The 55,562-nt window shown below is 71.1% G+C and carries 56 protein-coding genes, 2 pseudogenes and 1 riboswitch (1 of these 59 running past the window's edge); of the genes and pseudogenes, 33 read left to right on the top strand and 25 right to left on the bottom strand.

The annotated features are described in order from the left end of the window. Positions 1 to 360: 360 nt before the first annotated feature. The 5 genes from FE633_RS22005 to FE633_RS22025 all read right to left on the bottom strand — a co-directional run bounded on the left by FE633_RS22005 (position 361) and on the right by FE633_RS22025 (position 4,374). Positions 361 to 1,035, bottom strand: a complete 675-nt coding sequence (locus FE633_RS22005; protein WP_138046880.1) for an urease accessory protein UreF — start codon at positions 1,033 to 1,035, stop codon at positions 361 to 363. A gap of 19 nt (positions 1,036 to 1,054) precedes the next feature. Next, complete coding sequence (locus tag FE633_RS22010; RefSeq protein ID WP_138046881.1) at positions 1,055 to 2,776, bottom strand: urease subunit alpha; 1,722 nt, start codon at positions 2,774 to 2,776, stop codon at positions 1,055 to 1,057. Beyond that, positions 2,769 to 3,080, bottom strand: coding sequence for an urease subunit beta (locus FE633_RS22015; protein ID WP_138046882.1), 312 nt, complete (start codon positions 3,078 to 3,080; stop codon positions 2,769 to 2,771). Before FE633_RS22015 ends, FE633_RS22010 begins: the two co-directional genes overlap by 8 nt. 16 nt (positions 3,081 to 3,096) lie before the next feature. Beyond that, a complete protein-coding gene (locus tag FE633_RS22020; RefSeq protein ID WP_055614092.1) occupies positions 3,097 to 3,399 on the bottom strand; it encodes an urease subunit gamma in 303 nt (100 codons plus the stop codon). Positions 3,400 to 4,095: 696 nt separating this feature from the next. After that, positions 4,096 to 4,374 (bottom strand): type II toxin-antitoxin system Phd/YefM family antitoxin, encoded by a 279-nt coding sequence (locus FE633_RS22025; protein WP_138046883.1) that lies wholly within the window; start codon positions 4,372 to 4,374, stop codon positions 4,096 to 4,098. A gap of 446 nt (positions 4,375 to 4,820) precedes the next feature. Here FE633_RS22025 and FE633_RS22030 point away from each other — a divergent pair, with 446 nt between their 5' ends. From FE633_RS22030 to FE633_RS22055, 5 genes are all read left to right on the top strand, one after another. Further along, positions 4,821 to 5,426: a dihydrofolate reductase family protein gene (locus FE633_RS22030; RefSeq protein ID WP_044577946.1), complete on the top strand. Its 606-nt coding sequence runs from the start codon at positions 4,821 to 4,823 to the stop codon at positions 5,424 to 5,426. 613 nt (positions 5,427 to 6,039) lie between these two features. After that, complete coding sequence (locus tag FE633_RS22040; protein WP_138046884.1) at positions 6,040 to 6,675, top strand: ATP-dependent Clp protease proteolytic subunit; 636 nt, start codon at positions 6,040 to 6,042, stop codon at positions 6,673 to 6,675. Positions 6,676 to 6,682: 7 nt separating this feature from the next. Further along, a complete protein-coding gene (locus tag FE633_RS22045) occupies positions 6,683 to 6,991 on the top strand; it encodes a hypothetical protein (protein ID WP_138046885.1) in 309 nt (102 codons plus the stop codon). A 369-nt stretch (positions 6,992 to 7,360) separates the two neighbouring features. Continuing rightward, a riboswitch (cyclic di-AMP (ydaO/yuaA leader) is annotated at positions 7,361 to 7,525 on the top strand. Between the two features lie 3 nt (positions 7,526 to 7,528). Continuing rightward, a complete protein-coding gene (locus FE633_RS22050) occupies positions 7,529 to 8,002 on the top strand; it encodes a C40 family peptidase (RefSeq protein WP_138046886.1) in 474 nt (157 codons plus the stop codon). 90 nt (positions 8,003 to 8,092) lie between these two features. Continuing rightward, complete coding sequence (locus FE633_RS22055) at positions 8,093 to 8,689, top strand: DUF6328 family protein (RefSeq protein ID WP_281291227.1); 597 nt, start codon at positions 8,093 to 8,095, stop codon at positions 8,687 to 8,689. A 21-nt stretch (positions 8,690 to 8,710) separates the two neighbouring features. Here the strand turns inward: FE633_RS22055 and FE633_RS22060 are convergent, their stop codons facing one another. Further along, positions 8,711 to 9,154: an ATP-binding protein gene (locus FE633_RS22060; protein ID WP_138046887.1), complete on the bottom strand. Its 444-nt coding sequence runs from the start codon at positions 9,152 to 9,154 to the stop codon at positions 8,711 to 8,713. 288 nt (positions 9,155 to 9,442) lie between these two features. Here FE633_RS22060 and FE633_RS22065 point away from each other — a divergent pair, with 288 nt between their 5' ends. Next, on the top strand, positions 9,443 to 10,300 hold the full coding sequence (locus tag FE633_RS22065; protein WP_138046888.1) for a helix-turn-helix domain-containing protein: 858 nt from the start codon (positions 9,443 to 9,445) through the stop codon (positions 10,298 to 10,300). A 10-nt stretch (positions 10,301 to 10,310) separates the two neighbouring features. Then, positions 10,311 to 10,535 (top strand): DUF397 domain-containing protein, encoded by a 225-nt coding sequence (locus tag FE633_RS22070; protein ID WP_138046889.1) that lies wholly within the window; start codon positions 10,311 to 10,313, stop codon positions 10,533 to 10,535. Here FE633_RS22070 and FE633_RS22075 read toward each other — a convergent pair. After that, complete coding sequence (locus FE633_RS22075; RefSeq protein ID WP_138046890.1) at positions 10,516 to 11,652, bottom strand: 8-amino-7-oxononanoate synthase; 1,137 nt, start codon at positions 11,650 to 11,652, stop codon at positions 10,516 to 10,518. The two genes, FE633_RS22070 and FE633_RS22075, sit on opposite strands and share 20 nt — an antisense overlap. Positions 11,653 to 11,812: 160 nt before the next feature. Here FE633_RS22075 and bioB point away from each other — a divergent pair, with 160 nt between their 5' ends. The 4 genes from bioB to FE633_RS22095 are packed head-to-tail and all read left to right on the top strand — an operon-like array spanning position 11,813 to position 15,872. Continuing rightward, on the top strand, positions 11,813 to 12,979 hold the full coding sequence (gene bioB / locus FE633_RS22080; protein WP_138046891.1) for a biotin synthase BioB: 1,167 nt from the start codon (positions 11,813 to 11,815) through the stop codon (positions 12,977 to 12,979). Continuing rightward, positions 12,972 to 14,276 carry an adenosylmethionine--8-amino-7-oxononanoate transaminase gene (locus tag FE633_RS22085; protein WP_138046892.1) on the top strand — a complete coding sequence of 435 codons (1,305 nt, stop codon included), beginning with the start codon at positions 12,972 to 12,974 and terminating at the stop codon, positions 14,274 to 14,276. Before bioB ends, FE633_RS22085 begins: the two co-directional genes overlap by 8 nt. Before the next feature lies 1 nt (position 14,277). After that, positions 14,278 to 15,048: a dethiobiotin synthase gene (bioD, locus tag FE633_RS22090; RefSeq protein WP_138046893.1), complete on the top strand. Its 771-nt coding sequence runs from the start codon at positions 14,278 to 14,280 to the stop codon at positions 15,046 to 15,048. 56 nt (positions 15,049 to 15,104) lie between these two features. Further along, positions 15,105 to 15,872 carry a class I SAM-dependent methyltransferase gene (locus tag FE633_RS22095; protein WP_138046894.1) on the top strand — a complete coding sequence of 256 codons (768 nt, stop codon included), beginning with the start codon at positions 15,105 to 15,107 and terminating at the stop codon, positions 15,870 to 15,872. Here FE633_RS22095 and FE633_RS22100 read toward each other — a convergent pair. Both FE633_RS22100 and FE633_RS22105 read right to left on the bottom strand, forming a co-directional pair. Then, positions 15,869 to 16,207, bottom strand: a complete 339-nt coding sequence (locus FE633_RS22100; protein WP_119103865.1) for a fic family toxin-antitoxin system, toxin component — start codon at positions 16,205 to 16,207, stop codon at positions 15,869 to 15,871. The two genes, FE633_RS22095 and FE633_RS22100, sit on opposite strands and share 4 nt — an antisense overlap. A 37-nt stretch (positions 16,208 to 16,244) precedes the next feature. Beyond that, positions 16,245 to 16,472 carry an antitoxin gene (locus FE633_RS22105; RefSeq protein WP_119103811.1) on the bottom strand — a complete coding sequence of 76 codons (228 nt, stop codon included), beginning with the start codon at positions 16,470 to 16,472 and terminating at the stop codon, positions 16,245 to 16,247. A 260-nt stretch (positions 16,473 to 16,732) separates the two neighbouring features. On the opposite strand from FE633_RS22105, the gene FE633_RS22110 reads away from it, so the two are divergent. The 10 genes and pseudogenes from FE633_RS22110 (at position 16,733) to mug (ending at position 26,804) form a co-directional block, all read left to right on the top strand. After that, entirely contained in the window at positions 16,733 to 17,611 is an 879-nt protein-coding gene (locus FE633_RS22110; protein WP_246113765.1) for an ABC transporter ATP-binding protein, read from the top strand. Between the two features lie 11 nt (positions 17,612 to 17,622). Beyond that, positions 17,623 to 20,190 (top strand): ABC transporter permease, encoded by a 2,568-nt coding sequence (locus tag FE633_RS22115; protein ID WP_138046895.1) that lies wholly within the window; start codon positions 17,623 to 17,625, stop codon positions 20,188 to 20,190. A gap of 48 nt (positions 20,191 to 20,238) precedes the next feature. Continuing rightward, entirely contained in the window at positions 20,239 to 20,664 is a 426-nt protein-coding gene (locus FE633_RS22120; protein ID WP_138046896.1) for a GNAT family N-acetyltransferase, read from the top strand. Positions 20,665 to 20,797: 133 nt separating this feature from the next. Then, positions 20,798 to 22,219: a hemolysin family protein gene (locus tag FE633_RS22125; RefSeq protein WP_138046897.1), complete on the top strand. Its 1,422-nt coding sequence runs from the start codon at positions 20,798 to 20,800 to the stop codon at positions 22,217 to 22,219. Further along, complete coding sequence (locus FE633_RS22130) at positions 22,216 to 23,229, top strand: hemolysin family protein (protein WP_138046898.1); 1,014 nt, start codon at positions 22,216 to 22,218, stop codon at positions 23,227 to 23,229. The genes FE633_RS22125 and FE633_RS22130 overlap by 4 nt, the downstream gene beginning before the upstream one ends. Positions 23,230 to 23,312: 83 nt before the next feature. After that, a complete protein-coding gene (locus FE633_RS22135; protein WP_138046899.1) occupies positions 23,313 to 24,095 on the top strand; it encodes an SGNH/GDSL hydrolase family protein in 783 nt (260 codons plus the stop codon). A gap of 142 nt (positions 24,096 to 24,237) precedes the next feature. Next, positions 24,238 to 24,576, top strand: coding sequence for a DUF4326 domain-containing protein (locus FE633_RS22140; protein WP_138046900.1), 339 nt, complete (start codon positions 24,238 to 24,240; stop codon positions 24,574 to 24,576). A gap of 19 nt (positions 24,577 to 24,595) precedes the next feature. Beyond that, positions 24,596 to 24,712: pseudogene (locus FE633_RS49815) on the top strand (DUF6624 domain-containing protein); the annotation flags it as partial. Between the two features lie 107 nt (positions 24,713 to 24,819). Further along, on the top strand, positions 24,820 to 26,262 hold the full coding sequence (purB, locus tag FE633_RS22145) for an adenylosuccinate lyase (protein ID WP_138046901.1): 1,443 nt from the start codon (positions 24,820 to 24,822) through the stop codon (positions 26,260 to 26,262). Positions 26,263 to 26,306: 44 nt separating this feature from the next. After that, positions 26,307 to 26,804 carry a G/U mismatch-specific DNA glycosylase gene (mug, locus tag FE633_RS22150; protein ID WP_138046902.1) on the top strand — a complete coding sequence of 166 codons (498 nt, stop codon included), beginning with the start codon at positions 26,307 to 26,309 and terminating at the stop codon, positions 26,802 to 26,804. Between the two features lie 30 nt (positions 26,805 to 26,834). Here the strand turns inward: mug and FE633_RS22155 are convergent, their stop codons facing one another. From FE633_RS22155 to FE633_RS22165, 3 genes are all read right to left on the bottom strand, one after another. Further along, positions 26,835 to 27,278, bottom strand: a complete 444-nt coding sequence (locus FE633_RS22155) for a hypothetical protein (RefSeq protein WP_138046903.1) — start codon at positions 27,276 to 27,278, stop codon at positions 26,835 to 26,837. Between the two features lie 61 nt (positions 27,279 to 27,339). Then, positions 27,340 to 28,062 carry an ABC transporter permease gene (locus FE633_RS22160; protein WP_138046904.1) on the bottom strand — a complete coding sequence of 241 codons (723 nt, stop codon included), beginning with the start codon at positions 28,060 to 28,062 and terminating at the stop codon, positions 27,340 to 27,342. A gap of 2 nt (positions 28,063 to 28,064) precedes the next feature. Next, on the bottom strand, positions 28,065 to 29,018 hold the full coding sequence (locus FE633_RS22165; RefSeq protein WP_138046905.1) for an ABC transporter ATP-binding protein: 954 nt from the start codon (positions 29,016 to 29,018) through the stop codon (positions 28,065 to 28,067). A gap of 108 nt (positions 29,019 to 29,126) precedes the next feature. Here FE633_RS22165 and FE633_RS22170 point away from each other — a divergent pair, with 108 nt between their 5' ends. From FE633_RS22170 to FE633_RS22180, 3 genes are all read left to right on the top strand, one after another. Next, positions 29,127 to 30,290: a sensor histidine kinase gene (locus tag FE633_RS22170; protein WP_138046906.1), complete on the top strand. Its 1,164-nt coding sequence runs from the start codon at positions 29,127 to 29,129 to the stop codon at positions 30,288 to 30,290. 14 nt (positions 30,291 to 30,304) lie between these two features. Continuing rightward, positions 30,305 to 30,973, top strand: coding sequence for a response regulator transcription factor (locus tag FE633_RS22175; protein WP_138046907.1), 669 nt, complete (start codon positions 30,305 to 30,307; stop codon positions 30,971 to 30,973). A 101-nt stretch (positions 30,974 to 31,074) separates the two neighbouring features. Next, complete coding sequence (locus tag FE633_RS22180) at positions 31,075 to 32,232, top strand: ROK family transcriptional regulator (RefSeq protein ID WP_138046908.1); 1,158 nt, start codon at positions 31,075 to 31,077, stop codon at positions 32,230 to 32,232. A gap of 21 nt (positions 32,233 to 32,253) precedes the next feature. Here FE633_RS22180 and FE633_RS22185 read toward each other — a convergent pair whose 3' ends face one another. Next, positions 32,254 to 33,015 carry a GntR family transcriptional regulator gene (locus tag FE633_RS22185; protein WP_138046909.1) on the bottom strand — a complete coding sequence of 254 codons (762 nt, stop codon included), beginning with the start codon at positions 33,013 to 33,015 and terminating at the stop codon, positions 32,254 to 32,256. Between the two features lie 187 nt (positions 33,016 to 33,202). Further along, positions 33,203 to 34,093 carry an RNA polymerase sigma-70 factor gene (locus FE633_RS22190; RefSeq protein ID WP_171060069.1) on the bottom strand — a complete coding sequence of 297 codons (891 nt, stop codon included), beginning with the start codon at positions 34,091 to 34,093 and terminating at the stop codon, positions 33,203 to 33,205. 242 nt (positions 34,094 to 34,335) lie between these two features. On the opposite strand from FE633_RS22190, the gene FE633_RS22195 reads away from it, so the two are divergent. Beyond that, complete coding sequence (locus tag FE633_RS22195) at positions 34,336 to 35,166, top strand: alpha/beta fold hydrolase (protein WP_138046910.1); 831 nt, start codon at positions 34,336 to 34,338, stop codon at positions 35,164 to 35,166. Positions 35,167 to 35,259: 93 nt separating this feature from the next. On the opposite strand, the pseudogene FE633_RS22200 reads toward FE633_RS22195, so the two are convergent. Beyond that, positions 35,260 to 36,081 (bottom strand): annotated as a pseudogene (locus tag FE633_RS22200) (DMT family transporter); the annotation flags it as partial. A 47-nt stretch (positions 36,082 to 36,128) separates the two neighbouring features. Between FE633_RS22200 and pdxR the strand changes: the two are divergent. From pdxR to FE633_RS22215, 3 genes are all read left to right on the top strand, one after another. After that, on the top strand, positions 36,129 to 37,583 hold the full coding sequence (gene pdxR / locus FE633_RS22205) for a MocR-like pyridoxine biosynthesis transcription factor PdxR (protein WP_138046911.1): 1,455 nt from the start codon (positions 36,129 to 36,131) through the stop codon (positions 37,581 to 37,583). Between the two features lie 310 nt (positions 37,584 to 37,893). Next, a complete protein-coding gene (locus FE633_RS22210) occupies positions 37,894 to 39,489 on the top strand; it encodes an alkaline phosphatase D family protein (protein WP_138046912.1) in 1,596 nt (531 codons plus the stop codon). Between the two features lie 299 nt (positions 39,490 to 39,788). Then, complete coding sequence (locus tag FE633_RS22215; protein ID WP_138046913.1) at positions 39,789 to 41,219, top strand: GNAT family N-acetyltransferase; 1,431 nt, start codon at positions 39,789 to 39,791, stop codon at positions 41,217 to 41,219. 99 nt (positions 41,220 to 41,318) lie between these two features. On the opposite strand, the gene FE633_RS22220 is transcribed toward FE633_RS22215, so the two are convergent. After that, a complete protein-coding gene (locus FE633_RS22220; RefSeq protein WP_246113766.1) occupies positions 41,319 to 42,635 on the bottom strand; it encodes a trans-sulfuration enzyme family protein in 1,317 nt (438 codons plus the stop codon). Positions 42,636 to 42,695: 60 nt separating this feature from the next. Here FE633_RS22220 and FE633_RS22225 point away from each other — a divergent pair, with 60 nt between their 5' ends. Both FE633_RS22225 and FE633_RS22230 read left to right on the top strand, forming a co-directional pair. Continuing rightward, a complete protein-coding gene (locus FE633_RS22225; protein ID WP_138046914.1) occupies positions 42,696 to 43,187 on the top strand; it encodes an Lrp/AsnC family transcriptional regulator in 492 nt (163 codons plus the stop codon). Between the two features lie 91 nt (positions 43,188 to 43,278). Beyond that, entirely contained in the window at positions 43,279 to 44,970 is a 1,692-nt protein-coding gene (locus FE633_RS22230) for a DUF885 domain-containing protein (RefSeq protein WP_138046915.1), read from the top strand. A 45-nt stretch (positions 44,971 to 45,015) separates the two neighbouring features. On the opposite strand, the gene FE633_RS22235 is transcribed toward FE633_RS22230, so the two are convergent. From FE633_RS22235 to FE633_RS22245, 3 genes are all read right to left on the bottom strand, one after another. Then, positions 45,016 to 45,864, bottom strand: a complete 849-nt coding sequence (locus FE633_RS22235) for an SDR family oxidoreductase (RefSeq protein ID WP_138046916.1) — start codon at positions 45,862 to 45,864, stop codon at positions 45,016 to 45,018. 87 nt (positions 45,865 to 45,951) lie between these two features. Further along, on the bottom strand, positions 45,952 to 46,467 hold the full coding sequence (locus FE633_RS22240) for an immunity 21 family protein (protein WP_119106110.1): 516 nt from the start codon (positions 46,465 to 46,467) through the stop codon (positions 45,952 to 45,954). A 51-nt stretch (positions 46,468 to 46,518) separates the two neighbouring features. Next, a complete protein-coding gene (locus tag FE633_RS22245) occupies positions 46,519 to 47,079 on the bottom strand; it encodes a rhodanese-like domain-containing protein (protein WP_138046917.1) in 561 nt (186 codons plus the stop codon). Positions 47,080 to 47,174: 95 nt separating this feature from the next. On the opposite strand from FE633_RS22245, the gene FE633_RS22250 reads away from it, so the two are divergent. Beyond that, positions 47,175 to 47,621: an Lrp/AsnC family transcriptional regulator gene (locus FE633_RS22250; protein WP_138046918.1), complete on the top strand. Its 447-nt coding sequence runs from the start codon at positions 47,175 to 47,177 to the stop codon at positions 47,619 to 47,621. Here FE633_RS22250 and FE633_RS22255 read toward each other — a convergent pair. Both FE633_RS22255 and FE633_RS22260 read right to left on the bottom strand, forming a co-directional pair. Next, positions 47,615 to 50,611, bottom strand: a complete 2,997-nt coding sequence (locus FE633_RS22255) for an AAA family ATPase (protein WP_138046919.1) — start codon at positions 50,609 to 50,611, stop codon at positions 47,615 to 47,617. The two genes, FE633_RS22250 and FE633_RS22255, sit on opposite strands and share 7 nt — an antisense overlap. Beyond that, the gene (locus tag FE633_RS22260; protein WP_138046920.1) at positions 50,608 to 51,771 is read right to left on the bottom strand and encodes an exonuclease SbcCD subunit D; all 1,164 of its coding nucleotides are present in this window, start codon (positions 51,769 to 51,771) and stop codon (positions 50,608 to 50,610) included. The genes FE633_RS22255 and FE633_RS22260 overlap by 4 nt, the downstream gene beginning before the upstream one ends. A 214-nt stretch (positions 51,772 to 51,985) precedes the next feature. Here FE633_RS22260 and FE633_RS22265 point away from each other — a divergent pair, with 214 nt between their 5' ends. After that, positions 51,986 to 52,312 carry an antibiotic biosynthesis monooxygenase family protein gene (locus FE633_RS22265; RefSeq protein WP_119106117.1) on the top strand — a complete coding sequence of 109 codons (327 nt, stop codon included), beginning with the start codon at positions 51,986 to 51,988 and terminating at the stop codon, positions 52,310 to 52,312. 130 nt (positions 52,313 to 52,442) lie between these two features. Here FE633_RS22265 and FE633_RS22270 read toward each other — a convergent pair whose 3' ends face one another. From FE633_RS22270 to FE633_RS22280, 3 genes are all read right to left on the bottom strand, one after another. Next, complete coding sequence (locus FE633_RS22270; protein ID WP_138046921.1) at positions 52,443 to 53,069, bottom strand: YigZ family protein; 627 nt, start codon at positions 53,067 to 53,069, stop codon at positions 52,443 to 52,445. A 70-nt stretch (positions 53,070 to 53,139) separates the two neighbouring features. Then, positions 53,140 to 53,697, bottom strand: a complete 558-nt coding sequence (locus FE633_RS22275) for a SixA phosphatase family protein (protein ID WP_138046922.1) — start codon at positions 53,695 to 53,697, stop codon at positions 53,140 to 53,142. Beyond that, entirely contained in the window at positions 53,694 to 54,542 is an 849-nt protein-coding gene (locus FE633_RS22280; RefSeq protein WP_246113767.1) for a hypothetical protein, read from the bottom strand. Before FE633_RS22280 ends, FE633_RS22275 begins: the two co-directional genes overlap by 4 nt. 225 nt (positions 54,543 to 54,767) lie before the next feature. On the opposite strand from FE633_RS22280, the gene FE633_RS22285 reads away from it, so the two are divergent. Beyond that, positions 54,768 to 55,175: a CoA-binding protein gene (locus tag FE633_RS22285; RefSeq protein ID WP_138046923.1), complete on the top strand. Its 408-nt coding sequence runs from the start codon at positions 54,768 to 54,770 to the stop codon at positions 55,173 to 55,175. 55 nt (positions 55,176 to 55,230) lie between these two features. Here the strand turns inward: FE633_RS22285 and FE633_RS22290 are convergent, their stop codons facing one another. Then, positions 55,231 to 55,562 carry the 3' portion of a dihydrofolate reductase family protein gene (locus tag FE633_RS22290; RefSeq protein WP_138046924.1) on the bottom strand. It continues 316 nt past the right edge of the window, so only the last 332 of its 648 coding nucleotides appear in the window; its start codon lies beyond the right edge, outside the window; the stop codon is at positions 55,231 to 55,233.

Below are 55,562 nucleotides of genomic sequence, written 5' to 3' on the forward strand. Positions count from 1 at the left end.
AGTCGGGCCTGAAGGCCGAACCCCGCGGTGAGACCTGGGGCGCAACCCCGCAGTCGGGTCCGAGGGCGAAACCCCGCAGTCGGGCCTGAAGGCCGAACCCCGCGGTGAGACCTGGGGCGAAACCCCGCAGTCGGGTCCGAGGGCGAAACCCCGCAGTCGGGCCTGAAGGCCGAACCCCGCGGTGAGACCTGGGGCGAAACCCCGTGGTGGGGTCCGGGGGCGAAGCCCCGGCGGGGTCCAGGGGGCAGCGCCCCCTGGTGGGGTCTGGGGCGAAGCCCCAGGGGATGGATGGGGGTTCCCCCTGCTCGAGCGAAGCCGAGAGCTTGGGGGAGGGTAGGGGCGGCGGGGGCGACAAACCCTTCATGAGGCGAACAGTCGTACCGGCCAAGCGGCATGCGCCTCCGCACTGATCTCCAGCAGCGGCGCAGAGGCAGCGGGCAGCACATCAACTCCCTCCTCCACCGCACACCGCGCGACTTCACCCGCCCGGTCGGCGACACGATCGAGATCGGGCGCCAGCCGAGCCAGCACCCCGGTGGCATCGAAGGGGTCAAGACTCAGCAACCGCACCGTCGCGGTAGCCGGCCCGCCGACACTCTCGTACGCGGAGCAGTACGCGGCATCCACCGCCCCGAGCCCCGCCGCCCGAGCGGCCACCCCCAGGACGACCGGCTGATGAGCCCCCTTGGGAAACTCCCGTGCCAACGCGTCGAGCTCGGCGGACGGCCACGTCGCCCGAGCGGCCCGCATCAACTGCCGCCCGAGCTTCCGCGCGGCGACCCGCAGGGCGACCGACGGTGTCCGCGCGTCCGCGGCCTCGTCGAGCGCCACCGGATCGAGTCCGAGCGCGGCCGCCGCGGCCAGCGAGGCCGACACCAGCCCCGTCGTGTGCAACCGCCCCCGGCAGAACTCCTCCAGACTCTCCGCCCCAGTGATCCGCCCGGCCTTGACGGCCGCTTCGGCCCCGCCGGAGTGGGCGTGCCCTCCGGCGGGGAAGCGGCCATCGGCCAGAACAAGGAGCGCGGCTCGCGACATCGGATACCTGTCCCGGCCGTCAGAAGAGGAAGTACCGCTGGGCCATGGGCAGTTCAGCGGCCGGCGTGGCCTCCACCAGCTCCCCGTCGATGTGCACGGCGAAGCTGTCCGGATCGACCCGCACCTGCGGCCGCGCGTCGTTCTCCCGCATGTCCGCCTTGGTCACGCCCCGTGTCGACTCGATCGGCACGAACCGCTTCCCGAGCTGGAGCCGCTCCGGCAGCGCGTCCTCGATCGCGATCGGCGCGACGAAGTTGAAGGAGTTGGAGGCGGGGGCCCGCCCGATCGCCCCGTACATCGGCCGGGGCAGAATCGGCTGCGGTGTCGGAATCGACGCGTTGGCGTCGCCCATCTGCGCGTACGCGATCTGTCCGCCCTTGACGACGAGCTGCGGCTTGACTCCGAAGAAGGCGGGCTCCCACAGCACGAGGTCGGCGAGTTTGCCGGTCTCGATGGAGCCGACCTCGCGCGCGAGGCCCTGGGCGAGGGCCGGGTTGATGGTGTACTTGGCGACATAGCGACGTACCCGATGGTTGTCGGCGCGCCCGTCACCGGGCAGCGCTCCGCGCCGCCGCTTCATCACGTGCGCCGTCTGCCACGTGCGCATGATGACCTCGCCCACCCGACCCATCGCCTGGGCGTCGGACGAGATGATCGAGATCGCGCCCAGGTCGTGCAGGATGTCCTCGGCCCCGATGGTGGAGGGCCGGATCCGGGACTCGGCGAAGGCGAGGTCCTCGGGCACCGCGGGATTCAGGTGATGACACACCATCAGCATGTCGAGGTGTTCCTCGGCGGTGTTGACGGTGTAGGGCCGGGTCGGGTTGGTGGAGCTCGGCAGGACGTGCGGCTCGGAGACCACGGTCATGATGTCCGGCGCGTGCCCGCCGCCCGCACCCTCCGTGTGGTACGCGTGGATCGTGCGCCCCGCGATCGCGGCGAGCGTGTCCGCCACGAAACCGGCCTCGTTCAGTGTGTCCGTGTGGATGGCGATCTGCGTGCCCGTCCGGTCGGCGACGGTCAGCGCGGCGTCGATCGCGGCGGGCGTGGAACCCCAGTCCTCGTGAATCTTCAGGCCCAGTGCGCCACCGCGGATCTGCGACAGCATCGCCTCGTGCGAGACGGTGTTGCCCTTGCCGAGCAGCCCGAAGTTGAGCGGGTACTCCTCCATCGCCTCCAGCATCCGCGCCAGATGCCAGGGGCCGGGGGTGACGGTCGTCGCCTTCGACCCTTCGGCCGGCCCGGTACCGCCGCCGACGAGCGTCGTGATGCCGGACGCGAGCGCCTCGTCGGCGATCTGCGGACAGATCAGATGCACATGCGCGTCGATGGCACCGGCGGTGAGAATCCGCCCGTTGCCCGCGATGATCTCGGTCTCGGGCCCGATCACCAGATCCGGGTGCACCCCGTCCATCGTGTCCGGGTTGCCCGCCTTGCCGATACCGGTGATCCGGCCGTCGCGGATGCCGACGTCGGCCTTGACGACGCCCCAGTGGTCGACGATCACGACGCCGGTGATGACGGTGTCCGGGGTGCCCTCCGCGCGCGTGGCACGCGACTGGCCCATGGATTCCCGGATGACCTTGCCGCCGCCGAAGACGGCCTCGTCACCGGCGAGCCCGGGGCCACCGGAACGGTCCTCCTCGATCTCGATCAGCAGATCGGTGTCGGCGAGCCGGATCCGGTCGCCGGTGGTGGGGCCGAACAGATCGGCGTACGCGGCACGCGAGATCTCAGGCATCGAGGGCACCTCCGGTCTCCCCGCGCAGTCCGGGCACGACACGCGCGCCGGTGATCGGGACGAGTTCGACGTCGACGGGGATCCCGGGCTCGAAGCGCACGGCGGTGCCGGCGGCGACGTTGAGCCGCTTGCCGCGCGCGGCGGCGCGGTCGAAGTCCAGACCGGGGTTGGCCTCGGCGAAGTGGTAGTGGGAGCCGACCTGGACGGGCCGGTCGGCGGCGTTGAGCACGGTGAGCCGGGTGACCTCGCGGCCTTCGTTGAAGGCGACGGGTCCGTCGGCGAAGAGGATCTCTCCGGGAATCATGGCGGCGGCTCCCCCGTCAGACGATCGGGTCGTGGACGGTGACGAGCTTGGTGCCGTCGGGGAAGGTGGCCTCCACCTGGACGTCGTGGATCATCTCGGGGATGCCCTCCATGACGTCCTCACGGGTCAGGATCTTGCGTCCGGAGGCCATCAGTTCGGCCACGGTGCGGCCGTCCCGCGCGCCTTCGAGGATGTGCGAGGTGATCAGGGCGACGGCTTCGGGGTGGTTCAGTTTCAGCCCGCGGGCCCGGCGCTTCTCGGCCACGTCGGCGGCCACATGAATGAGCAGCCTCTCTTGCTCGTGTGGTGTCAGTTGCACGGCGTCCCACCTCACAGTCGTCGCTCCGGACCGTGCGGGGTCCGGTTGCCGCAGCCTCCGGGCAAAATCCCTGGTGGCGTGGAAGGCGCAGGCTAATTGGACGGCGTTTCAGCGACGTTAACCGGCATTGGCCCACCTCCCCCGTGTCGCGCTTGTCGGCTTCGTGCCGGGCACCCGACACAGGGCCCAAATATCCCTTACGTCCGGGCGGGGTCCGTGCCGCTCACCGCGACCCACCCCCGGGCCCGGCAGGTCCCGCCACCGCGACGGCCCAGGCGCGGAAGCAGCCCGCAGACGACCGGACCGTATACGGAGCGGTCATGGCGCCCGGCAGGACCCGAAGCCGCTCACCGCCTCCGCGGCGGGCTCGTGGCGGCCCTGCTGGGACTCCGCGACCGATACGCGGTCGGCGCCCTGGTCGGTGCCGCTCTGCCCGGAGACAGCGCGCCGCGCACCCGCGTATGGGACGGCATCGACGCCAGGCTGTCACGCCGGACCGACGCGGCCGAGCTTGCCACTCACCTCATCCAGGCAAGCGAGCGATTCGCCGACCGAACCCGTCCGCGGACCTCGGCTGCCGAGCCGCCCGCGCCGACCGGTGCGATCGGTCAGCGGCTGCCCGCCGGGGGGCGGGCTTCTTCGACGGAGCCGTCACGACAAGCCCCGCGCTCACCCCGACGGGCAAGCAGCGCATCCCTACGAGGCGTTGGGCCCCCGGTGCTCCGCCGCGATGCCGAACCGCGGCCCTCCCCGGGGAGCGGACGCGACCTCGCGGACGCTGGAGACGGCGCTGATCACCTGCTCCTCCGCCGTGTCCTGCAGCTCCTCGAGTCGTTCCAGGTCAGCGGCGGAGACGAGGGCGACGAGGGGCTTCCCATGCCGCGTCACGACGACGCGCTCACCGCCGTACACCACCCGGTTGATCAGGTCGGCGAGCTCAGCCCTGGCTTGCGTCACCGGAATCTCATAGGCCATGTTCTCCAGCTTACGGCGCCTCCTTGACGTCCATAAGGCGCGCTACTTGCAGGGGCAACGACGTACGCCGGGCATCACCATGGCCTGGTAACCGAACCAGATGAGTGAGGGCTGTCCAACGGGCAAGGAACTCCAGGATGTTGTCGGCGACCGTCAGGTAGTCCTGGCGGTCGCGCGGAGTGTCCGCGATCGCGGGCCGTTCGCGGGTGGGGCTGAGCTGGGGCTTTGACAGAACTCAAACCGCCGTTCCCCATCGCGTGGAGATCATTCCCCGACTGCGTGCATAGTGCAATCATGTAGGGCTCCGGGCCCTCCGAAGCAGTGCCGCTCCGCCGACCTGATCGGCTGCAGCATCATGGGTTTTCGTTACTCCACAGCGCGGCCGATGAGTTTGTGGCTCCCGGCCGGTCCAAGCTCGTGACACCCTAGGTGGAAAGGACACCGCCATGTCGGAGCTTCTCGTCGACTTCATCACGTCCCTCGACGGCCACGCATCGGGAGAGGGATGGCCCGGGTTCTGGGGCCTCGAGGGCCCGGAGTACCTCGCATGGCTCGGCGAGCAGCCCGAGGCCACCTACCTGATGGGAGCGAACACCTACCGCCTGATGTCGGGCTTCGCCGCAGGCGAGGTCCCGAATGGCCAAGACGAGTTCAGGCCCGAAGAAGAGGCGTCCGTCGACGAGCTCACGCAAGCGTCCAAGGTGGTGTTCTCCTCCTCACTCGAGGAGCCACTGACGTGGGCCAACTCCACGCTCGTCCGCGACGACGCCGTCGAGGCGGTCCGCGCCATGAAGTCGAGTGGCTCGGGGCTCCTCAGCACGATCGGCAGCCTCAGCCTGTGCCGGTCCCTGCTACGAGCCGGACTCGTCGACCGCTTCCGGGTCGTGATGTTCCCGGTGATCACCGGGGCCACGGGCGAAGAACGCATCTACGACGGCTATCCGGACGTTGCCCTCGAGATGATCGAGCACCGCACCTTCGACGGCCGCATCCAGCTGGTCGAGTACAAGCCCCGCGTGCTCGAGCACCCGCCGCTCGGCGTCCCTGCGTGACGTCGCCCCGTCCGCCGGTCTGGACGGCACCAGACCGGCGCCGGCGGGCGCGGAGCAAGACCGAATAGAGGGCGAACGGTCAACGTAAGGACGCCCGGTCCAGGTCGCGTCGAAGGAGTAGATCAGCCGAGCAAGCTCCCCCATCCGGGCGAACTGCGTTCCCCGAGGCACTAGTCAGCCTGCAGCAGACCCGCTCGTGTGGCCGAGGGTCATTGCGGCCAGGCCCAGACCGTCCCTTACGTGCCTGAAGGATCAAGGCACCCTCTGACCTGCGGACACACTTGACAGGTGCAGATAAGGCCCGTCTCCGACCCACAGTGGTACAGCACGTTGCGGGTTTCGAACGCGGTCGGGTCGTCCGGGTCGCCGTAGGCGCCCGATGATCGCAGCCCTGCCGCACCCGAGCATCGCAATTCAGACGGGTACGGACGTGTCCACCTCGCTCCGACCGAGCAGGAGTTGGGGTCAGTGGCGGGATGCCGCCGGACTCTCACGCCGAGAGCGAAACCGCCTTTGACCTGTTGCTCATCGCCAACTCGTGGGCCATGCTCCCCACATAACGTCTTGTACGTCCTGTACATTTTTTGCAGGACGCACTCGGAGGAGGCATGTCATGACCCGACCGTCCGCCCGCTACGTCCTGCCCGAGTTCACCGAACACACGAGCTCGGGACAGCGGACCATGGATCCGTACGCGAAGCTGCTCGAGGAACGGATCGTCTTCCTCGGGACGCCGATCGACGACACGTCCGCGAACGACGTGATGGCGCAGTTCATCCACCTCGAGCACCAGTCGCCGGACCGGGACATCTCGCTGTACATCAACTCCCCCGGCGGCTCGTTCAGCGCGATGACGGCCATCTACGACACGATGCGGTACATCACCTGCGAGGTGGAGACGGTCTGCCTGGGGCAGGCGGCGTCGGCCGCGGCGGTGCTGCTGGCGGCAGGCGCGCCGGGCAAGCGATCCGCGCTGCCGGACGCGCGCATGCTGATCCACCAGCCGTCGCTGTCCGAGCCGGTGCAGGGCCAGACGTCCGATCTGGCCATCCAGGCCGAGGAAATGATGCGGACCCGCACGCTGCTGGAGGAGATGCTCGCGCGGCACACGGGCCGGAGCCAGGAGCAGATCAGCGCGGACATCGAGCGCGACAAGATCCTGGACGCGCCGGCGGCGGTGGAGTACGGGCTCGTCGATCAGATCATCCCCAGCCGCAAGGCCTCGCGCCCCGACCCCGGCGCCAGGTGAACCGCCGATGCTCCCACCGGAGTTGCCCCCGATGCCGGCCCTGACCCGCGCGGAGGGCGAACTGATCGACCATTACCTGGAGGTGGTCGATCTCCTGGGCCGGATCAACCCCGCGCGCCCCGGCGACACCTACCGCGGCCTGCGCGCCGCGCAGGCACTGGTCAGCAAGGCCACCGCGCTGCGCGAAGCGCTGGCGCTGATGCACCAGCGGGGTGAGCACGAGGTGCACGCCCCCACCCTGGCGCGGGCATTGCGGGTCCTCGACGGCGAACGCCGCGCGGCTCGCGTCGCTTTGCCGTCCGACTCCGACAGCTGACGCACACGGACCGGCCCGGAGCCCCGCAGGTGTCTGACGAGGCGTCCGGGCAAGGTTTGAAACGGACCAAATGGTGTACCCCCGAACGCCGTAGCCGGGGGTCGTTCCAGAGGCCCATGCGAGTTGCTCAGCGCGCGTACCGCTGAGGCGGAATCAGGCATTCCTGTGCTGGTACGGGGGCCCTCGACCCTCTCGACGCCCTGGCTGAAACGGGGCTGTCCACCCGAACAGGTGAGTGGTGAGTAACCCCACAAAACGCCGATTCTGTTCGGCTTTTCCGACGTTCGTGCGTCAAGATCCCTTCCGACGACAAGCCCCCGCCACAGCGGCGGGGCGGTCCGGGCGGACGCCGAGTCCTGCCGCCGCCCGGATGACGGGTCGACAGAAGTGGATCGGCAGGAGTGGAGGACCCAAGCACGACGGGCCGCCGGAGAGATCCGAGTGGCCCTTGGGGTGAAGCCGCACACGCGGCCGGGCAACTTCGCCAGCCCGAATCCGACAGGTCATCCTTCACAGGCGGCTGACGAAGGGTTGCGCATGACTGCGCTCAATCGAGTCCCGTCGCTGCTTACCAGGGCCGGTACCGCATCGGCTCTCACCATCGCCGCCGTTGGCGGCAGCATCGTGGCCCCCGGCTTCGCGTCCGACGCCGAAGCGGCCACCCCCGCGACGAAGGCACTTCAGGTGGCGGCCTCCAAGAAGGGTTCCCCGTACAAGTGGGGAGCCACGGGGCCCAAGCGCTTCGACTGCTCCGGCCTCACGCTGTACTCGTTCAAGAAGGCCGGCAAGTCACTGCCCCGCACCGCCGCGGCGCAGTACAACAAGACGCGCCACATCTCCGCTTCGAGCCGCAAGCAGGGAGACCTGGTGTTCTTCCACTCGGGCCGGAACGTGTACCACGTCGGCATCTACGCCGGGAAGGGACGGATCTGGCACTCCCCGAAGACCGGGGACGTGGTGAGGCTGCAGAAGATCTGGACGAAGAGCGTCTGGTACGGCCGGGTCAGGTGATGCGCCCGTGGGATGGCGGCGTTCAGCTTCGGCGCCGCCGTCCCACGCGGCGGGCGTGATGCCGGCCGTTGATTGGTTACTCATTCATGTATGACCGACCGTCACGCCAGCGACCGCCCCAACGACCGTCATCCCCCCGGCCGTCAGCCCACCGACGGACCGGCCACCGGCCGTCAGCCCACGGACGGACCGGCCCCCGACAGACAGGCCGCCGAGGAGCGGCACGAGACGCGGCTCGAACGCGCCGACCGCAACTTCAACGAGCTGCTCCAGGAACTGAGGGTCACCCAGACCGGCGTACAGATCCTCTTCGCGTTCCTGCTGACCCTCGCGTTCACCCCGCGCTTCCCGTCCCTCGACACCATGCAGCGCGCCACCTACGTCACCACGCTGCTGCTCTCCGTGCTGGCCGCCATGCTCTTCACCGCCCCTGCCGCCCTGCACCGCCGGCTCTTCCAGCAGGGGGCCAAGCCGCAGCTCGTGACCGTCTCGTCGCATCTCGCCCAGCTGGGGATGGCGGTGCTCGCGCTCGCGCTCGCCGGGTCGGTCCTCCTGGTCGTGGATGTGGCGGTGGGCCGGGTCGGAGGGATCGTGGCCGGTGCCGGCACGCTGGTGGTGTGCCTCGGACTGTGGGCGCTGGTGCCTGACATGATGCGACGTCGCACCGGCCGGAACCCGGAGGACTGAGGCCTGCAACGCCGGACGGCCCTAGTCGGCCGTCACGGGCTGGACCGGTGCCTCCCACGGCAGCATGATCGACACCGTTTTACCCCCCTCGCGGGTGGGCCGGATCGTCAGCTTGCCGCCGCACTCGGCGGTCAGCCAGCGGATGATCACCATGCCGCGGCCGTTGTCCTGCTGGACGGCCGCGGGCAGACGCTTCGGAAAGCGGGGATGGCTGTCGGTCACGCCGATGCACAGCTGTTCGTCACGGTCGAGCGTGACGTCCACCGTGAAGGTGGGCGACTGCCCGAGGGTGTGCTGCACGGCGTTGGTGGCGAGTTCGGACACGATGAGCCGGACGGTGTCGGCGATCTCCGTCTCGGGTGGAAGGCCCCATTCGGCAAGGACGTTGGCGACATAGGTACGGGCGGCGGAGACCGAGGCGGGATCGCTCGGCAGAGTGACGGATGCTTCCAGGTGGTCTGCCATGGCGTCGTCGTCCCTTTCCCACGGGACCGGAGTCCGACACGGAGCGGATGATTCGAGTACGGTCCCGGACTGGTGCTGCGCGCCACACTGCCACTACCGCGCGGGTCTCGGTGGCGATCCACCGAGATATGCATATATCTGTCGCTCGAAGCGGTGAACTCTGCGACGGCCGACCGTATTTGGGCGGGTGACCGGGGCTTCTTTCGGACGGGTGACCGGGGGGTTCTTCTACCGTCGGCGTGACACCGGGCGTTATAGCGTCGGCTCGACGGTCGGAAGGAGACGGCCATGAAGAACGGTCCCGCGGTACGCCGCCGAAAGCTCGGCGCGGAGCTGCGCGCTCTGCGTGCCCATGCGGGCCTCACGAGCAGCGAGGCGGCCAGGATGGTCGGCTGGCACCAGTCGAAGGTGAGCCGGATCGAGACCGGCCGCAGCAAGGTCAAACCGGCCGACGTACGACTGCTCCTCGACGCCTACGACGTCCAGGACCCGGATCTGCGCGAGTTGCTCGTCGTCCTGGCGGGCTCCGGCGAGGGCGGCCGGGACCACTGGTGGCACGCCTACCGGGGCGTACTGCCACCCACGTACCGCGACTTCATCAGCCTGGAGTCGCAGGCCTGCGCAATGCGCACGCTGGAGAACTCCGTGGTCCCAGGGCTGTTGCAGACCCCGGAGTACGCGCGCGAGGTGACGCGGGCCGCCCTGGACGGGCTGCCGGACGGCAAGGTCGACGCGCTCGTGGAGGTACGCCTCGCCCGCCAGGACGTGCTGCGTTCGAACCCGCCGCTCCACCTGAGCGCGGTCCTGGACGAGGCGGTGCTGCGCCGTACGGTCGGCGGACCCGAGGTGATGTCACGGCAGTTGAAGCACCTACGGGACGCCGCGCACCTGCCTCACGTGCGCATTCAGGTGCTGCCGTTCGGTGTTGGGGCCCATGTCGGGGTGACCGGACCTTTCGTTATCTTCTCTTTTCCGAACACATCTGATCTGGATGTGGTTGTTCTCGACCACTTGACGAGTAGCCTCCATCTCGAACGGAAAGAAGACCTCCATGCCTACAGCGAGGCCTTCAACTCCCTTCAGGTGAACGCCCTTTCCCCCGACGAATCGTTGGGGTTCATCGACGGGATAGCTGACACCGCATAAAGGAGGCACCATGTCCGCCCTGCCTCGGTACGTACCTTCGAGCTTCCATCTGCCCGGTGTGCTGTGGCAGCGCAGCAGCCACAGCACCGGAATGAACAACTGCGTCGAGACGACCCGGCCGGGCTCCGGCCCATGGACCGGTCTCGTCGCCGTGCGCGACTCGAAGAACACCTCGGGTCCCGCCCTGCTCTTCGCCCCCTCGGCCTGGGAGGGCTTTATCGCCGCACTTCACTGATCACACGAACGGCACGGTCGATCTGCCCGCCGGTGAGGTCCGCGCGGGCGGTCAGCCGCAGCCGTGAGATGCCGTCCGGCACCGACGGGGGACGGAAGCAGCCGACGGCCAGTCCGGCCTCGCGGCAATCCGCGGCCCAGCGCACGGCCTGCTCCGGGGAGGGTGCGCGCACGGAGACGACGGCGGCGTCCGGCCGCACCGCCTCGAGGCCCTCGGCCGTCAGGCGGGCGTGCAGTTCCGTCGCCACGGCACGCGCGCGTGCCGCCCGTTCGGGCTCCCGGCGCAGCAGGCGCAGGGCCGCGAGGGCGGCGCCCGCCGCCGCGGGGGCCAGACCGGTGTCGAAGATGAACGTACGGGCCGCGTTGACCAGGTGCTCGATGACGCGGGCCGGACCGAGGACGGCACCGCCCTGGCTGCCGAACGACTTCGACAGCGTGACGGTGGCGACGACATCGGCCGCGCCCGCGAGCCCGGCCGCGTGCGGCGCGCCCCGGCCCCCCTCACCGAGGACACCCAGGCCGTGCGCGTCGTCGACGACCAGACCGGCGCCGAACTCCCGGCAGACACCCGCGAGTCCGGTGAGCGGCGCCGCGTCGCCGTCCACCGAGAAGACCGTGTCGGACACGACGACAGCGGGACCGGAGTGCGTGCCCAGCGCCTTGCGCACCGCCTCGGGGTCGGCATGGGCGACGACCTGCGTGGTGCCGCGCGCGAGACGGCAGCCGTCGATCAGCGAGGCATGGTTGCCCGCGTCCGAGACGACGAGGGAGCCGTGCGGCGCCAGCGTGGTGACGGCGGCGAGGTTGGCGGCATAGCCCGAGGAGAAGACGAGCGCGGACTCGAAGCCGCAGAACTCGGCGAGCTCACGTTCGAGTTCGGCGTGCAGTTCGGTGGAGCCCGTGACGAGCCGGGAGCCCGTGGCGCCACCGCCCCACTCCCGCGCGGCGCGCGCGGCGGCCTCGGTGATCTCGGGGTGCCGGGCCAGGCCCAGGTAGTCGTTGCTCGCGAGGTCGAGGAGCGGGGTGTCCGCGGGGCGCGGGCGCAGGGTCCGAACGAGCCCGGCCCGGCGACGCGCACGCGCCTGTTCGTCGATCCATGCGAACGGCGATTCCGCCATGTGTCCTCCGGGCCATGAAGATGCGCTTTTTGTAGGCACTGCACAGACCCTAGCGGGCTGACCAGCCACCCAGGGTGTGGAAAAAACCACACGTCGAACGGCCTCTGTTGTACGAACTCTCCTTTGCCCGGCGCGGTCGGATAGGCCAGGATCGGACCCTATGGACCTGCTGAACACGCTGGTGGACAAGGGGCTTCGGCGCGAGGTGCCGACCCGCGACGAGGCACTGGCCGTACTGGCCACCTCCGACGACGAACTCCTCGATGTGGTGGCCGCGGCCGGCAAGGTAAGGAGGCAGTGGTTCGGCCAACGGGTGAAACTCAATTATCTGGTCAACCTGAAGTCGGGCCTGTGTCCCGAGGACTGCTCCTACTGCTCGCAGCGCCTCGGCTCCAAGGCGGAGATCCTCAAGTACACCTGGCTGAAGCCCGACCAGGCCTCCGAGGCCGCGGCCGCCGGGCTCGCGGGCGGCGCCAAGCGGGTCTGCCTGGTGGCGAGCGGGCGCGGCCCGACGGACCGGGACGTCGACCGGGTCTCGGACACCATCAAGGCGATCAAGGACCAGAACGAGGGCGTCGAGGTGTGCGCCTGTCTCGGTCTGCTCTCCGACGGCCAGGCCGAGCGGCTGCGCGCGGCGGGTGCGGACGCGTACAACCACAACCTCAACACGTCCGAGGGGACGTACGGGGACATCACGACCACCCACACCTACGCGGACCGTGTGGCCACGGTCCAGAAGGCACACGAGGCAGGCCTGTCCGCCTGCTCGGGCCTGATCGCCGGGATGGGCGAGACGGACGAGGACCTCGTCGACGTCGTCTTCGCGCTGCGCGAGCTGGATCCGGACTCCGTTCCGGTGAACTTCCTGATCCCCTTCGAGGGCACTCCCCTCGCCAAGGAGTGGAACCTCACCCCGCAGCGCTGTCTGCGCATCCTCGCGATGGTCCGTTTCGTCTGCCCGGACGTCGAGGTGCGCATCGCGGGCGGCCGCGAGGTTCATCTCCGTACGATGCAGCCGCTCGCCCTGCACCTCGCCAACTCGATCTTCCTCGGCGACTATCTGACCAGTGAGGGCCAGGCGGGCAAGGCCGACCTGGAGATGATCGCGGACGCCGGGTTCGAGGTGGAGGGGACGGACCAGGTGACGCTGCCGGAGCACCGGCTGGCGGCGGGCGCTTGCGGCTCTTCGGAGAGCGCGGGCTGCGGTGCGCACGACGGGGGCGGTGTGTGCGGTTCCGTTCCCGCCGAGAAGGTCTCCGAGGCGCGTACGGACCTGGTCTCCGTACGCCGCCGGGGTGCCGGAACGGATCTCGCGCCCAATGCCTGACCTGCCCGTGCTTCCCGTACGCGAGCTGCTCGACCTGGACCGGCGGCACGTCTGGCACCCGTACGGGCCGATGCCCGGCCGGCAGGAGCCGCTCGTCGTGGAGTCGGCGAGCGGCGTACGTCTGAAGCTGCGCACGGCGGATGGCGTCGACGACGAAGCCGAAGTCGTGGACGGCATGTCGTCGTGGTGGTCCGCCATCCACGGCTACAACCACCCCGTGCTCAACGACGCGGCGCGCGACCAGCTCGGGCGGATGAGCCACGTCATGTTCGGCGGGCTCACGCACGAGCCCGCCGTGCGGCTGGCGAAGCACCTTGTCGATATGTCGCCTCAAGGTCTGGAGCATGTGTTCCTCGCCGACTCCGGCTCGGTCTCGGTCGAGGTCGCGGTCAAGATGTGCCTCCAGTACTGGCGCTCCCTCGGCCACCCGCGCAAGCAGCGCCTGCTGACCTGGCGCGGCGGATACCACGGCGACACCTGGCAGCCCATGTCGGTGTGCGACCCCGAGGGCGGGATGCACGAGCTGTGGCAGGGGGTACTGCCCCGGCAGGTGTTCGCGGATCCGCCTCCGGTCGAGTACGAGGAGTCGTACGCGGACGGACTGCGCACGCTGATCGAGTCCTACGCCGACGAGCTGGCCGCGGTGATCGTGGAGCCGGTGGTCCAGGGCGCGGGCGGGATGCGGTTCCACTCCCCCGCGTATCTGCGGGTGCTGCGCGAGGCGTGCGACGCCCACGGCGTACTGCTCGTGTTCGACGAGATCGCGACCGGCTTCGGGCGCACGGGTGCGCTGTTCGCGGCCGACCACGCGGGCGTGACGCCCGATGTGATGTGTGTGGGCAAGGCACTGACCGGCGGTTATATGACGATGGCGGCCACGTTGTGCACGTCAGGCGTCGCGGAGGGGATCTCGCGGGGTGAGGTCCCGGTGCTCGCCCACGGCCCGACTTTCATGGGCAATCCGCTCGCCGCCGCCGTCGCCTGTGCCTCCATCGAGCTGCTCCTCGGCCAGGACTGGCAGACCGAGGTCAAGCGGATCGAGACGGGGCTGCGGGAGGGGCTGGCTCCGGCCGCGGACCTTCCGGGTGTTCGGGACGTACGTGTCCTCGGTGCCATCGGTGTCGTACAGCTGGACCACGCCGTCGACATGGCCGCGGCGACGCGGGCGGCGGTGCGCGAGGGGGTGTGGCTTCGGCCGTTCCGGGACCTCGTGTACACGATGCCTCCTTACGTCACCGGGGACGCGGACGTGGCACGGATCGCGGCCGCGGTGTGCGCGGCGGCGCGGGAAGGGTGACATGTCGGTACTGGTGATCACAGGCACGGGCACGGAGGTCGGCAAGACCGTGACGACGGCCGCCGTCGCCGCCGCGGCGGTCGCCGCCGGACGCTCCGTGGCCGTGCTCAAGCCCGCGCAGACCGGTGTTCTGCCGGGTGAGCGCGGGGACGCGGACGAGGTGGCCTGGCTCGCGGGCGCGGTGACCGCGGTCGAACTCGCCCGCTATCCCGACCCGTTGGCCCCCGCCACGGCCGCGCACCGGGCTGGGCTGGCGCCGGTCCGGCCGTACGAAGTGGCCGAGGCGGCGGGCAAGTTGGCCGCCGAGCACGATCTTGTGCTGGTCGAGGGGGCGGGCGGGTTGCTCGTACGGTTCGACGGCGGGGGCGGCACGTTGGCGGATGCGGCACGCCTGCTGGACGCGCCGCTCCTGGTGGTCGTCTCCGCCGGACTCGGCACGCTCAACACGACGGAACTGACCGCCCGCGAACTGCGCGCCCGCCGACTCGACCTGCTCGGCGTCGTCGTGGGCAGCTGGCCGCGCGATCCGGACCTCGCCTCACGCTGCAACCTCGCGGACCTACCGGTGGTGGCCGGGGAACCGCTGCTCGGGGCCCTTCCCGAAGGGGTCGGAGGGCTGCGGCCCGCCGTCTTCCGGGCGACGGCGTCGGACTGGCTCGCGCCGCCGCTGGGTGGGACGTGGGACGCGGACGCGTTCACGGCGGAGCAGGCCGCGCCATGGGCCGCCGACTCGCCGGGCCACGACGCGGCCGGCTCCACGATGGACGGGTGAGTGGGGGCGTCCTGGGGGAGAATCGCGGTAACCCCAGTCGCCCAGGGGAGGTCTCCATGCGACCACGCGGCTTCCGGACCACACCGTCCGGCCGAATTCCTCCGGATTCCGTTCATCATCCGTTGTTCGCCCGCTTCTACGCCAAGGCCAGCGTGGCCGCCGAGCCCACGATCGGCGCCCATCGCGACAACCTGCTCGCCGGGCTCTCCGGCCGCGTCATCGAGATCGGCGCCGGCAACGGCCTGAACTTCTCGCACTATCCGAGCACGGTCTCGGAGGTCGTGGCGATCGAACCGGAGCGCAGGCTACGGCAGTTGGCGGTGACCGCGGCCCTGCGCTCCGACGTACCGGTCGACGTGGTCCCGGGCGTCGCGGAAGGGCTGCCGGTCAAGAGCGAGGCGTTCGACGCGGCGGTCCTGTCACTGGTGCTGTGCAGCGTACGAAATCTGCCGAGGGCCCTCGCCGAGGTACGCCGCGTCCTGCGCCCGGGCGGCGAACTGCGGTTCTTCGAGCATGGAAAGGGCGGCGGCGCAGCGATGGCCGCCACCCAGCGCGCCCTGGACCACACCGTGTGGCCCCTGCTGTTCGGCGGCTGTCACGTGAGCCGGGACATCGTCGGCGCGCTGCGGGACGCGGGGTACGAACTGGGCCCGTACCGGCGGCTGTTGGTACCCGAGAAGGGCCCGCGCCTGCCGACCTCGTACTGCGTCCTCGGCACCGCGCGCCGCCCAGACCTCAAGGAGAAGGAGGAGAAGGGGAAGGAGACGGAGGCCGAAACCGAGGCACCCGAGGCCGAGGACTTTTCGGGGACCGACGGCCCCTAGAGGCTCCACTGGCGCAGTTCGCGGGTGATGTCCTGCACGGTGGCGTCGCCCGTCTTCACCAGGCGGGCGAGCTCGCGGACCTGTTCGGGCGAGGTGACGACCTTCAGGCCGCTGGCGACGAGATAGCCGTACGCGACGGCCATCGCGAACATCACGTTGGAGCGTTCGAGCGCCGGGACGTGCAGCAGGAGCTGGAGCAGGGCGGCGGCGCGGGCGTGCGGGGTGTCGTAGACGGGGACGCCGAATATCTCCGCCTCGTGCCGGCTGACCGCGGCGACGAGGGCTCCCCAGTCGGTGACCTGGGGATCTCCGGGAGTCTTCTGTTCGGCGACCATGAGCAGCCAGGCGATATCGACTCTGACGTTCAAGGGTTCAGCGACGGCCTTCTCGCTCCGGGCCGAACTCCTCGGCGAACACGGACTCGTACTGCTTCATGAAGTCGGCGGCGGCCTCCACGAAGGTGTGGCCCGCTTCCCCGGTGTCCTGTCTGACCAGCTCTTCGATATAGCGGTTGACGCTCATGCCGCGAGCCAGGGCGCGTTCGCGCGCGGCGCGGGCGGTGCCCTCGTCCACGCGCACGTTCAGTTGGGTCTTCGCCATACTTCGAAGCTAGCGCCAAGGTGCTAGCAGTGGCAAGAGGGAAGGGCCTCCTGCCGGCCGCCATCGTGACGCGTCAGACCTCCTCGGACCGTCTCGGACCTCCTCAGGGCACCTAAGGGTGCCCCTTACATGAATCTCAGGGGCGCAGACCCTGCGACGGAGACCTCATGGCCTTCTTAGGGACTTCTGAGGGATACCGGGTGTGCCCCGGGTCACATTAGGCTCGCTGCGGACACCGAAGTCCGACATAGGAGGCGGCTTTGTCCACACCTGCTGCGGAGCACACCCTCGGCCGCACCGATGCCGGGGACATCGCGGCCCGGGCCCGCGGCCTGACCAAGGCGTACGGGTCGGGCGAGACCACCGTGCTCGCCCTCGACTCGGTCGACGTGGACATCGCACGCGGCCGCTTCACCGCGGTCATGGGCCCCTCGGGCTCCGGCAAGTCCACGTTGATGCACTGCCTGGCGGGGCTCGACACCGTCTCGGCCGGCCAGGTGTGGCTGGGCGACACCGAGATCACCGGGCTCAAGGAACGCGAGTTGACGCGGCTGCGCCGGGACCGGATCGGCTTCATGTTCCAGTCGTTCAACCTGATCCCGACACTGAACGCGGCCGAGAACATCACGCTGCCCATGGACATCGCCGGCCAGAAGCCCGACGAGGGCTGGCTGAACCAGGTCATCGACACACTGGGCCTGCGCGACCGCCTCAAGCACCGGCCCGCGCAGCTGTCCGGCGGGCAGCAGCAGCGCGTCGCCTGTGCCCGCGCTCTCGCCTCGCGCCCCGAGCTGATCTTCGCGGACGAGCCGACCGGCAACCTCGACTCCCGGGCCGGGCTCGAGGTGCTCGGCTTCCTGCGTGACGCAGTCGACAACCTCGGCCAGACCGTCGTCATGGTCACCCATGACCCGGGCGCGGCCGCCCACTCCGACCTGGTCCTCTTCCTCGGGGACGGACGGATCGTGGACGAGATGGCGCGGCCGTCGGCGGAAGCCGTGCTGGAGCGCATGAAGAGGTTCGACACGATCCGGGGGCCGTTCGAGGAGGGCACCGGGAGCACCGAGAGCACCGCCCCTGACCGGGCCGCCGAGCCCCGCCAGGATCCCGTCCGCGACATCTCCCCCGACAAGGACTGAGGCAGGCCGTCGTGCTGAAGGCGACACTCCGGAGTTTCCTCGCACACAAGGGGCGGCTGCTGCTCTCGGCGCTGGCCGTCACCCTGTCCGTGGCGTTCGTCGCGGGCAGCCTGATCTTCTCGGACACGGTGACCCGTACCTTCGACCGGCTCTTCGCGTCGACATCGGCCGACGTGACGGTGCTGCCGCGGGACGACCTCGACTCACAGATGCCCTCCGGGGCCACCGAAACCGTGCCCGCGAGCATCGCGGACCGCATCGCCCGGGTGGACGGGGTCGCCGACACGCATCTGGACGTGTCCGTCGAGAACGTCACCGTCGTCGACCGCGACAACGAGTCGGTGGGCCCGACCACGGGCGCGCCCACCATCGCCACCGGCTGGTACGTCACCGAGCGCAGCCCCGTGGAGCTGACGTCGGGCCACGCGCCGAAGGGCCCCGGCGAGGCGCTGATCGACGCGGACACGGCCGACAAGAAGGACGTACGCATCGGTGACACGCTGACCGTGATCGCGCAGCCGGGTTCGTTCAAGGTGAAGATCGTCGGCATCGCGACCTTCACCACCACCAATCCCGGTGCGGCGCTCGTCTTCCTCGACATCCCGACCGCGCAGAAGGAGCTGCTGGGCCGGACGGGCGTGGCCACCAGCATCGCGGTCGACGCGGCGGACGGCGTGAGCGACGCCGTCCTCAAGCAGCGCATCACCGCCGAACTCGGCAGCGGGACCTACGAGGTGGAGACCGCCGACGAACAGGCCGAGTCCGCCACCGCCCAACTCGGCGGATTCCTCGACGTCATCAAGTATGTGATGCTCGGATTCGCCGGCATCGCGGTGCTGGTCGGGGTGTTCCTGATCGTCAACACCTTCTCCATGCTGATCGCCCAACGCACCCGTGAACTGGGCCTGTTGCGCGCCCTGGGCGCCGACCGACGGCAGGTGCGCCGGTCCGTGCTCACGGAGGCGACCCTGCTGGGTCTCGTGGGCTCCACGCTCGGCCTGGCCGCGGGGATCGGGCTCGCGCTCGGGCTGATCGAGCTCATGGGCGTGTTCGGCATGAACCTCAAGTCCACCGAGATGGTCATCGGCTGGGTGACTCCCGTCTCGGCGTACGTCGTCGGGGTCGGCGTCACCTTCGTCGCGGCGTATCTGCCGGCTCGGCGGGCGGCCGGTGTGTCGCCGATGGCCGCGCTTGCGGACGCCGAAATCGCCGGCATGGGACGGCCGTTGCGGGTGCGCGCCGTTGTGGGACTGATCGTCGGTGCGCTCGGCGCCGCCGCCCTGGTCGGATGTGTGACCGCCACGGAGACCGCGTCCGCCTCCTCCCTGCTGCTCCTCGGCGTCGTGCTGACGCTGGTCGCGACGGTGATCGCGGGGCCACTCCTCGTACGTCCGGTGATCCGTGTCCTCGGCGGACTGTTCCCCGCGGTGTTCGGTTCGATCGGCCGGATGAGCCAGCGCAACGCGCTGCGCAATCCGCGCCGCACGGGTGCCACCGCGGCGGCGCTGATGGTCGGCCTCGCCCTGGTCGGCGGGATGTCCGTGGCGAGCGCGTCCATGACGGAGTCCTTCGACCAGCAGATCGACAAGACTCTGGGCGCCGACTTCGTCGTCCAGAACAGCAACTTCCTGCCGTTCCCGCAGGAGGTCACCCAGAAGGTGCGCGACACGGACGGCGCGGGACTCGTCGTGCGCCAGCGGTTCGCACCGGTCGCGGTCCGGCTGCCGGACGGCAAGCGCGTCAAGACCACCGCCGCGGGCTACGACGCACAGCTCGACGACGTCGCCCACGTCACCTACGCGCAGGGCGACACGGCGGACGCCCTCGCGCCCGGGAACATCGCCATGGACGCCGGCTTCGCCAAGGACCACGACGTACGCGTCGGCAGCACGATCCCCGTCGACTTCCCGGCCGGCCGGAAGGCCGAACTGACGGTGGCCGCACTCACCGACCAGGACTCCGCCGAGGGCTTCGGGATGCAGGGCGGGCTGTACTTCGGCTTCGAGACGATCGAGCGGTACGTGCCCGGCGGGCAGGACTCCGCGCTGTACGTGAACGCGGCCTCGGGCACCTCCGTCGACACGCTGCGCTCGCGCCTGGAGAAGACGCTCGATCCGTATCCGCAGGTGCAGGTGCGCGACCAGGCCGACTACAAGCAGCTGGTCCGTGACCAGATCGCCGTGCTGCTCTATCTGGTGTACGCCCTGCTGGGTCTCGCGATCGTGATCGCGGTACTCGGTGTGGTCAACACCCTGGCCCTGTCGGTCGTGGAGCGCACGCGCGAGATCGGGCTGCTGCGGGCGATCGGTCTCTCCCGGAGGCAGCTGCGGCGGATGATCCGTCTGGAGTCGGTGGTGATCGCCGTGTTCGGCGCGGTGCTCGGGCTCGCGCTCGGGCTCGTGTGGGGCGTGTGCGTACAACAGGTCCTGGCGCTGCAGGGCATGAAGGCGCTGGCGATACCGTGGGGCACCATCATCGCGGTCGTGGTGGGCTCGGCGGTCGTGGGCATCGTGGCGGCGCTGCTGCCCGCGTTGCGCGCCTCTCGCATGAACGTACTGGCGGCCATCGCACACGAGTGAGGGTGAAATTCCCCCACCACGGCCCGCCGGCCGTGGTGGGATCACCGCATGACTGAACTGCGGATACGGGCCGCGACGCCCGAGGACCTCGACGCCGTACTCGCCTTCTGGAAGGTGGCCGCCGAGGGCACGAGCATCAGCGACGACCGGGACGGCGTGGAGCGCCTCGTCGCCCGCGACCCCGAGGCGCTGATCCTGGCCGAGCATGAGGGTGAACTCGTGGGCACGGTGATCGCGGGCTTCGACGGCTGGCGCTGCCATCTGTACCGGCTCGCGGTGCATCCGGAGCAGCGGCGTCGGGGCGTAGGTTCGGCGCTCCTCGCCGCGGCGGAGGAGCGGTTCGTACGCCTCGGCGGGCGCCGTGGCGACGCCATGGTGCTGCAGCGGAACGAGACCGCCCAACATGCGTGGCGAGCGGCGGGGTACACACCCGAGGAGCGGTGGCGGCGGTGGGTGAAGCCGCTCAATGAGTGAGTCCTCCCCCTTACGAAAGGTGTGATCGTCCGCCCATGGGCGAGCCCCCCGGTACCCGGCAGCACGGCGTCCCGCCCCGCCGGCACCATGCGATCCTTGCGCCCCTGGCCGACCATGGGACGGAGGTGACCCGATGACCGAAGTGCTCCTCCTCGCCGTGGCCGTCCTGCTCTCGCTGGCCTGTGGCGCCTTCGTCGCGGCCGAGTTCTCGCTGACCACGGTCGAGCGCAGCGAGCTGGAGCGGGCCGTCGAGCGCGGCGAGGTGGGCGCCGCGGGCGCCCTCAAGGCCGTACGGAATCTCACCTTCCAGCTGTCCGGCGCTCAGCTCGGCATCACCGTCACCAATCTGGTCGTCGGTATGCTCGCCGAGCCGTCCATCTCCAAGCTGATCGCGGGTCCGCTGGAGGCGCTCGGCGTGCCGCGCTCCGCGGCCCCGTCCGTCGCGCTGGTCCTCGGGACGCTTTTCTCGACGGTCCTGCTGATGGTCGTCGGCGAGCTCGTTCCCAAGAACTGGGCGATCTCCTCACCGCTCGCCGTGGCCAAGCGGGTGGCGACGCCGCAGCGCTGGTTCAGCACCGCGTTCCACCCATTCATCACCCACCTCAACAGCACCGCGAACCGTGTCGTACGCCGCTTCGGCATCGAGCCCTCGGAGGAGCTGGCCTCGGCCCGCGGACCGCAGGAGCTCGTGGCCCTCGCCCGGCACTCCGCCAAACTGGGCGCCCTGGAGGCCGACACCGCCGAGCTGTTCGTGCGCACGCTTAACCTGGCGGATCTCACCGCGGAGAACGTGATGACGCCGCGGGTTCAGGTCATGGCCCTCGAAGTCCAGGCGACCTGCGAGGACGTGGCGAACGCGACGCGGGCGACGGGGCTGTCCCGCTTCCCCGTCTACCGCGGCACCCTCGACTCGGTCGTGGGCGTCGCGCACATCAAGGACGTCGTGGCCGTACCCGCCGAGCGCCGGGCGCGCTGCCCCGTCTCGCAGCTGATGCGCGAGCCCCTCCTCGTACCGGAGTCACTGACCGTCGACCGGCTCCTGGACCGGCTGTCCGGGAAGCGCACGATGGCCGTCGTCATCGACGAGTACGGCGGCACCGCCGGGGTCGCCACCCTGGAGGACATCGTCGAGGAGGTCGTCGGCGAGGTGCGGGACGAGCACGACCCGCATGAGACGCCCGATCTGGCCCCGGCCGGCACGGACGACGACGACCGGGCGCTGTACTCGGCCGACGGCGCGGTCCGCACCGACCAGCTCGCGCGGGTCGGACTGCGGGTGCCCGAGGGGCCGTACGAGACGCTGGCCGGACTCGTCGCGACCGAACTCGGCCGCATCCCCGCTGTCGGCGACTCCCTGGAGATCGTTCGCTGGCAGCTAGACGTGACAGACGCCTCCGGGCACCGGGCCGCTCGGGTGCTGCTGCACGCGCCGCTCACCGGGGAGCGGGAGGAGCAGGAGGAGCGGCAAGGACCGGAGGAGCAGGAAGACAAGAGGGAGAGGGACAGGGAGATCGAGAGCGACAGGGAGAAGAAGAAGAAGGAGGACACGCGATGACCGCCGTACAGCTCTTGATCGGTCTGGCGACGCTCGTCGTGAACGCCTTCTTCGTGGGCGCCGAGTTCGCGCTGATCTCGGTGCGGCGCAGTCAGATCGAGCCGCATGTGGACAAGGGCGATCGCCGGGCGCACAGCGTGCTGTGGGGGTTGGAGCACGTGTCCGCCCTGATGGCGGCCGCACAACTGGGCATCACGCTGTGCACGCTGGTCCTGGGTGTGGTCGCGGAGCCTTCGATCGCCCATCTGCTGGAGCCTGTGTTCCACGCGGTGGGGGTGCCGGAGGGCGCCGGACACGCGGTGTCGTTCGTGATCGCGCTCACCCTGGCGACGTATCTGCACATGCTCCTCGGCGAGATGGTGCCGAAGAACATCGCGCTCGCCGAGCCGGTGCGCCTGGCGCTGCTGCTGGGCCCGCCGCTGGTCGCGCTGTCGCGGGCGCTGCGTCCGGTGATCTTCACGATCAACGCCTTCGCGAACGGGCTGCTGAAGCTGTTGCGCGTCGAGGTGAGGGGCGAAGTGTCCGCGACCTTCTCGGACGACGAACTCGCCCGCCTGGTCAGGGACTCCACTGAGGCGGGCCTGATCGACGACCGCGCCCAGGAGAGGCTGCACGACGCCCTGGAACTGGGGCGCCGCCCCGTCCGGGACGTCGTGCTCCCGCTGGAAGGCGTGGTCTACGCGCGCGTGGGCGTCACACCGGAGGAGCTGGAAGCCCTGTCCGCCGAATCCGGCTTCTCCCGCTTCCCCGTTGTGGACGACGGCCGCCGCATCGTCGGCTACCTCCATGTCAAGGACGCCCTGGACGCCATGCCCCGCGACCTCCCGTTCCGCATCCCGGACATGCGTTCCATCCCGCAGGTCCGCGAGGGCACGCCACTCGACGACGTCCTCACGGCGATGCGCCGCAGCCGTACGCATCTGGCGGCCGTGCTGGGTGGCGACGGGCTCCTCGCGGGGCTGGTGACGATGGAGGACGTCCTGCGGGAGCTGTTCGGGCAGTCGGCGTGATCGGGACAGGCCCGGCAAGTCTCTGACAGGACGGGCAGCCGCCCGACCAATGGGTATGTGAACCGGATACCATCTCTGTCGCCATGGAGACGAATGCCACCTACACCAGCCTTGTCGCAGTCGGCGACTCCTTCACCGAGGGCATGTCGGACCGATTGCCCGACGGCTCGTATCGCGGATGGGCCGATCTGCTCGCGGAGCGGATGGCCGCGCGGACGCCCGGCTTCCGATATGCCAATCTCGCGGTGCGCGGCAAGCTGATCGGACAGATCGTCGCCGACCAGGTGGACGTGGCGGCGGCGATGCAGCCGGACGTCGTCACGCTGGTGGGCGGCCTCAATGACACGCTGCGCCCCAAGTGCGACATGGGCCGGGTCCGTGGACTCATGGAGGAGGCCGTCGAGCGTCTCGCCCCCTCGTGCAAGCAACTCGTGCTGATGCGCAGCCCGGGACGCCAGGGTCCGGTACTGGAACGGTTCCGGCCGCGCATGGAGGAGCTGTTCGCCTGCGTCGACGACCTTGCGTCCCGGCACGGCGCCCTGGTGGTCGACCTCTACGGCGCGCCCTCGCTCACCGATCCCCGCATGTGGGACGTGGACCGGCTGCATCTGACGTCCGAAGGGCACCGCCGGGTCGCGGAGGCGGTGTGGCAGACGCTCGGGTACGAAGCACAGGACGCCGACTGGCGTGCCCCGATGCCGCCCACCGCGCCGCCCGGGTGGAGCGCCCGCCGGACCGCCGACGTCCGCTTCGCCCGGCAGTACCTGCTGCCATGGATCGGACGACGTCTCACCGGCCGCTCCTCGGGGGACGGCCGCCCGGCCAAGCGCCCCGACCTGCTGCCGTACGACGGGCCGACGGCGTAGGCAGGAACGACGAGAGAGAGGCCGACGAGGGAGCGGCGACGAGGGAGGGGTCGGCGACCCGGCGCACGAAGCACCCGGTGGCGCCGGCGGACCACGTGTCGCATGATCGGCTCGTCGCCCGGCGCAGCGAAGGGAGCCTCGCGTGACCACCACCGTGATCAACCTCAAGGGCCGCATGCACGACTTCGGCCCCCGGCTGGAGGACGCCCCCGCGGACCTCGTCTACGTCGGCCGCCGCTGGACCAGGGGCGGCTGGGACCTTCCCGAGCACCCGCTCAACAACCCGTTCACCCCCGACAGCGCCAAGAAGAAGCGGGACGGCACCCGCGCCGAGGTCATGGCCAAGTACCGGGCGTACCTCCTCGAACGCCCCGAACTCCTCGACCTGGTGCCCGAGCTGCGCGGCAAGACGCTGGCCTGCTGGTGCACTCCCGAACTGTGCCACGCCGACATCCTGGCCGAGCTCGCCGACGCCTCCTAGGGGTGCGTGGTCGGCGAGGAAGGCCGCACGTGCGGCGTGGCTGATCGCACAGCACGCCGACCGGCAGCTCGATGTCCAGCGACGCGCGCTCCAGCTGATGGAACAGGCATCGACGAGTACGTCGCCAAGTTCTCGGCGGCCTGAACAATCGGCGGGTGGGGCGGCCGTGGGCCTCTGACCTGCGCCTTATGGACCGAGTGGGCGTGCATGGGCCGCGTCGGCCGGCAGGTAAACTCCCTACACGTGACTCCCGCGCCCGCAAAGCCCCGTATCCCGAACGTCCTCGCCGGCCGCTATGCCTCGGCCGAGCTCGCCACCTTGTGGTCCCCCGAGCAGAAGGTGCGGCTGGAGCGTCAGCTCTGGCTCGCTGTGCTGCGATCGCAGAAGGACCTCGGGATCGAGGTGCCGGATGCCGCCCTCGCCGACTACGAGCGCGTCCTCGACCAGGTCGACCTGGCTTCGATCGCCGAGCGTGAGAAGGTCACGCGGCACGATGTGAAGGCGCGGATCGAGGAGTTCAACGACCTCGCCGGGCACGAGCACGTGCACAAGGGCATGACCTCCCGCGATCTCACGGAGAATGTCGAGCAGCTGCAGATCCGGCTCTCGCTGGAACTGATGCGCGACCGCACGGTGGCCGTCCTGGCACGGCTCGGCAAGCTGGCCGGTGAGTACGGCGAGCTGGTCATGGCCGGCCGCTCGCACAATGTCGCCGCGCAGGCCACCACGCTCGGCAAGCGCTTCGCGACCGCCGCCGACGAGCTGCTCGTCGCGTACGGCCGGGTCGAGGAGCTGCTCGGCCGCTACCCGCTGCGGGGCATCAAGGGCCCGGTCGGAACGGCTCAGGACATGCTCGACCTGCTGGGCGGCGATGCCTCGAAGCTCGACGAGCTGGAGCAGCGGATCGCTCGGCACCTGGGCTTCACGCAGGCGTTCACGTCGGTCGGCCAGGTCTACCCGCGCTCGCTCGACTACGAGGTCGTCACCGCCCTGGTGCAGCTGGCCGCGGCTCCGTCCTCGCTCGCCAAGACGGTCCGTCTGATGGCCGGGCACGAGCTGGTGACCGAGGGTTTCAAGCCGGGGCAGGTCGGCTCTTCGGCGATGCCGCACAAGATGAACACCCGCTCCTGCGAGCGTGTCAACGGCCTGATGGTGATCCTGCGCGGCTATGCCTCGATGACGGGCGAGCTGGCGGGCGACCAGTGGAACGAGGGCGACGTGTCCTGCTCGGTGGTGCGCCGTGTCGCGCTGCCCGACGCGTTCTTCGCACTGGACGGCCTGCTGGAGACGTTCCTCACGGTGCTCGACGAGTTCGGCGCCTTCCCCGCGGTCGTGGCCCGTGAACTGGACCGCTATCTGCCGTTCCTCGCCACGACGAAGGTGCTGATGGGTGCGGTACGAGCGGGTGTCGGCCGTGAGGTCGCGCACGAGGCCATCAAGGAGAACGCCGTCGCCTCCGCCCTCGCGATGCGCGAGCGGGGCGCCGAGCGCAACGAACTGCTGGACAAGCTCGCCGCCGACGACCGGATCCCGCTGGACCGGGCCGGGCTAGAGGCGCTGATGGCGGACAAGCTGTCCTTCACCGGCGCGGCCGCCGGCCAGGTGACCGCGGTGGTCGGCCGGATCGAGGCAATCGTGAAGCAGCACCCGGAGGCCGCGGGCTACACGCCGGGGGCGATCCTCTGACGCGTCCGACCTCCGCGGACCTGGAGGCCGCCCGCGACCGGCTCGTGCCGGATGTCGTCGCGGACGGCCTCCGCGTTCTGTTCTGCGGCATCAATCCGGGGTTGATGACAGCGGCCACGGGCCACCACTTCGCCCGTCCCGGCAACCGGTTCTGGCCGGTACTGCATCTGTCCGGGTTCACGCCACGGCTGCTGAAGCCTTCGGAGCAGGGCGAGTTGCTGTCGCACGGGCTCGGGATCACGAACGTGGTGGCACGGGCGACCGCTCGCGCCGATGAGCTGACGAACGAGGAGTACGCCGAGGGCGGGCGCCTGCTCACCGCCAAGGTCGAGTCGCTGCGGCCGCGGTGGCTGGCCGTGGTGGGCATCACCGCGTACAGGGCGGCGTTCAGCGACCGCAAGGCCGTTGTCGGCCCTCAGGTGCGGGCGATCGGTGAAACGCGCGTGTGGGTGCTGCCCAACCCGAGTGGGCTGAACGCGCATTGGACGGCGGCGACGATGGCGGAGGAGTTCGCGCGGCTGCGCGTGGCCGCCGAGGCCTGACGCTCAGGGCAGATGCTCAGGGACGGAAGCTCAGGGCGGGTCCATCTCCGTGACCACGGCCACGAGTTGGAACGGCAGCTCCTTGTCAGACTGCGAGATACCCAGGGCGACCCAGCGTCCGCGGCCGTCTTCCTTCCACAGGTGTACGTCCGGCACATGCGAGCTGAGCACCACCCAGGGCTCAGGTATGTCCTCGCCGTCCATGGACCGGTTGAAGACACTCCACAGGCTGAAGACCTGCGGCGCGCCCCAGCGTTCGGTCAGTCGCTCCGACAGGCCGTCCCTTTCCAGCTCGTACTGCGTCTCGGTCTCCTCCCGTTCCGTACCGTCGTCGTCCCAGAAGTCGGCGCTCGTTTGTAACTCCGCTATGTGGTACCCGGGGCCTTCGGTGCCCACGTCCGACCTGCCGTGCTCCGCGGGGAAGTCCCGGGTGCACAGCAAGTCGATCGTGGCGAGATGCCGCGCGATGCTCATGTGATCCAGTAAAGCCCGTCCCACTGACAATGGGCAGCGCCCCAGCAGGGGTGACGCTCACTCACGCATCGCGGCGGCGCACACTCCACGCCCCCGCCAGCAGCGCTGCCGCCGTCCAGCAGGCGGTCACCGCCAGCCCGGTCCATGGCCCCAGGGCCCCCTCCGACGTCTCGTGGAGGATCACCTGCCCCGCCTTGTCCGGCAGGAAGTCGGCGATTCCGCCGGACACTCCCCCGATGACGAACGACGCGATGAGCAGGAACGGGATCAGGATGCTCAGGGTCGCGACTCCGCTGCGCAGCAGGGCGGTCAGGCCGGCGGCCAGCAGGGCCATCATGGCGAGGTAGATGCCGCAGCCCACGGCGCCGCGCAGCCCTTCGGCCGCCGCGAGTCCGCTTGTCTTGTCGCCGAGGACCGCCGTGCCGACGGCCAGGCTCACGAACCCGGTGACCAGCCCGACGGCCAGAGCCGGTACGCCGACCGCGACCATCTTGGCCGCGAACCACAGGCTCCGGTGGGGCACGGCGGCCAGGGAGAGCCTGAGGGCGCCACCCTGCAATTCGGACGAGACGGCCGTCGCCCCGAAGGCGACCGCCGCGGCCTGGCCGAAGTTGATCCCGAAGAGCGCCGAGTACAACGGGTCGAAGTCGTCGCCGTCGGAGTCGAGCCCGGCGAGGGCGGAGAAGGCCGCGGTGGTGAAGACGATCGCGAGGAGGGCCCAGATCATCGACCGCAGGCTGCGAATCTTGATCCACTCGGAGTGGAGTACGGGGGCGAACGCCATGGTCAGGCCTCCTGCGATGGGGCGGGAGTTGCGGATGCGGATGCGGATGCGGATGCGGTGAACTCGGCCTCCGAGGCCGTCAGGTCGAGGTACGCCTGCTCCAAGGTGCCTTCCTCGGCGGCGAGTTCGAGGATCGGCAGGCCCGCGTCCGATGTGAGGCGGCCGATGTCCTCCACGCGCGCGTCGTACACGGTCCAGCGGCCGTCATCGCCTGCGACGGCCTCGAAGCCGTGGAGCTTCAGCAGACCGTCGAGCAGCTCGCCTTCCGTGGTGCGCACCCGTACGCGGGGCTGCACGCGCGCGTGGATGAACTCCCGCATGGGTGTGTCGGCGAGGAGACGGCCGCGGCCGAGGACGATCAGGTGGTCGGCGAAGGAGGCGGTCTCGTTCATGAGGTGGCTGGAGACCAGGACGGTGCGGCCCTCTCGGGCCAGTCGCCGCATCAACTCCCGGATCCAGATGATGCCTTCGGGGTCGAGACCGTTCGACGGCTCGTCGAGCAGTACCACCGGTGGGTCGCCCAGGAGAGCGGCGGCGATGCCCAGGCGCTGGCGCATTCCGAGGGAGTACGTCTTCACGCGGCGCCGCGCGACCGACGCGAGCCCCGCCTCCTCCAGGACCTCGTCCACACGGTGCTCCGGGATGCGGTTGCTCGCTGCGAGGGCGCGCAGATGGTCGCGAGCGGTGCGCGATCCGTGCGCGGCCTGCGCGTCGAGCAGCGATCCGACGTGGCGCAGCGGCTCGTCGAAGGTCGTGTACGGGCGGCCGCCGAGGGTGGCGGTTCCGGACGTCGGCCGGTCCAGGCCGAGCACCAGACGCATGGTCGTGGACTTGCCGGCGCCGTTGGGACCGAGGAAGCCGGTGACCCGGCCCGGCGCGACACTGAAGGTCAGCCGGTCCACGGCGCGTGTGGCGCCGTACTCCTTGGTGAGGTCTTGGACGTCGATGCTGGTCATGGCTCAAGGCTGGCGGGCGGGCCGGGGTCCGGGCATCCCCCGCCCGTGGAGAGTGTCTCCCTCGCTCGGGGGAGGCCCGTTGTCAGTGGCGGCTGTCACGATGACGGAATGACCCGCCTGCTGCGCCCGCTGATCAGCGGGACGACGTACACCCGTCTGCTGCACCTGTGGGTTCCCATGCTGTTCGTCAGCGTGTGGATGTTCATCGACCAGACCAAGCCATGGGTGCCCGCGCTCGTGCTGCTTCCGCTGGGGCTGATCCCCTCGGTGCGCCTGGGCGAGGGTGTGCAGGCGCAGTTACTGCTGACGCCGGGCGAACAGGGCCGCCAGGACGCGTCGATCACCGTCGCGCCGTCTGCCACCTGGCGGGACCGGCTGCGGACCGTGCTGTGGCTGGAAGCGCGCATGGCCCTCGGGTGGGTGGCCGGAATGGCCACCGTCTGGCTGCCGGTTCTCGCCCTGGTGCTGGCCCAGCTCCCCTTCGGGCATGTGCCGGACGATGTCCCGCTCCTCTCGGAAGCGCGCCCTCACTGGGCATACGCGCTGTTCGTGCCGTTGCCGCTCATCGTCCTGTACGGGGCGGTGGTCGGTCTCGGCGAGCTGATCACGGCCATCGCGCGGCGTCTCCTCGGGCCCTCGGCCGCCGAGCGGCTGACGGCTCTGGAGGAACGCACCGAGCGGCTCCTGGAGCGCACACGGATCGCCCGGGAGTTGCACGACTCGATCGGCCACGCGCTGACCGTGGCTGTCGTGCAGGCGGGTGCCGCGCGGGCGGCGGGCGACCCTGCCTTCACCGACCGGGCTCTGGGCGCCATCGAGGACACGGGCCGCGCCGCGCTGGAGGACCTGGAGCGAGTGCTGAGCGTGCTGCGCGAGTCGGAGCGGCCCGTGAGCGGCCGCCCGACGCTGGCGGAGGCCGACCGGCTCCTGGAGTCGGCGCGCGCCTCAGGGGCGAAGGTCGACGCCGAGGTGACGGGGCCCTTGGCGAGCGTGCCCGGCCCGGTCTCGCGCGAGGGCTATCGCATCCTGCAGGAGTCGCTCACCAATGTGCTGCGGCATGCGGGGGCCGTACCCGTCCGGGTCCGTATCGCGGTCGAGGACCAGGCCCTGTCCCTGGAGGTGCGCAATCCGCTGACGGCGGATATATCCGGGCCCGGAGCGGGCAGCGGTCTGCGGGGCATACGGGAGCGCGCCGCGCTGCTCGGCGGCGAGGCGCGGACCGGCCCGGACGAGGGTGACTGGCAGGTGCATGTCCAGCTGCCGATGCGCTGATCTACCCTGGCCGGGTGCCGATCACCGTTCTGCTCGTCGACGACGAACCTCTCGTACGAGCGGGCCTGCGTGCCGTCCTGTCGGCGCAGCCCGACATCGAGGTCGTCGGCGAGGCGGCCGACGGCGCCGCGGTGATCCCGCTGGTGCGGCAGCTGCGCCCGGACGTCGTCGCCATGGATGTGCGCATGCCGCTCCTGGACGGCATCGAGGCCACGCGCGCTGTGCTGAGGACCGTCGACCGGCCACCGAAGATCCTCGTGGTGACGACCTTCGAGAACGACGAGTACGTGTACGAGGCGCTGCGCGCGGGCGCTGACGGGTTTCTGCTGAAGCGGGCGCGGCCGGCGGAGATCGTGCACGCGGTGCGGCTGGTCGCCGAGGGCGAGTCGCTGCTGTTCCCGGCCTCGGTGCGGCAGCTGGCCGCCGAGTACGGGGACGGTGAGAGGGACGGGAATCCAGCGGCCCGAGCGGCGCTGGAGCGGGCGTCGCTGACCGAGCGCGAGGCCGAGGTGCTGCGACTGATGACCCGGGGTCTGTCGAACGCGGAGATCGCCGCGCAACTGATCGTCGGGACCGAGACGGTGAAGTCCCACGTCAGCGCCGTACTGGCGAAGTTGGGGGCGCGGGACCGGACGCAGGCGGTGATCGCGGCGTACGAGTCGGGGTTCGTGGCGCCCGGCTGATCATGGCCGGCCGCCAGGAGGCCGCCTGCCTGCACTCGCCGAGGCCGTCCGCGCCGAGTACGATCCCCGCCAACACGCGCACGAGCTGGGAGGACGGGGCTGTGGGACGGCTGACCGGTGGGGATCCCTCTCTGCTGCGCAGGATCAACTCCGCGGTGGTACTGCACGCGCTGCGCGCCACGGACTTCGCGACCCTCACCGAGATCACCCGTGTGACCGGACTGTCCCGGCCCACCGTCGAGGGCGTCGTCGAGGGGCTCATCGAGGCCGGTCTCGTCGTCGAGACCGCGGCCGAGGAGGGCGCCGCCCGGCGCCAGGGCCGACCCGCGCGCCGGTACCGCTTCCGGGCGGAGGCGGGCCATCTGCTGGGCCTCGATGTCGGACCGCATCAGGTGGCCGTGCTCCTCGCGGACCTGGACGGCCGGATCCTGGGCACCACGGCCAAGGAGGTCGACGAGACGGCTTCGGCGGACGAACGGCTCGACCGGCTGCGCACCGCCGTCGCCGAGCTGCTGCGCCGCGCGGGCGTCGCCCGCGGTTCCCTGCGGGCGGTCGGTGTGGGCACACCCGGCATCGTCGAGGCGGACGGCACCGTGCGTCTGGGCACGGCGCTGCCGGAGTGGACGGGCCTGCCCCTGGGCGAGCGGCTGCGCCGCTCCTTCAAATGCCCGGTCCTCGTGGAGAACGACGCCAACGCCGCGGCGGTCGCCGAGCACTGGAAGGGCGCGGCCACCGAGTCCGACGACGTGGTGTTCGTGCTGGCCGGGCTGAGCCCGGGAGCCGGGTCGCTGATCGGCGGACGTCTGCACCGGGGTTACGGGGGCGCGGCCGGCGAGATCGGCGCGCTGCATCTGCTGGGGCGCGAGGCGACTCCGGAGACGCTGCTGTCCACGACCGGCGAGCCGTTGCATCCGCTGGACGAGCAGGCGGTCGCGGCGGTCTTCGCGCAGGCGCGTGAGGGCGACCAGCGGGCCCGGGCGGCCGTCGAGCGCTTCATGCAGCGTCTGGTGCACGACGTGGCCGCGCTCGTTCTGGCCCTCGACCCCGAGCTCGTCGTGATCGGCGGCTGGGCGGCGGGCATGGACGATGTACTGGAGCCGCTGCGCAAGGAGTTGGCGCGCTACTGTCTGCGGCCGCCGCGGGTCGCGCTGTCCCTCCTGGGCGAGGCCGCCGTGGCGACGGGGGCGCTGCGCCTCGCCCTCGACCACGTGGAGGAGCAACTGTTCGCTGTGGAGGGCACGGTGACAGCACGACGCTGAGGAGCACCGCGACCGCAGCTCTCAGGAAGCCCGGCGCTCCGAGTCGTGATGGATCTCCACGCCGCCCGTGTCGCCGAAGGTCAGTCGGCAGGTGTCGGCACGGTACGTGGCGACGGAGAGCGCCGCGGTCCGTCCCTTGGTGAGGAAGCGGGTGGTGACGACGAGGACGGGGGCGCCCGGGAGCCGGTCGAGTTCCTTGGCGTCCTCCGCGCGGGCCGAGCCGAGTTCCACGGCGCGGTCCTGGCCCTCCAGCTCCAGGCGCTGGAGTTCGCGGAGCACGGCACGCGCGCGTGCCACTCCCGAGGGCGCGTCGATGCCGGAGAGCTCGGGCACCGACGAGGCCGGGATGTAGAGCAGTTCGGCGGCGACGGGCTGGCCGTGCGTCACCCGGGAGCGGCGCACGGTGAGTACCTGCTCGTCGTGGACGGTCTCCAGGATGTCGGCCACTGCCGCGGGCGGAACCGCCGCCGTGCAGTCGATGGGCTGCCAGGCGTCGCCGAACGCGCCCGGCCACGCGTGCTGCTCGGATTCCACGGCCACGCCCATGCGCGGCGGGGCCACGGTCGTGCCGACCCCGCGGCGGCGTTGCAGCCGGCCTTCGAGTTCGAGCTGCTCCAGGGCCTGGCGGAGCGTGGCTCGGGCGACTCCGAACCGTGCGGCGAGATCACGCTCGTTGGGAAGGATCTCGCCCACCGAGAACTCGGAGTCCAGCGCCTCACTGAGCACGGTCCTGAGATGCCAGTACTTCGGCTCCGGCACCGTATCCAACTGCGTGGTCCCCACCCTGTCCTCCGCAATCCCCGCAACTCGGCTGTTTTTAAAGGCCTTATTTATTAAAGGTTCCTGCACTATGTCTGCGACCATAGGACGGCCCCCACCCTTGGTCAAGACCAATCCACGATCCCAGCCGTCACGGATCGCACAGGAGTGGTGCCGCTGAGCGTTCATGCGGCTTTCATGAGACGGCGGGTCAGGCGTCGGCGAGGGCCAACAGCTTCTCCGGGTTCCGCACGATGTAGACGCACTGGATTCGGCCGTCGACGACGGCCACCTGGAACACGCTGTCGGGCTTGCCCGCGGACAGGGTCAGCAGCGCGACGCCGCCGTTGATCTCCAGGAACCGGAACGACATGTCCGGGACGCGCTTGCGGGAGGCGCCCAGAAGGAAACGGCCCACCTTGTCGGCCGACTCGATGACGTGCAGCGGAGCCTTGGCTCGGCCGCCGCTGTCGCCCACCAGCCGCGCGTCCGGGGCCAGCAGGGACATCAGTCCCTCCAGGTCGCCCTCGAGCGCCGCGGCGAGGAACCGCTCGGTGAGGTCGCGCTGCAGGGCGGGGTCGACCTCGTAGCGCGGCCGCTTCTCGTCGACGTGCCTGCGGGCCCGCCCGGCCAACTGCCGCACCGCGGTCTCACCGCGTTCCAGGATGGCGGCGATGTCCGCGTACGGATACCCGAAGGCTTCCCGGAGCACGAATACCGCGCGCTCCAGCGGCGACAGGGACTCCAGGACGACGAGCACGGCCAGCGAGACGGAGTCGGCGAGCATGGTCCGCTCGGCCGCGTCCGGCACGGCGTCGCCGAAGTCGGTGACGTACGGCTCCGGCAGCCACGGCCCCACATAGGACTCGTTGCGCGACCGGATCTGACGCAGCCGGTCGATGGCGAGCCGGGTGGTGATGCGCACCAGGTAGCCGCGGGGCTCGCGCACCTCGGTACGGTCGGCGCCCGACCAGCGCAGCCATGCGTCCTGGACCACGTCCTCCGCGTCGGCCACCCGGCCGAGCATGCGGTAGGCGACGCCCGTCAGGACGGGACGGTGCTCTTCGAAGACCTTGGTCGCGGTGTCGATGTCGGGAGCCACGGCACCATCCCATCCGACGAGACCGGTCGTGTCCAGGCGATGCCGGCCGCGCCCTGCGAATCCGGCCGTGCGCACGTCGAACCCCGGCCGTACACGGGTCGAACCGAGGTCAACCTGGGTGTGCGCAGGACGAGTTGAGTGCGTACGGCCATCAGGTCGACGACCCGTGGGGCTACCCGCCGGTAGCAATTGCTGACAAGCTGTCTATAAGTCGGCCCTGTCCCCAGACGAGGAGCAGTTCCATGTCCGCCACGGTCACCCTCACCGTCCCTTCCCCGCGCGGCCCGCGGTCCGTGCCCCTCTCGTACGCGCGCGTGGGGACCGGCGAACCGCTACTGCTGCTGCACGGGATAGGCCACCACCGTCAGGCCTGGGACCCGGTCGTGGACATCCTGGCGGCCGAGCGCGACGTGATCGCGGTGGACCTGCCCGGCTGCGGCGACTCCCCCGCGCTGCCCGACGGCTTCGCCCACGATCTACCGACGATGAACACCGTGCTCGGCGCGTTGTGCGAGGCCCTGGAGCTCGAACGCCCGCATGTCGCGGGCAACTCCCTGGGTGGGCTGCTGGCCCTGTCGCTGGGCCGCGAGAAGCTCGTACGGTCCGTCACCGCACTGGCGCCCGCGGGCTTCTGGTCGCCGGTCGAGCGGCGGTACGCCTTCGGTGTCCTGGTGGCGATGCGACAGGCCGCGCGGAGCATGCCGCTGCCGGTGGTCGAGCGGTTGTCGCGTTCGGCGGCCGGGCGCACGGTGCTGACCAGCACCATCTACGCCCGCCCCGAGCGGCGTTCACCGGAAGCGGTCGTCGCCGAGACGCTCGCACTGGCCAGGGCCGAGGGATTCTCCGAGACGCTCAGGGCGGGCACCGCCGTCCAGTTCACGGAGAACCTCCCCGGACTGCCGGTCACGGTGGCGTGGGGCACTCGGGACCGGATCCTGGTACGCCGCCAGGGGATCCGCGCCAAGTACGTCATGCCGCGCGCCCGGCTGGTCCGGCTGCCCGGCTGCGGGCACGTCCCGATGAACGACGACCCGGCGCTCGTGGCGCGGGTCATCCTGGACGGCAGCCGCTGACCTCCGCGCCCGCAGGGTCGACGCACCCGATCCCAGGGCGACTCCGGCGCCCACCAGCGCGCTGCCCGCGGCCTGTGCCACCCCGTAGGAGCCGGTTCCGGCGAGCGGGGCGGTGCAGGCAGCGGCGACGGGGATGAGGCCGGAGAAGAGCGTGGCGCGCTCCGCGCCGATCCGCTGCATGCCCATGTACCAGCAGACGAAGCCGATGACCGTGACGACCGCCGCCTGCCACAGCAGGGCGGCGAGTTCGCCGGTGTCCGGCGTACGCACCCACGCGCGGCCGTCGACGATCACCCCGGCCACCGCCGATTCGACCGCCGCGAGCCCGCACACCGTGGCCGACATCAGCCGTGGTCCGAGCGGCCGCAGCACGGGCACGGCCAGGACCGCGAAGCCCACCTCTCCGATGAGCGCGCACAAGGAGAAGGCGATGCCCATCCCGTCGGTACGCCCCCACCCCTGGATCGCGACGGCGCCGACGGCGACGAGCAACGCGCCGTACAGGACCGGGCGTTGGGGCCGACGGCCTTCCAGGAGTGGCACGAGAACGGCCACAACCACCGGTGCGCAGCCCACGAAGACCCCCGGAACCGCGGGCTCCGCGGTGCGTTCGGCCGCGAGCACGGCGAGGTTGAAGCCGACCATGCCGACGGCCGCGAGCAGCGCGAGCCGTGTCCACTGGCGCGGGGTCAGCTCCCGCAGCGGTGCCGCGCCGCCTCGTCCGACCACAGGCAGGAGCAGCAGGCAGGCCACTGCATAGCGCAGGAACTGACCGCCCGCGTACGGGTAGTGGACCAGGACGCTGTTGGCCGTGAAGGAGCCTCCGACAAGGAGACAGGCGGTGGCCGCGAGCAGCGACCCGCGCATTCTCCCGCTCGCGGGGCCACTCGTGGCGCTGATGGTGGTGGCGTTCATGCAGGCGACGCTATGAACGGCATCGGTCCGGTTTAAGGTCCACTTTCATGACTCCATCGGGGACCAATCCGGCTGCGTCCGGATCAGCGGCCTGGGCCGCCGCCTGGGAGCTGCTCCTGCCGGCCGCCTCGGCACCGGCACGCGCGCGTGGCCGTTCCCTGCAGGCGGCGCTGCGCGAGGCGGTGCGCTCCGGGCGGCTCGTGCCCGGCACCCGGCTTCCGTCCAGCCGTGAACTCGCCGCCGATCTCGAGGTGTCCAGGGGGCTGGTCACCGAGGCGTACGAGCAGTTGACCGCGGAGGGCTATCTGCGCAGCGGCCGGGGCGCCGGAACCTGGGTGGGCGGCGCCGCGCGGGCCGCCCACCCGCGCGCGCGTGATCTCGCGCCCCGCTCCCTCGACACCCGGGCCGACTTCCTTCCCGGCACCCCGGACCTGTCGCTCTTCCCGCGCGCGGCCTGGGCGGCCGCGCAGCGCGGAGTGCTCGCCGAACTGCCGCACCACACGCTGGGTTATCCCGATCCGCGCGGGCTGCCCCGGTTGCGTACGGCTCTCGCGGAACTGCTGGTCCGACGCCGGGGCGTGGTCGCGGACCCGGAACGGGTGCTGGTCGTCTCGGGCGTGGCGCAGGCCACGACGCTGCTCGGATTCGTGCTCCACGCGCGCGGGATGCGCACCATCGGCGTGGAGGACCCCGGAAGCCCCGAGCACGACGCCCTGTACACATCGGCCGGCATCGGCACCGTGCCGCTGCCCCTGGACGACGAAGGACTGGCGGCCGGGCCCCTTCGGGACTCGGGCGTACGGGCGGTCGTGACGACGCCCGCGCACCAGTTCCCGTCGGGGATCGCGTACTCGGCGCGGCGGCGCGCGGAACTCCTCGACTGGGCGCGGTCCGTGGACGGGCTCGTCGTCGAGGACGACTACGACGGCGACTTCCGGTACGACCGGGCGCCGGTGGGCGCCCTCCAGGGACTCGACCCCGAGCACGTCGCGTACACGGGGTCCGTCAGCAAGTCGCTGGCGCCGGGGCTGCGGCTCGGCTGGCTGCTGGTGCCCGCGTCGCTCACCGAGGAGGTCGTCGAACGCAAGCGCACGATGGACCTCGGCAATCCGGTCGTCGACCAGGCGCTCCTCGCCCGCTTCATCGAACGCGGCGACTACGACCGCCAGTTGCGCCGCTGCCAACGCGCCTACAGGGAACGGCGCGACACCCTCGTGGCCGCGCTGGAGGAGCACTTTCCCGGCACCCGGGTGTCCGGGATCGCCGCCGGGTTGCATGCCATCGCCGCGCTGCCGCTCCGGTACGGTCCGCCGGACCATTTCTTGGAACGCGTGGCCGCGGCCGGTGTCGCCGTACGCCCTGTGAGTGACTTCGCGCAGACGCCGGCCGAGGAGGAGTCGGTGCGGCTGGTACTGGGGTACGCCCATGTGTCGCCGACGCGGATCAGGGAGGGCGTGCGGCTGATGGCTGCGGCGGTTGGTGCGCGATGGGCGGGTGGCTGACGGGGTTTTCTCGCCCCCGCCGCCCCTACCCGTCCCATCCTTCTGGGGCTCCGCCCCAGACCCCGCTCCTCAAACGCCGGAGGGGCTGACATACCCAGCCCGTCCGGCGTTTGAGGACGAGGCCGTTCAGGCCGATACGGGGGTCTGGGGGCGGAGCCCCCAGGTTCGGGATGGGACGGGTAGGGGCGGCGGGGGCGAAAAAACACGTGGGGGACTGCGGATAGTTGTTCACTTGTGGTTTGCGTGTGCGCTGCGGCGCACCAGTAGTTGTGGCACTGCACACTGGCCGGACCGTCCCAGGAGGCGCTTCATGTCACACCGTCCGCCGAGCCCGCTCCCCGCCCGCCGCAGCGTCCTGCGCGGCTCGTTCGCCGCGTCGGCGGCACTCGCCCTGCCGGCCACGGTCGGCGCGGCTCCGGCGTTCTCCCTGTCCGGACGGCCGAAGGCCGGATGGGGCGTACAGACCGGAGACGTGACCGCGCACTCCGGTCTCGTGTGGGTGCGCTCGGACCGGCCGGCACGGATGGTCGTGGAGACCTCCGCGACCGACTCGTTCCGCAACCCGAGCAGATGGCAGGGACCGATCCTGGGCGCGGACACGGATTTCACGGGCACCACCCGGCTGCGCGGACTGCCCGCGGGCGAGCAGATCCACTACCGCGTCCTGCTCGCCGACCCGGACGACCCGCGCCGCACCGGCGAGCCGGTGACCGGCACCTTCCGTACGGCGCCCCTGCAGCGGCGCGACGGGGTTCGCTTCCTGTGGTCGGGCGACCTCGCGGGCCAGGGCTGGGGCATCAACCCGGACCTCGGCGGCTACCGAATCTTCGACGCGATGGCCGCGCTCGACCCGGACTTCTTCCTGTGCAGCGGCGACAACATCTACGCCGACGGCCCGATCGCGGCGACCGCGCCCCTGCCCGACGGCAGCACCTGGCGGAACGTCACCACCGAGGAGAAGTCCAAGGTCGCCGAGACCCTGGCCGAGTTCCGGGGCAACTTCCGCTACAACCTGCTGGACGAGAACCTCCGGCGCTTCAACGCCCAGGTGCCGTCGATCATCCAGTGGGACGACCACGAGGTGCGCAACAACTGGTACCCCGGACAAGTGATCGCCGACACGGACACCCGCTACACCGAGAAGAGCGTCGACGTCCTGAGCGCCCGCGCCCTCCGCGCGTTCAGCGAGTACTACCCGGTCTCCACGCTGCAACCCGGCGCGCGGGACGGCCGGATGTACCGTGTCCTGCGGCACGGTCCGCTGCTCGACGTCTTCGTCCTCGACATGCGGACGTACCGCAACGCCAACTCCCCCGACACCCAGACCACCGATCCGCAGGGCATCCTCGGCGCGGAGCAACTGGCGTGGGTCAAGCGGGAGTTGGCGCGGTCGCGTGCGGTGTGGAAGGTGATCGCGTCGGACATGCCGCTCGGTCTGGTCGTGCCCGACACCACCGAGGGGAAGAAGAACATCGAGGCGGTGGCCCAGGGCGACCCGGGCGCGCCGCTCGGGCGCGAACTGCAGATCGCCGAGCTGCTGCGGTTCATCAAGCACAGCAAGATCACGGGCACGGTGTGGCTGACCGCCGATGTGCACTACACCTCGGCGCAGCACTACCAGCCGTCACGGGCCGCCTTCACCGACTTCGAGCCGTTCTGGGAGTTCGTCTCCGGGCCCCTGAACGCGGGCGCCTTCCCGGCGAACGCCCTGGACAACACCTTCGGCCCGGAGCGGACGTTCGTGAAGGCACCGACCACCGCGAATGTCTCGCCCGCCGGGGGTTACCAGTTCTTCGGCGAGGTCGACATCGACGGCGGCAGCGGGGAGCTGACGGTCCGTCTGCGCGAGCAGGACGGCAGCGTGCTCTACACGAAGGTGTTGCAGCCGGGGCGCGTGGGACAGTAGCTCGCGTACTCTCGGGCAACATGCCGCGCGCCGGAGTCATCCCACGGCGCGCGGCACGTGTGTCGGCACGTGTGTCGGCACGTGTGTCGGCACGTGTGTCGGCACACGTGCGTAGGCGCGCGCGGCAGGTGCGTCGGCCGGAGCGACCCGGTTTCCCCAGGTCGGAAGGGATCTGTCGGCACCCGATCGACCGACGCCAAAGGGCCGCAAAAACAACTCCAAAGGGAGCAAAACCACTCTTAACCGATCAGTCACAAAGCGTTCGTGATCACGCAACACGATTCCCTCACAGTGGTTGCATGACTCCTGAGATGTCCGATGTGACACGTACGAAGAACGGACGCCCGGTCCACCACTGGCGCCGGGACCTCGTCGAACTGGCCGCGCTGTTCACGGCGGTGGCGGTCGCGGATGTGGTGGCGAACCTGATCGGGCACGGCCCCGACGGCCCTGCCCTGCTCCTGATCTCGGCGGTCGCCATGGCCGCCACGGCGGGCTTCCACACATGGTGGTCACGACGCCGCGGTCACGCTCCGCCGACGGACCATACCGGCGCCCGGCCGTCCGCCGAATCGCGGCAGGCCGGGCCGATCGAGACGGCCCCCGCGCTGCCGGAGGCCGTGACCGCTGGGGCCGTCCTCTGGCGGATGCGGACCACCGTGCGGGACGAGCCCGGCACGCTGGCCGCGCTGTGCACGGCGCTCGCGGGGCGGCAGGTCGACATCCTGAGCCTGCAGACGCACCCGCTGGCGGAAGGCACCGTGGACGAGTTCCTGCTGCGCGCCCCTGCGGAGGTGACCGCGTCCGAGGTCACCCGGGCGGTCGCGCAGGCAGGCGGCGCCCAGACGTGGATCGAGCGGGCCGACACGCACGACCTGGTGGACGCGCCCACCCGCATCCTGGGTCTGGCGACCCGCACGGCGCTGGACGCGGCGGAACTGCCGCTGGCGCTGCGGCAGTTGCTGGGGCGCTGCACCATCCGTTCGCTGCCCGCCGTGTCCGTGAGCGCCGACCACGCCGACGAGGGGGTACCCGTCGAGGGAGCTCTTGAGGACACCGTGATGCGGCTGCGGGCGCCGGAGGGCGAAGTGATCACGGTGGAGCGGCCGTACCTGCCGTTCACGCCCGCCGAGTTCGCGCGGGCCCGAGCGCTGGTCGAACTGGACACCCGGCTCGGTCCGCGTGTCCCCGGCAGCCATGACCTGCTGACCCTGCCTCAGGGCAAGGCCATCACCGTGCGCCGGGCCGACACCGGCGACCTCGAAGCGGCGAAGGACATGCACGAGCGGTGCTCGTCGCGGACGCTGAACCTCCGCTACCACGGCCCCGTCGGTGACGCCGACCGCTATCTGAACCACCTCCTCAGCCCCCGCTTCGGCCGGACGCTCGCCGTGGAGACCGCACAGGGGCGCATCGTCGGACTCGGCCACCTCCTGTGGGACGGCGACGAGACGGAGGTGGCGCTGCTGATCGAGGACGAGTGGCAGCGGCGCGGTATCGGCGGGGAACTGCTCGGCCGGCTCGTGACCATGGCCGTCGAGGCCGGCTGCGACAGCGTGTACGCCGTCACACAGTCCTCCAACACGGGCATGGTCGCCGCCATGCGCGGCCTTGACCTCCCTCTCGACTACCAGATCGAGGAGGGCACCCTGGTCATCACGGCCCGCCTGGACGTGACTCCGGTGAGCTCACGACTCCCGTACGACCACGAGCAGACCGTGCGCGACTAGCGTCTGACAGAAGCGCGTTACGCCCGAGGGTGCCGCCGACATGCCGGCGGCACCCTCGGCTCCGCTCCGACCGGAGTCTTCGCGTTCACCACTGCCCTGTCACTGGTCGGCGTGCGCGGTCGCCGAGGCCGCGGCCCTCGGGCCCCGCGGCCGCGGTTGAGGCCCGCTGACCGCCACCGCGCCCCTACGAACCCCGCTCCCCCGCCGCGTCCCCAGCGCCCCGTCCAGGTCGCGCCACAGATCCTCGACGTCCTCCAGTCCCACCGACAGCCGCAGCAGCCGGTCACTCACGCCGGACGTCCGCCGGTCCTCCGCGTCCACGATGCGATGGCTGATCGAGGCCGGATGCTGGATCAGCGTGTCGACGCTGCCGAGGCTCACGGCCGGCGTGATGAGGCGGACCCCGGCGATCAGTTCGTGGGGATCGCCGTGCACCTCGAAGGCGATCATCGCGCCGCCGAGCCGGGGATAGTGAACGCGGGCGACGCGTGGGTCGGCGGCGAGGCGGCGGGCCAGTTCCGCGGCGTTCGAGGACGCCGCACGGACGCGTACGGGCAGGGTGGACAGCCCGCGCAGCAGCAGATAGCCGGCCAGCGGATGCAGCACACCGCCCGTGGCGAAGCGGACTTGGCGCAGCCGACGGGCGAACGCCTCGTCGCAGGCGACCACTCCGGCCATCACGTCACCGTGTCCGCCCAGATACTTGGTGGCGCTGTGCAGGACGAGCCGCGCGCCCTGTTCGACGGGCCGCTGCAGCACCGGTGTGGCGAAGGTGTTGTCCGCGAGCAGCGGCACGGTCCGGCAAGCGTGCGCGAGGGCGCGCAGGTCGAGTTCGGCGAGCGTCGGGTTGGCCGGTGACTCGACCATCACCAGGCCGGTGTCCGGGCGCAGGGCGTCCGCGATGCCCGCCGGATCGACCCAGGTCACCTCGGTGCCGAGCAGCCCGGCGGTCAACAGGTGGTCGCTGCACCCGTAGAGGGGCCGTACGGCCACGACATGACGCAGGCCCATCGCGTTCCGTGCGAGCAGTACGGCGCTCAGCGCGGCCATACCGCTCGCGAAGGCGACCGCGCTCTCGGTGCCCTCCAGCCGCGCGAGCGCGGTCTCGAAACGGGCGACGGTCGGATTGCCGAGCCGGCCGTAGACCGGCGGCCCCTCCAGCGGGGCGCCGTGCGCGGCGAAGGCGTCGATCCGGGCGGCCTCGCCGCGGCTGTCGTACGAGGGGTAAGTCGTGGACAGGTCGATCGGCGGCGCGTGCAGCCCCTGCCGGGCGAGATCGTCCCGCCCGGCGTGCACGGCTTCCGTGGCCAGGGCCCTCACATCGTCAGACGCGTCGTACGCGTAGTGGGCGTCGTACGCGTAGTGGGCGTCGCCCGCACAGGGCGCCTCGTGGGCGTCAAAGTTGCCTGAGTCCATGCCCAGCAGCCTGAACACCGACCGGGTATCCAGCGCAGAATGCCGTGCTACGTTCGGGCCATGCCAGAATCCGTCGTACTCGATCCGGTGGATCTTCATCTTCTGCGGCTGCTGCAGAACGACGCACGGACCACTTACCGCGACCTCGCCGCGCAGGTCGGTGTCGCGCCCTCGACCTGCCTGGACCGGGTGACCCGGCTGCGCCGCTGCGGCATCATCCTCGGCCATCAGCTGCGACTCGATCCGGCCAAGCTGGGACGTGGCCTGGAAGCACTGCTGTCGGTGCAGGTCAGGCCGCACCGGCGGGAGCTCGTCGGGCCGTTCGTGGAACGGATCCGGACGCTGCCCGAGTCCCGTACCGTCTTCCATCTCACCGGTCCCGACGACTACCTCGTCCATGTCGCGGTCGCGGACATGGCGGATCTCCAGCGGCTGGTCCTCGACGAGTTCACCGCGCACCGCGAAGTGGCGCGCGTCGAGACGCGGTTGATCTTCCAGCAGTGGGACTGCGGCCCCCTGCTTCCACCCGCGCCACGCACGGAGTCGGGCTGACCGCACGGCCGCGGCGGAATCCGGCTGCCCCTCCCGCGAACGCCCCTGAATCCGGCTGACGCACACGGTCTCCCCGTATGAGGATGTCCGCATGTCAGACACGAAGAGCCCGCTGCCCCGCGAGGTCGCCGACGCCTATGTCGACGACCTCATCGCCCTCGACCCGGTCACCGGTACGTATCTCGGCGTGAAGGAGAGTTCCGGCAGGTTGCCCGACACCTCGCCCGCCGGGCAGGAGGCACTCGCGGAGCTGGCGCGGACGACACTCGCGCGGCTCGACGAGGCGGAGCGGCGGCCGGGCGCGGACCGTGACATCGAGCGCCGCTGCGCGCGTCTGCTGCGCGAGCGGCTCACCGCCGAACTCGCCGTGCACGAGGCCGACGAGGGCCTGCGGGCCGTCGGCAACATGCACACGGCCGCGCACGCGGTCCGCGAGGTGTTCACGGTGACACCGGCGGAGACGGACGAGGACTGGGCCGCGATCGCCCAGCGGCTGCGCGCGGTGCCCACGGCCCTCGCCGGCTACCGCGAGTCCCTCACACTCGGCCTGGAGCGCAAGCTGTACGCGGGCCCGCGCCCCACCGCGACGTTCGTCGAGCAGCTCACCGAGTGGTCGGACACCGACGGTTCGGGCCTCGGCTGGTTCGAGGACTTCGCCTCGGCCGGTCCCGACTCCCTGCGTACGGAACTCGACGACGCCGCCCGCGCGGCGACCGCGGCGCTCGTCGACCTGCGCGACTGGATGCGCGACGTGTACGGGCCCGCGATCGAGGGCGCGCCGAACACGGTCGGCCGCGAGCGGTACGCCCGCTGGTCGCGCTACTTCAACGGTACGGACCTCGACCTGGACGAGGCGTACGCGTACGGCTGGGCCGAGTACCACCGGCTGCTCGCCGAGATGAAGCAGGAGGCCGAGAAGATCCTGCCCGGCGCCGAGACCCCGTGGGTCGCGCTCGCGCACCTCGACGAGCACGGGCGGCACATCGAGGGCGTCGACGAGGTCCGCGAGTGGCTGCAGGGCCTGATGGACCAGGCGATCGAGGCGCTCGACGGCACCCACTTCGAACTCGCCGAGCGGGTACGGAAGGTGGAGTCCCGCATCGCCCCGCCGGGCAGCGCGGCGGCCCCGTACTACACCGCGCCGTCGGAGGACTTCTCGCGCCCCGGCCGTACGTGGCTGCCGACGATGGGGCAGACCCGTTTCCCGGTGTACGACCTGGTGTCGACCTGGTACCACGAGGGCGTCCCCGGCCATCACCTCCAGCTGGCGCAATGGGCGCATGTGGCCGGGAACCTCTCCCGCTACCAGGCCACCGTGGGCGGAGTCAGTGCCAACTGCGAGGGCTGGGCGCTGTACGCGGAGCGGCTCATGGACGAACTGGGCTTCCTCACGGACGCCGAGCAGCGGCTCGGTTATCTGGACGCGCAGATGATGCGCGCGGCCCGCGTCATCGTCGACATCGGCATGCACCTGGAGCTGGAGATCCCGGCGGACTCGCCCTTCCACCCGGGCGAGCGGTGGACTCCGGAGCTGGCTCAGGAGTTCTTCGGCGCGCACAGCAGCCGTCCGGCGGACTTCGTGGAGAGCGAGCTCACCCGCTACCTCTCCATCCCCGGCCAGGCCATCGGCTACAAGCTGGGCGAACGCGCCTGGCTGCTGGGCCGCGAGAACGCGAAGAAGCGCCACGGTGACGCCTTCGACGCGAAGGCCTGGCACATGGCGGCGCTGTCACAGGGTTCGCTGGGCCTGGACGACCTGGTGGACGAGTTGTCGCAGCTCTGATCACCGGCACCCGCACAGGCACAGGCACAGGCACCGGCACCGGCTTCAGCCGCGCCGGAACCCGCCCTCCGAGTCGATGACCTGCCCGGTGACCCACTCCGCCTCGTCCGTCGCGAGCCACGCGATGAGACGGGCGGGGTCGTCGGGCATGCCCCAGCGGCCCGCCGGGAACATCGCCGCGATGCTCGCGTAGGCGTCGCCGGTCATGTAGTCCGTGTCCACGGGCCCCGGGTTGACGGTGTTCACGGTGATGGCGTGCTCGGCGAGGGCCGTCGACAGGGAGCGGGTGATCGAGGCGAGGGAGCCCTTCTGGAGGGCGTACGCGATCTCGCCCGGCATCCCGCCCGCGATGTCCTGTCCGGAGGTCATCATCACGACCCGCCCGCCCGGCGTGCAGGGTGGCAGTGCGGCCCGCAGCCGGGCGTAGGCCTGCACGAGGAGAAGCACCGAGCGCGTGTCGACGGCCCAATGTGCGTCGAGCATCGTGGCGTCGATCGTGTCGAGGGTGCCGTCGGAGCCGCTCAGTGCGTGGTTGGCGACAAGGATGTCGATCCGTCCGCCGAGCGCGTCCGCGGCCGAGGCGATCAACCCGGCCGGAGCAGCCGGGTCGGAGAGGTCCCCGGGCCCGTCGACGACCCGCGCGTCGGGGTCGGCGCACGCCTCGCGCACCGCGGCGGCCACGTCCTCGGGACGGTCCGCGCCCCAGGGCATGGCCGCGTCGTGCGGCACATGGTGGTGGAGATAGAGGCTCGCTCCGTACGCGGCGAGACGACGGGCCACGGCATACCCGATGCCTCCGCGCCTGCTGACCCCGGTGACGAGGGCGGTACGGCCTCGCAGGGGCAGGGGGTCACGGCGCAGTGCTTCGGCGGTGGGGTGCGGGAGTTGGGGCATGGCGGACCATGATGGTGGAGCGTGCGCGCGCGTCGCATGTGATTTTCCGCGGCCGGCCCCTGGCTTGCTGCTCGAACGAGTGAGTCGTCAGTGCGCGAGCCGCCGCAGTTGTACCAGCCCGAGCCATGTCTCTGGGCCCGGCTCCGCGTACGCCGCGCGGACCGCGTACCGTCCCGGATCAAGCGTGATCCGCAGATGCCCCGCCCTCCCGGCCTCGTTCCCGGGCCAGGCGGCGTCGAACAGGACCACCGTTCCGGGTATCTCCCAGTGCACCTCCCCCTCCCACGCCGCGGCGTCGAGGGCTGCCGGAACCCCGGCCAGCACCTCGACCTCGGACTCCGCGGCGCACCACCGTACGAAGGTGTCGTGCTCGGGCAGATAGGCGGTCGCGCTGGGGTCGTCCCCGAGGACGAGGGCCGTGGCGTTGCCGACCGGGAGCAGACCGATGAACCCGTCCACGTCGCAGGCCCTGTCATAGTCGGTCGCCAGCTCGTCGCCGTCCGCCCCGGTCCAGAACGGCAACACCCCTTCCGGAATCGCTATCAGGGGCCCTCCGCCCGACTCCACCCACTCGACCGAACCATGATCCGCGTAACTCGCCATGCGGAGAAACTACACGCCCGGCGCACGGGCGCCTGACGGTGCGCTGCGAGGTCAGCAGCCGCAGTCCGCCGCGTCGACCGGTACCGTCAACGGGTCGGGTGTACGCCGCTCGCGCCCCTCCCAGGTCTCGAACTCGAAGCCCTCGCGCGCCCAGTACTCGAAGCCGCCGAGCATCTCCTTGACCTGGAAGCCCAGTTCGGCGAGCGCGAGGGCGGCGCGGGTCCCGCCGTTGCAGCCGGGGCCCCAGCAGTAGGTGACGACCGGTACGGCCTTGTCGAGAAGCCCCTCGGCCTGTTCGGGGATGACGTCGGTGGGCAGGTGGATCGCGCCGGGCACATGGCCCTGGTCCCAGGACTGCGTGGAGCGGCAGTCCAGGACGACGAAACCGGGGTCGCCGTCGGTGGCCAGCGCGGCGGCGACGTCGGAGACGTCCGTGTGGAAGGCGAGGCTCGCGCCGAAGTGGGCGGCGGCCGCGGCGGGCGATGCCGGGGCCACGCGCAGAACCGGGTTGGCTGCGGTGGTGATGCCGGTCGTGGCCTTGGTCGGCGTTGCCGTCACCGTCGCCGTGCCCGTCGTCGTGGTCGTCGCATGCGCAGTCGTTGTTGTGGTCATGGGCAAGAATCTACGGCCGGTGACTCGCCGTCATGAAGGGAAGATCCCCGGCCTTGCCCTTGATCGGCCGGGGCTTTCCCTGCTATTTCTCGGGCATGACCGCGTATTCCCCGGACGCCACCGACTGGCGCATCCTCGATGTCCTCCAGCGCGAGGGCCGCGCGAGCTTCGCCGAGCTGGCCCGGGCCGTCTCCATGTCCGCGAGCGCCGTCACCGAACGGGTGCGCCGCCTGGAGGAGGCAGGCGTCATCCAGGGGTACGCGGCCGTCGTCGTCCCGGAGAGTCTGGGTCTGCCGATCCTCGCGTTCGTGCGGCTGCGCTATCCGAACGCCAACTACAAGCCGTTCCACGATCTCGTCGCCACTACCCCCGAGATCCTGGAGGCGCACCACGTCACGGGCGACGACTGCTTCGTCCTCAAGGTCACGGCACGCTCGATGCGTCACCTGGAGGAGGTGTCGGGCAAGATCAGCACACTGGGCTCGGTGACCACGAACGTCGTGTACTCGTCACCGCTGCCGCGCCGTCCGATCAGTCACTGACCCCGCTGCCGTACGACCGATCCCGAGCGTCCCTTCACGACCTCCAGCTGGGCGTGGATCCGCCGCCGCAGGTCGGCGACATGGCTGACGATGCCTACGCTGCGGTCCCGCTCCCGCAGTGAGTCGAGGACGTCGAGGACGTCGTCGAGCGTCTGGTCGTCGAGGCTGCCGAATCCCTCGTCGATGAAGAGCGTGTCCAGACGAACGCCCCCCGCCTCATCGGTGACCACGTCGGCGAGGCCCAGGGCGAGGGCGAGCGACGCGAAGAACGTCTCGCCGCCGGAGAGCGTCGCCGTGTCCCGCTCGCGCCCGGTCCAGGCGTCGACGACATGCAGGCCGAGTCCGCTGCGGCCGCGGCCCGCGCGGTCGTCGGAGTGGACGAGGGTGTAGCGCCCGGACGACATGCGCTGGAGCCGCGCGGTCGCGGCGGCCGCCACCTGCTCCAGGCGGGCGGCGAGCACATAGGACTCCAGGCGCATCTTGCGCTCGTTGTCCGCGGAGGTGCCCGCCGCGAGGGTGGCGATGCGCGCCACACGGTCGTACTCCTCACGCAGCGGACCGAGTCGGCGCACCGACACGGTCGCGCGGTGGGTCAGCCGGTCGAGTTCCGTACAGCGCCGGTCGGCCGCGTCGCGCGCGGAAGCGGCCTCACGCACCCGCCGGGCGGCATCGGAGGCGGCCTGTTCCGCCGCGGCGAGATCGGCGGGCGGCTGCTGCGCGGCGGCTGCCGTGTCGGCCTCGGCGAGCACGGCCCGCACCGCCGCCGCTTCATGCTGCCAGGCGTCGAGCCGCCGTTGGAGCTCACGATGGGCCGCGTCGTCGAGGAGGGCGGCTGCCGCGGCCTGCGGCGTGTCGAACCCGGAGCGGAAGGCCGCGTCGGCGAGTCGCGCGTCGGCGTCCTTGAGCCGCTGCGCGGTGTCCGCCGCGCCCCTTGCGGCGTCGGCTGCCTCGGTGAGCCGGCCGACCAGCCGCTCCAGCTCCGCCGCCCGTGCGGACACGCTGCCCGCCGTGCCCCGGGCCTGCGCCAACTCCTCCTCCAGCGCGGCCCCTTCACGGTCGAGCGTGTCCCTGCGCGCGGCACGTGACGCGGCACGGACCGCGGCTTCCTGGTGGGCGGCGAGCCGCCGCTCGTGCTCGCGCTCGGCCTGTCTCAGTGCCTCACTCGCCGCGTGGAGCCCGGAGGCGGCACCACGCGCCTCGGCGTGTCGTCGCGTCAACTCCTCAGCCTGCTCGGCGAGTTGCGAGGTAGGGGCGTCGCCCGCCTCGGCCGTCGCGGCGGCCAGCGCCTCGCGGGCGACGCCGAGCCGCCGCTCGGCCTCGGCACGCTGCTCGTCGGCGCGTTGATACGCGGCGAGTGCGGTCTCCTCCGCCTGCTGGTCGACGTGTCCGTCGATCTTCTGGGCGGGCGTGGGGTGTTCGGTGGCGCCGCAGACGGCACAGGGGCGGCCGTCCACGAGGTGGGCGGCCAGCTCCGCCGCGATGCCCTGCAGACGCTGTTCTTTGAGATCGAGCCAGTGGGCGCGCGCGTCCGTGGCCCGCTCGCGCGCGGCGAGCACGCGCGCGTGGGCCTCGTCCGTGTCTCCGGCCAGCTGGTCGCGCAGCCGTGCGGCGGCCAGCCGTGCCTGGGCGGGCTCGCGCTGGACGGCGAGCTGCTCGGCGCGGTTGGCGGACTCCTGAGCGGATTCGATCCGGCCCTGGAGACCGGCTCGGGTCGTCTCCCAGGAGGCGAGCCAGCTCTCGGCGTCCTGGAGGACGTCGTCATCGGCACGCTCCTGGCGCTCCAACGCGTCGCGCTCGGCGTCGAGTTCGGCCAGCCGGCGCTCGGCTCGGCGAGCCGACTCCAGACCACCCAGCTCTTCCGCGGCCTTACGTGCGGCGGACGCGAGGCCCGTCGCGCCGGCGTCCGCGAAGGTCTCCGGGAGCTGGGCGCGCGCGCGTGCCTCTTCGGCGTCGGCGCGCCGGTGCTCGGCCCCGGCGGCATCGCGCAGCCCCAGCGCGGGCGCCACCGCCTCGGCCTTGCGGGCGCGTTCCATGCGCGCCTCGGCCTCCCGGTGTGCCCCGGAGCGCTCCTCCAGGCGTGCGGCCCGCTCCCGCGCCTCGGCGAATCGGCTCTGCAGCCGCGCCACTTCGCGTACGTCGTCGAGGACACGATCCGCGGCGGCCTGCGCCGACTCGGCGGCGCTCTGGGCGCAGTGGGCGACGGTGAACCGTTCCCGTGCCGTGCTGCGGGCGATCGCGGCCCAGGACAGCACGGACTCGGCCAGCCCCGGGTCTCCGGGGGCGAGGTCCGGCAGCGGGAGCTCCACGATGTCCCCGGCAGCCTGCTGCATGCGGTGGGCGTCGGCCAGTAACTCCGCGTCCCGGTCGCGTACTTGAGCCTCGGCGGCGCGCCGGCGCTCGGCCAGGCGCTGCTCGACTGCCGCGAAGCGGTGGGTGTCGAAGAGCCGGCCGAGGAGCCTGCCGCGGGCCTCGGCGTCGGCCCGCAGGAAGCGCGCGAAGTCGCCCTGGGGCAACAGCACGACCTGGCAGAACTGCTCGCGGCTCATGCCGAGCAGCTGGGTGATCTCCTCGCCTATCTCCTGGTGGGAGCGGCTGAGGTCCTTCCAGGACCCGGCCGACGCGTCGTACTCGCGCAGCCAGCTCTGGGCCTTGTCGGTCGTGGTGCCCGATCCGCGCTTCTTGGGACGCTCCCACGGCGGCTGCCGGGTGAGCTCCAGCCGCCGCCCGGCGACGGTCAGTTCGAGGCAGACCTCGGTACGGGTGGCGGGCGCGGCGTGGTCGCTGCGCAGGGCCAGGCCCTGGCCGCTCTGGCGGGCGCCCGGCACCGACCCGTACAGCGCGTAGCAGACGGCGTCCAGGACCGAGGTCTTGCCCGCGCCGGTCGGGCCGTGCAGCAGGAAGAGGCCGGCGGCCGACAGGTCGTCGAAATCGACCTCCTGGGCGCCGCCGAAGGGCCCGAACGCGGTGATACGCAGCCGGTGCAGCCTCATCGGGCCACCTCGCGGACGGTCTCGTCGGCGCGCACGGCGTCGAACGCGTCCTGGAGCACGGCCTGTTCCCGCGCGTCGGGCCCGGCGCCGCGCACATGGGTCACGAAGTCCTCCGCGATCTGCTGGTCGCTGCGCCCCGCGAGGCGCCGGGCGTACGAGACGTCGGGGTCGTCGGGCGCCCGCTCGGGTGCGAAGACGAGGCTGAGCGTGTGCGGGAAGCGTTCGGTGATGCGCGCCATCGGCTCGGCCGGTCGCACCGGGTCGGTGAGGGTCGCCTCGACCCACGCCTCCTCGTGCCGCGCCAGCTCCGGGTCGGCGAGCAGATCCTCCAACCGCCCCCGGACGCGGGCGAGGGCGCGCGGCACGGGGCAGTCGATCCGCTCGGCGTCGATCGAGCCGTCGGCGTCGAGGTCGATCAGCCACATGCTCTTGTGGTGGTCCGCCTCCGAGAAGGAGTACGGCAGCGGCGACCCGGAGTAGCGCACGCGTTCGGTGATGGTCTGGCTGCCGTGCAGATGGCCGAGCGCGGCGTAGTCGACTCCGTCGAAGACCCCGGCCGGTACGGCGGCGACCCCGCCGACCGTGATGTCGCGCTCGCTGTCGCTGGCCTCGCCGCCGGTGACGAAGGCGTGCGCGAGGACGACGGAACGGGTGCCTCGCGCGCGCGTGGCGAGGTCGGCGCGGACGCGGTCCATCGCGGCCGCGAGCACCGCCTCATGGCCGGCCTTCTCGACCCCGAACTCGTCCTTCACCAAGGCCGGTTCGAGATACGGCAGACCGTAGAAGGCCACGTCGCCGTGGGCGTCGCCCAGGACCACGGGAGTGGCGCACGACGACGGCTCGGTCCTGAGATGGATGCCCGCACGGTCGATCAGGCCGGCCCCCACGCCCAGTCGGCGCGCCGAGTCGTGGTTCCCGGAGATCATCACCGTGGGGACACCGAGGTCGGCCAGGCGGTGCAGGGCGTCGTCGAAGAGCTCGACCGCGGCCAGCGGGGGCACCGCGCGGTCGTACACGTCCCCCGACACGACCACCGCGTCCACGCCGCGCTCGCGCGCGGTCGTGACGAGGTGGCCGATGAACTCGGCCTGCGCACCGAGCATGTTCACCCGGTGGAACGCCCGCCCGAGATGCCAGTCGGAAGTGTGCAGCAGTCTCAAGAAACCGCTCCGACCTGCATGTTTCCCCCCACAACGCCGGTAAGTACCGCACGAACCCACATGGGCTCGCCTTCAGCACCGACCACGCTAACGCCTGTCGGCATCTGATCCACCACGAACCCAGCCTGCCACCCGCATACGACACGCGGGCGAGAGGCGGCCAACCAGGCGGGCCCGCACGGCTCTCCCGTGCCCCTGGGGAACAATGGAGCGCATGAGCATCGTCAAGATCAATGTACTCACGGTTCCCGAAGACCAGCGCGAAACCCTGGAGAAGCGGTTCGCCGCTCGCGCGGGCACGGTGGACAGCTCGGACGGGTTCGAGTGGTTCGAGCTTCTTCGCCCGGTGGAGGGCACCGACACCTACCTCGTCTACACGCGCTGGCGGAGCGAAGAGGACTTCCAGAACTGGATGTCCGGCCGTGGACAGGCGGCGCACAGTGGCGGGTCCGCGGGCGGCGACCGGCCGAAGCCCGCCGCGACCGATGCGACGCTGTGGTCCTTCGAGGTGGTTCAGCAAGCCGGGCCCAAGCAGAGCTGACGCCATCCCTCACCGCCGCGGAGAACGCGCCTGATCGAGGCCATGGGCGAAGGCTCGATCATGGCGCGTCGGCGTGGGGGGCGGCCGAGTGCGGCAGGGGTCCGGTCGAGTGCGGCTGGGTCCGGTCGAGTCAGGCGTCCCCGTACGCCTCTCCCCCGAGTTCGAACTCCGCGGTCCCCGAGGTGGTATCGGCCAGCCACGCCCGGAACGCCTCCACGTGCGCGTCCGGCAGCCCGATCTCGATGGTGACCGCCTCCCCGTAGCTCACGTCCCGTACTTCTCGTCCGGTCGACCGCAGGTCGTTCTGCAGCTTGCCCGCCCGCTGGTGGTCGACCGTGACGGTGGCGAGACGGAAGCGTCTGCGCGTGATCGTGCCGAGGGCGTCCAGCGCCTCGCCCACCGATCCGCCGTACGCGCGGATGAGCCCGCCCGCGCCGAGTTTGACCCCGCCGTAGTAGCGAGTGACCACGGCGACGACGTACCGCATGTCGCGGCGCAGCAGCATCTGCAGCATCGGGACGCCCGCCGTGCCGCCCGGTTCGCCGTCGTCACTGGCCTTCTGCACGGAGGCGTCGGCACCGATGACGTACGCGTAGCAGTTGTGCGTGGCGTCCGCGTGCTCCTTGCGGACGCAGGCGATGAAGTCCTGGGCCTCCTGTTCGCTGCCCGCGGGCGCGAGGGCGCACAGGAAGCGGGAGCGGTTGACCTCGGTCTCGTGCACGCCTGCGCGGGCCACCGTGCGGTACTCGTCCTGCATCGGGCAAGCGTATGTGCTGCACGCGCGCGTGCGGCCCGCCGGGATGCTCGACGGCCGCCCGACACGGCGGTCAGTGCTTCTTGTCCGGCTTCGTCTTGCCCCTCGGCACGGTCATCGAGGTGAGCAGCGCCGTGCCCGGGCCGAGGGACCGCCAGGTGGCGCCGTGCCAGGCGAGGACCGCGATCGCCGAGGTCGGGAACTTCGTCCGTACGTCGTCGAGCGCGTCGTTGAGGCAGTCCCCGGCCAGGGTGAGCACCAGCTCCTCCAGTCCGGGGTTGTGCCCGATCAACAGCAGTGTCCTGACCTCGGCGGGCACTTCGCGCACGGCTGCCAGCAGTTCGGGCACGTCGGCCGCGTACAGCTGGGGATCGTGACGTACGGGAGGGGGTGTGGCCCACTGCGCGGCGGCCAGTTCCCAGGTCTGCCGGGCGCGCCGGGCGGTGGAGCAGAGCGCGAGGTCGGGCAGCCAGCCGGCGTCGGCCAGCGCGTGCCCGGCGGCCGGGGCATCGCGTCTGCCGCGCGGCGCGAGCGGGCGTTCGTGGTCGGGGATGCCTTCGGGCCAGGCGGACTTGGCGTGCCGCAGCACGACGAGTCTGCGCAACGGGCCCGCCGCGGCGCGCGCGATCACGACGGGGTCCCACGACCGAGGTCGGACGGGTTCCCGCCGCCGACGTCGGACGGACTGCCGCGCCCGGGGTCGGGCGGACTGCCGCGGCCGATGTCACGGGTGAGTTCGAGCCCGAGGAGGCGGTCCGCGAAGGCGTACGTCTCGAAGCGTGCGCCGTCCGGAACGGTGTCCGACGTCGCGACGCGCCGCAGTACGTCGAGGACGGCGGGCACGTCCAGGTCGTCCTCCCAGGCGGCGCGCAACTGTTCGCGTACGGGATCGGGGATGGGGCTGGAGGGCCGCGTCGCCCAGGCGGCGACGGCTCCGCGCCAGTGGGCGAGGACCTTCTCGGCGTCGGCGAGGGCGGCCGCGCCCAGCCGGACGGGATCGCGGCGCGGCCGGGCGAGCAGGGCGAGGCGCAGCGCCGAGGGGTCAGCCTGGCCGATCCCCTCGGAAACTGCGGCGCTCTCCTCGTCGGCCGGGCCGTCGGTGCTCTCGTCATGGACCCGGGCGACCTCGACATGAACGCCCTCCAGTGCCTTGTCCTCCGGGCCGGGGGCGGCCAGGACATGCAGAACCTGTGCCTCGCCCAGCCCCGATCCGCTCTCACGGTGCTCCTCGAACGGCCGGACGCCGAGCGCCATGGCCCGCTCCCGGAGCTCCGCGTACCCCTCCGCCGCGGTCAGCACCGTCCAGACGGGCGTGCCGTTGAGCTCCAGGGCGCGGACGAGGACGTCGGCGACGAGGAGGACCCGCAGGCCGGTGGTGTCGGCGCGCGGCACATGTGCCTCGACACGGGTCAGGCCCCGGCGGGCGGGGGCGGCGTCGGTGGGCTCGCCGGTTCGGGCGTCGGTGATTTGGAGCACGGGGTGAGCGTAGGCGCGCGGAAGGCCGGACGCAGAGAGGTGTGCGCCATTCCGGGCACGCTTGGACCTCCGGAGTCGTCGACCCCCGCCGGACTCCAGCCGGACTCCAACCGATGGGCACGCCGACGGACCGCCACGCGCAGTTCATGCCGGTCGGCGGGAATCCCCCCGAGTGAACACTGGTTGCCGGATACAGGCGAACGTCCGACCCCGCAGGAGGCCAGCGTGTACGGCGACACGGACACCATCCGCAAGATCCTCACCGAGCTCGGTGACACCTGGGCGATCGTGGGCCTCTCCTCGAACGAGGGGCGGGCCGCATACGGAGTCGCACGGGTCCTGCAGCGCTACGGCAAGCGGATCGTCCCCGTACACCCGAAGGCCGAGACGGTCCACGGGGAAAAGGGCTATCCGTCCCTCGACGCCATTCCGTTCGACGTCGACGTGGTGGACGTCTTCGTGAACAGCGACCTCGCCGGACCGGTCGCCGACGACGCCGTGGCCAAGGGCGCCCAAGCGGTCTGGTTCCAGCTCGGCGTCATCGACGAGGCCGCGTACGACCGGACTCGCGCCGCGGGCCTCGACATGGTCATGGACCGCTGCCCGGCGATTGAAATCAATTCCCTGGGTTAGCCGGACACAGGGTCACGTGGTCGGCGGTCTGTCTGCCACTGGCTGCCGAGGTGGTTCAGAGACCCACACGGGTGAACGTCACATGCGTGACTCCGCTGGGCGAGGAGGTCGCCTCGACCTCGTAGTCCTTCTCGGTGCCCTCCAGTCCGTCCCAGAGGCGTACGCCTCGGCCGAGCAGGGTCGGGACCACCACGATGTGCATGTGGTCGATGAGCCCGGCGGCAAGGAAGTCGCGGATCAGGGTGGGCCCTCCGCCGATGCGTACGTCCTGGCCGCCCGCGGCCTCGCGGGCCGTCTCGAGCGCCTTGGCGGGCGAGGCGTCGAGGAAGTGGAACGTCGTGCCGCCCTCCATCTCGATCGACGGGCGCGGGTGATGGGTGAGGATGA

This window comes from Streptomyces montanus (assembly GCF_005786655.1).
In the GTDB taxonomy this organism is placed as follows: domain Bacteria; phylum Actinomycetota; class Actinomycetes; order Streptomycetales; family Streptomycetaceae; genus Streptomyces; species Streptomyces sporangiiformans.

Coding starts and splice junctions, on each gene's coding strand:
- FE633_RS22030 (WP_044577946.1), top strand. CDS start 4,821: ATGTCGGAGCTTCTCGTCGACTTCATCACGTCCCTCGACGGCCACGCA.
- FE633_RS22105 (WP_119103811.1), bottom strand. CDS start 16,472: ATGGCGAAGACCCAACTGAACGTGCGCGTGGACGAGGGCACCGCCCGC.
- bioB (WP_138046891.1), top strand. CDS start 11,813: ATGGACCTGCTGAACACGCTGGTGGACAAGGGGCTTCGGCGCGAGGTG.
- FE633_RS22085 (WP_138046892.1), top strand. CDS start 12,972: ATGCCTGACCTGCCCGTGCTTCCCGTACGCGAGCTGCTCGACCTGGAC.
- pdxR (WP_138046911.1), top strand. CDS start 36,129: ATGACTCCATCGGGGACCAATCCGGCTGCGTCCGGATCAGCGGCCTGG.
- FE633_RS22160 (WP_138046904.1), bottom strand. CDS start 28,062: ATGGCGTTCGCCCCCGTACTCCACTCCGAGTGGATCAAGATTCGCAGC.
- FE633_RS22060 (WP_138046887.1), bottom strand. CDS start 9,154: ATGGCAGACCACCTGGAAGCATCCGTCACTCTGCCGAGCGATCCCGCC.
- FE633_RS22075 (WP_138046890.1), bottom strand. CDS start 11,652: ATGGCGGAATCGCCGTTCGCATGGATCGACGAACAGGCGCGTGCGCGT.
- FE633_RS22220 (WP_246113766.1), bottom strand. CDS start 42,635: ATGGACTCAGGCAACTTTGACGCCCACGAGGCGCCCTGTGCGGGCGAC.
- bioD (WP_138046893.1), top strand. CDS start 14,278: ATGTCGGTACTGGTGATCACAGGCACGGGCACGGAGGTCGGCAAGACC.
- FE633_RS22055 (WP_281291227.1), top strand. CDS start 8,093: ATGACCGACCGTCACGCCAGCGACCGCCCCAACGACCGTCATCCCCCC.
- FE633_RS22270 (WP_138046921.1), bottom strand. CDS start 53,069: ATGCAGGACGAGTACCGCACGGTGGCCCGCGCAGGCGTGCACGAGACC.
- FE633_RS22040 (WP_138046884.1), top strand. CDS start 6,040: ATGACCCGACCGTCCGCCCGCTACGTCCTGCCCGAGTTCACCGAACAC.
- FE633_RS22165 (WP_138046905.1), bottom strand. CDS start 29,018: ATGACCAGCATCGACGTCCAAGACCTCACCAAGGAGTACGGCGCCACA.
- FE633_RS22070 (WP_138046889.1), top strand. CDS start 10,311: ATGTCCGCCCTGCCTCGGTACGTACCTTCGAGCTTCCATCTGCCCGGT.
- FE633_RS22240 (WP_119106110.1), bottom strand. CDS start 46,467: ATGGCGAGTTACGCGGATCATGGTTCGGTCGAGTGGGTGGAGTCGGGC.
- FE633_RS22005 (WP_138046880.1), bottom strand. CDS start 1,035: ATGTCGCGAGCCGCGCTCCTTGTTCTGGCCGATGGCCGCTTCCCCGCC.
- FE633_RS22065 (WP_138046888.1), top strand. CDS start 9,443: ATGAAGAACGGTCCCGCGGTACGCCGCCGAAAGCTCGGCGCGGAGCTG.
- FE633_RS22045 (WP_138046885.1), top strand. CDS start 6,683: ATGCTCCCACCGGAGTTGCCCCCGATGCCGGCCCTGACCCGCGCGGAG.
- FE633_RS22225 (WP_138046914.1), top strand. CDS start 42,696: ATGCCAGAATCCGTCGTACTCGATCCGGTGGATCTTCATCTTCTGCGG.
- FE633_RS22155 (WP_138046903.1), bottom strand. CDS start 27,278: ATGAGCATCGCGCGGCATCTCGCCACGATCGACTTGCTGTGCACCCGG.
- FE633_RS22050 (WP_138046886.1), top strand. CDS start 7,529: ATGACTGCGCTCAATCGAGTCCCGTCGCTGCTTACCAGGGCCGGTACC.
- FE633_RS22255 (WP_138046919.1), bottom strand. CDS start 50,611: ATGAGGCTGCACCGGCTGCGTATCACCGCGTTCGGGCCCTTCGGCGGC.
- FE633_RS22235 (WP_138046916.1), bottom strand. CDS start 45,864: ATGCCCCAACTCCCGCACCCCACCGCCGAAGCACTGCGCCGTGACCCC.
- FE633_RS22250 (WP_138046918.1), top strand. CDS start 47,175: ATGACCGCGTATTCCCCGGACGCCACCGACTGGCGCATCCTCGATGTC.
- FE633_RS22210 (WP_138046912.1), top strand. CDS start 37,894: ATGTCACACCGTCCGCCGAGCCCGCTCCCCGCCCGCCGCAGCGTCCTG.
- FE633_RS22130 (WP_138046898.1), top strand. CDS start 22,216: ATGACCGCCGTACAGCTCTTGATCGGTCTGGCGACGCTCGTCGTGAAC.
- FE633_RS22125 (WP_138046897.1), top strand. CDS start 20,798: ATGACCGAAGTGCTCCTCCTCGCCGTGGCCGTCCTGCTCTCGCTGGCC.
- FE633_RS22025 (WP_138046883.1), bottom strand. CDS start 4,374: ATGGCCTATGAGATTCCGGTGACGCAAGCCAGGGCTGAGCTCGCCGAC.
- FE633_RS22015 (WP_138046882.1), bottom strand. CDS start 3,080: ATGATTCCCGGAGAGATCCTCTTCGCCGACGGACCCGTCGCCTTCAAC.
- FE633_RS22215 (WP_138046913.1), top strand. CDS start 39,789: ATGACTCCTGAGATGTCCGATGTGACACGTACGAAGAACGGACGCCCG.
- FE633_RS22170 (WP_138046906.1), top strand. CDS start 29,127: ATGACCCGCCTGCTGCGCCCGCTGATCAGCGGGACGACGTACACCCGT.
- FE633_RS22135 (WP_138046899.1), top strand. CDS start 23,313: ATGGAGACGAATGCCACCTACACCAGCCTTGTCGCAGTCGGCGACTCC.
- FE633_RS22120 (WP_138046896.1), top strand. CDS start 20,239: ATGACTGAACTGCGGATACGGGCCGCGACGCCCGAGGACCTCGACGCC.
- FE633_RS22100 (WP_119103865.1), bottom strand. CDS start 16,207: ATGGTCGCCGAACAGAAGACTCCCGGAGATCCCCAGGTCACCGACTGG.
- FE633_RS22265 (WP_119106117.1), top strand. CDS start 51,986: ATGAGCATCGTCAAGATCAATGTACTCACGGTTCCCGAAGACCAGCGC.
- FE633_RS22230 (WP_138046915.1), top strand. CDS start 43,279: ATGTCAGACACGAAGAGCCCGCTGCCCCGCGAGGTCGCCGACGCCTAT.
- FE633_RS22095 (WP_138046894.1), top strand. CDS start 15,105: ATGCGACCACGCGGCTTCCGGACCACACCGTCCGGCCGAATTCCTCCG.
- FE633_RS22245 (WP_138046917.1), bottom strand. CDS start 47,079: ATGACCACAACAACGACTGCGCATGCGACGACCACGACGACGGGCACG.
- FE633_RS22010 (WP_138046881.1), bottom strand. CDS start 2,776: ATGCCTGAGATCTCGCGTGCCGCGTACGCCGATCTGTTCGGCCCCACC.
- FE633_RS22195 (WP_138046910.1), top strand. CDS start 34,336: ATGTCCGCCACGGTCACCCTCACCGTCCCTTCCCCGCGCGGCCCGCGG.